This window comes from Acidimicrobiia bacterium (assembly GCA_035471805.1).
Taxonomy (GTDB): domain Bacteria; phylum Actinomycetota; class Acidimicrobiia; order Spongiisociales; family JAHEDJ01; genus JAHEDJ01.
Map to the genome: position 1 here is coordinate 56,263 of DATIPS010000033.1, position 47,438 is coordinate 103,700.

The 47,438-nt window shown below is 63.7% G+C and carries 50 protein-coding genes; 32 read left to right on the top strand and 18 right to left on the bottom strand.

Annotation, left to right across the window (positions count from 1 at the left end):
- The first annotated feature begins 8 nt into the window (after positions 1 to 8).
- The 4 genes from atpA (at position 9) to VLT15_07825 (ending at position 4,272) form a co-directional block, all read left to right on the top strand.
- Entirely contained in the window at positions 9 to 1,526 is a 1,518-nt protein-coding gene (atpA, locus tag VLT15_07810; protein HSR45119.1) for a F0F1 ATP synthase subunit alpha, read from the top strand.
- Between the two features lie 6 nt (positions 1,527 to 1,532).
- Positions 1,533 to 2,420: a F0F1 ATP synthase subunit gamma gene (locus tag VLT15_07815; GenBank protein ID HSR45120.1), complete on the top strand. Its 888-nt coding sequence runs from the start codon at positions 1,533 to 1,535 to the stop codon at positions 2,418 to 2,420.
- A gap of 17 nt (positions 2,421 to 2,437) precedes the next feature.
- On the top strand, positions 2,438 to 3,859 hold the full coding sequence (gene atpD, locus VLT15_07820; protein ID HSR45121.1) for a F0F1 ATP synthase subunit beta: 1,422 nt from the start codon (positions 2,438 to 2,440) through the stop codon (positions 3,857 to 3,859).
- 86 nt (positions 3,860 to 3,945) lie between these two features.
- Complete coding sequence (locus tag VLT15_07825; GenBank protein ID HSR45122.1) at positions 3,946 to 4,272, top strand: F0F1 ATP synthase subunit epsilon; 327 nt, start codon at positions 3,946 to 3,948, stop codon at positions 4,270 to 4,272.
- 64 nt (positions 4,273 to 4,336) lie between these two features.
- Here VLT15_07825 and VLT15_07830 read toward each other — a convergent pair whose 3' ends face one another.
- Positions 4,337 to 4,771 carry an SRPBCC family protein gene (locus VLT15_07830; GenBank protein ID HSR45123.1) on the bottom strand — a complete coding sequence of 145 codons (435 nt, stop codon included), beginning with the start codon at positions 4,769 to 4,771 and terminating at the stop codon, positions 4,337 to 4,339.
- Between the two features lie 54 nt (positions 4,772 to 4,825).
- On the opposite strand from VLT15_07830, the gene VLT15_07835 reads away from it, so the two are divergent.
- The 4 genes from VLT15_07835 (at position 4,826) to VLT15_07850 (ending at position 9,028) form a co-directional block, all read left to right on the top strand.
- Positions 4,826 to 5,365 (top strand): DUF2087 domain-containing protein, encoded by a 540-nt coding sequence (locus VLT15_07835; protein ID HSR45124.1) that lies wholly within the window; start codon positions 4,826 to 4,828, stop codon positions 5,363 to 5,365.
- A gap of 158 nt (positions 5,366 to 5,523) precedes the next feature.
- Positions 5,524 to 6,366: a PIG-L family deacetylase gene (locus tag VLT15_07840; GenBank protein ID HSR45125.1), complete on the top strand. Its 843-nt coding sequence runs from the start codon at positions 5,524 to 5,526 to the stop codon at positions 6,364 to 6,366.
- An 88-nt stretch (positions 6,367 to 6,454) separates the two neighbouring features.
- The gene (locus VLT15_07845) at positions 6,455 to 8,053 is read left to right on the top strand and encodes an ABC-F family ATP-binding cassette domain-containing protein (GenBank protein HSR45126.1); all 1,599 of its coding nucleotides are present in this window, start codon (positions 6,455 to 6,457) and stop codon (positions 8,051 to 8,053) included.
- Between the two features lie 42 nt (positions 8,054 to 8,095).
- Positions 8,096 to 9,028 carry a metallophosphoesterase gene (locus VLT15_07850; protein ID HSR45127.1) on the top strand — a complete coding sequence of 311 codons (933 nt, stop codon included), beginning with the start codon at positions 8,096 to 8,098 and terminating at the stop codon, positions 9,026 to 9,028.
- A gap of 77 nt (positions 9,029 to 9,105) precedes the next feature.
- Here VLT15_07850 and VLT15_07855 read toward each other — a convergent pair whose 3' ends face one another.
- Complete coding sequence (locus VLT15_07855) at positions 9,106 to 9,837, bottom strand: hypothetical protein (GenBank protein ID HSR45128.1); 732 nt, start codon at positions 9,835 to 9,837, stop codon at positions 9,106 to 9,108.
- Positions 9,838 to 9,967: 130 nt separating this feature from the next.
- Between VLT15_07855 and VLT15_07860 the strand changes: the two genes are divergently transcribed.
- Positions 9,968 to 10,204, top strand: coding sequence for a hypothetical protein (locus VLT15_07860; GenBank protein ID HSR45129.1), 237 nt, complete (start codon positions 9,968 to 9,970; stop codon positions 10,202 to 10,204).
- 75 nt (positions 10,205 to 10,279) lie between these two features.
- Complete coding sequence (locus VLT15_07865) at positions 10,280 to 10,969, top strand: DNA alkylation repair protein (protein ID HSR45130.1); 690 nt, start codon at positions 10,280 to 10,282, stop codon at positions 10,967 to 10,969.
- Between the two features lie 64 nt (positions 10,970 to 11,033).
- Here VLT15_07865 and VLT15_07870 read toward each other — a convergent pair whose 3' ends face one another.
- The 5 genes from VLT15_07870 to lepB all read right to left on the bottom strand — a co-directional run bounded on the left by VLT15_07870 (position 11,034) and on the right by lepB (position 17,386).
- Positions 11,034 to 12,044 carry a 2-oxoacid:ferredoxin oxidoreductase subunit beta gene (locus VLT15_07870; protein ID HSR45131.1) on the bottom strand — a complete coding sequence of 337 codons (1,011 nt, stop codon included), beginning with the start codon at positions 12,042 to 12,044 and terminating at the stop codon, positions 11,034 to 11,036.
- Entirely contained in the window at positions 12,041 to 13,924 is a 1,884-nt protein-coding gene (locus VLT15_07875) for a 2-oxoacid:acceptor oxidoreductase subunit alpha (protein HSR45132.1), read from the bottom strand. The genes VLT15_07870 and VLT15_07875 overlap by 4 nt, the downstream gene beginning before the upstream one ends.
- Positions 13,925 to 14,467: 543 nt before the next feature.
- On the bottom strand, positions 14,468 to 15,844 hold the full coding sequence (locus VLT15_07880) for an amidase (GenBank protein HSR45133.1): 1,377 nt from the start codon (positions 15,842 to 15,844) through the stop codon (positions 14,468 to 14,470).
- Positions 15,837 to 16,925, bottom strand: coding sequence for a DUF3048 domain-containing protein (locus tag VLT15_07885; protein ID HSR45134.1), 1,089 nt, complete (start codon positions 16,923 to 16,925; stop codon positions 15,837 to 15,839). Before VLT15_07885 ends, VLT15_07880 begins: the two co-directional genes overlap by 8 nt.
- Positions 16,926 to 16,960: 35 nt before the next feature.
- Positions 16,961 to 17,386: a signal peptidase I gene (gene lepB / locus VLT15_07890; GenBank protein HSR45135.1), complete on the bottom strand. Its 426-nt coding sequence runs from the start codon at positions 17,384 to 17,386 to the stop codon at positions 16,961 to 16,963.
- A gap of 76 nt (positions 17,387 to 17,462) precedes the next feature.
- Here lepB and sodN point away from each other — a divergent pair, with 76 nt between their 5' ends.
- Positions 17,463 to 17,879, top strand: coding sequence for a superoxide dismutase, Ni (gene sodN / locus VLT15_07895; protein ID HSR45136.1), 417 nt, complete (start codon positions 17,463 to 17,465; stop codon positions 17,877 to 17,879).
- A 48-nt stretch (positions 17,880 to 17,927) separates the two neighbouring features.
- Here the strand turns inward: sodN and VLT15_07900 are convergent, their stop codons facing one another.
- Genes VLT15_07900 through VLT15_07925 form a run of 6 tightly spaced genes read right to left on the bottom strand, consistent with a single transcriptional unit; the run spans position 17,928 to position 24,243 of the window.
- Positions 17,928 to 18,674: a hypothetical protein gene (locus VLT15_07900; GenBank protein ID HSR45137.1), complete on the bottom strand. Its 747-nt coding sequence runs from the start codon at positions 18,672 to 18,674 to the stop codon at positions 17,928 to 17,930.
- A complete protein-coding gene (locus VLT15_07905) occupies positions 18,671 to 19,609 on the bottom strand; it encodes an ABC transporter ATP-binding protein (protein ID HSR45138.1) in 939 nt (312 codons plus the stop codon). The genes VLT15_07900 and VLT15_07905 overlap by 4 nt, the downstream gene beginning before the upstream one ends.
- Positions 19,606 to 20,493, bottom strand: a complete 888-nt coding sequence (locus tag VLT15_07910) for a hypothetical protein (protein HSR45139.1) — start codon at positions 20,491 to 20,493, stop codon at positions 19,606 to 19,608. The genes VLT15_07905 and VLT15_07910 overlap by 4 nt, the downstream gene beginning before the upstream one ends.
- A complete protein-coding gene (locus VLT15_07915) occupies positions 20,490 to 21,398 on the bottom strand; it encodes an ABC transporter ATP-binding protein (protein HSR45140.1) in 909 nt (302 codons plus the stop codon). The genes VLT15_07910 and VLT15_07915 overlap by 4 nt, the downstream gene beginning before the upstream one ends.
- 48 nt (positions 21,399 to 21,446) lie before the next feature.
- On the bottom strand, positions 21,447 to 22,931 hold the full coding sequence (locus VLT15_07920; GenBank protein HSR45141.1) for a CoA-acylating methylmalonate-semialdehyde dehydrogenase: 1,485 nt from the start codon (positions 22,929 to 22,931) through the stop codon (positions 21,447 to 21,449).
- Between the two features lie 19 nt (positions 22,932 to 22,950).
- Complete coding sequence (locus VLT15_07925; GenBank protein HSR45142.1) at positions 22,951 to 24,243, bottom strand: aspartate aminotransferase family protein; 1,293 nt, start codon at positions 24,241 to 24,243, stop codon at positions 22,951 to 22,953.
- Positions 24,244 to 24,309: 66 nt separating this feature from the next.
- On the opposite strand from VLT15_07925, the gene VLT15_07930 reads away from it, so the two are divergent.
- Positions 24,310 to 25,692, top strand: coding sequence for an aminotransferase class I/II-fold pyridoxal phosphate-dependent enzyme (locus VLT15_07930; protein HSR45143.1), 1,383 nt, complete (start codon positions 24,310 to 24,312; stop codon positions 25,690 to 25,692).
- Between the two features lie 35 nt (positions 25,693 to 25,727).
- Entirely contained in the window at positions 25,728 to 26,522 is a 795-nt protein-coding gene (surE, locus tag VLT15_07935; protein HSR45144.1) for a 5'/3'-nucleotidase SurE, read from the top strand.
- Between the two features lie 81 nt (positions 26,523 to 26,603).
- On the opposite strand, the gene metG is transcribed toward surE, so the two are convergent.
- A complete protein-coding gene (gene metG / locus VLT15_07940; GenBank protein HSR45145.1) occupies positions 26,604 to 28,253 on the bottom strand; it encodes a methionine--tRNA ligase in 1,650 nt (549 codons plus the stop codon).
- Positions 28,254 to 28,327: 74 nt separating this feature from the next.
- Positions 28,328 to 29,758, bottom strand: coding sequence for a septum formation family protein (locus VLT15_07945; protein HSR45146.1), 1,431 nt, complete (start codon positions 29,756 to 29,758; stop codon positions 28,328 to 28,330).
- A gap of 89 nt (positions 29,759 to 29,847) precedes the next feature.
- Between VLT15_07945 and VLT15_07950 the strand changes: the two genes are divergently transcribed.
- The 4 genes from VLT15_07950 to arsM all read left to right on the top strand — a co-directional run bounded on the left by VLT15_07950 (position 29,848) and on the right by arsM (position 33,219).
- The gene (locus tag VLT15_07950; GenBank protein HSR45147.1) at positions 29,848 to 30,738 is read left to right on the top strand and encodes an ATP-binding cassette domain-containing protein; all 891 of its coding nucleotides are present in this window, start codon (positions 29,848 to 29,850) and stop codon (positions 30,736 to 30,738) included.
- Positions 30,735 to 31,940: an ABC transporter permease gene (locus VLT15_07955; protein HSR45148.1), complete on the top strand. Its 1,206-nt coding sequence runs from the start codon at positions 30,735 to 30,737 to the stop codon at positions 31,938 to 31,940. Before VLT15_07950 ends, VLT15_07955 begins: the two co-directional genes overlap by 4 nt.
- Before the next feature lie 99 nt (positions 31,941 to 32,039).
- Positions 32,040 to 32,396: a metalloregulator ArsR/SmtB family transcription factor gene (locus tag VLT15_07960; protein HSR45149.1), complete on the top strand. Its 357-nt coding sequence runs from the start codon at positions 32,040 to 32,042 to the stop codon at positions 32,394 to 32,396.
- The gene (gene arsM, locus VLT15_07965; protein ID HSR45150.1) at positions 32,389 to 33,219 is read left to right on the top strand and encodes an arsenite methyltransferase; all 831 of its coding nucleotides are present in this window, start codon (positions 32,389 to 32,391) and stop codon (positions 33,217 to 33,219) included. Before VLT15_07960 ends, arsM begins: the two co-directional genes overlap by 8 nt.
- Positions 33,220 to 33,281: 62 nt before the next feature.
- Here the strand turns inward: arsM and VLT15_07970 are convergent, their stop codons facing one another.
- Positions 33,282 to 34,106: a helix-turn-helix domain-containing protein gene (locus tag VLT15_07970; protein ID HSR45151.1), complete on the bottom strand. Its 825-nt coding sequence runs from the start codon at positions 34,104 to 34,106 to the stop codon at positions 33,282 to 33,284.
- A gap of 174 nt (positions 34,107 to 34,280) precedes the next feature.
- Here VLT15_07970 and rpiB point away from each other — a divergent pair, with 174 nt between their 5' ends.
- From rpiB to VLT15_08040, 14 genes are all read left to right on the top strand, one after another.
- Positions 34,281 to 34,838, top strand: a complete 558-nt coding sequence (gene rpiB, locus VLT15_07975; GenBank protein HSR45152.1) for a ribose 5-phosphate isomerase B — start codon at positions 34,281 to 34,283, stop codon at positions 34,836 to 34,838.
- Between the two features lie 122 nt (positions 34,839 to 34,960).
- Positions 34,961 to 35,686 carry a deoxyribose-phosphate aldolase gene (deoC, locus tag VLT15_07980; protein ID HSR45153.1) on the top strand — a complete coding sequence of 242 codons (726 nt, stop codon included), beginning with the start codon at positions 34,961 to 34,963 and terminating at the stop codon, positions 35,684 to 35,686.
- Complete coding sequence (locus tag VLT15_07985) at positions 35,673 to 36,296, top strand: hypothetical protein (protein ID HSR45154.1); 624 nt, start codon at positions 35,673 to 35,675, stop codon at positions 36,294 to 36,296. The genes deoC and VLT15_07985 overlap by 14 nt, the downstream gene beginning before the upstream one ends.
- 18 nt (positions 36,297 to 36,314) lie before the next feature.
- Positions 36,315 to 36,611, top strand: a complete 297-nt coding sequence (locus VLT15_07990) for a BMC domain-containing protein (GenBank protein ID HSR45155.1) — start codon at positions 36,315 to 36,317, stop codon at positions 36,609 to 36,611.
- A gap of 16 nt (positions 36,612 to 36,627) precedes the next feature.
- Positions 36,628 to 36,915, top strand: a complete 288-nt coding sequence (locus VLT15_07995) for a EutN/CcmL family microcompartment protein (protein ID HSR45156.1) — start codon at positions 36,628 to 36,630, stop codon at positions 36,913 to 36,915.
- Between the two features lie 3 nt (positions 36,916 to 36,918).
- Positions 36,919 to 38,382, top strand: coding sequence for an aldehyde dehydrogenase family protein (locus VLT15_08000; GenBank protein HSR45157.1), 1,464 nt, complete (start codon positions 36,919 to 36,921; stop codon positions 38,380 to 38,382).
- Entirely contained in the window at positions 38,382 to 38,969 is a 588-nt protein-coding gene (locus VLT15_08005; GenBank protein HSR45158.1) for a BMC domain-containing protein, read from the top strand. The genes VLT15_08000 and VLT15_08005 overlap by 1 nt, the downstream gene beginning before the upstream one ends.
- Positions 38,970 to 39,058: 89 nt before the next feature.
- Complete coding sequence (locus VLT15_08010; GenBank protein HSR45159.1) at positions 39,059 to 39,370, top strand: EutN/CcmL family microcompartment protein; 312 nt, start codon at positions 39,059 to 39,061, stop codon at positions 39,368 to 39,370.
- Positions 39,367 to 39,636, top strand: a complete 270-nt coding sequence (locus tag VLT15_08015) for a EutN/CcmL family microcompartment protein (GenBank protein ID HSR45160.1) — start codon at positions 39,367 to 39,369, stop codon at positions 39,634 to 39,636. Before VLT15_08010 ends, VLT15_08015 begins: the two co-directional genes overlap by 4 nt.
- Positions 39,633 to 40,295, top strand: coding sequence for an inorganic pyrophosphatase (locus VLT15_08020; GenBank protein HSR45161.1), 663 nt, complete (start codon positions 39,633 to 39,635; stop codon positions 40,293 to 40,295). The genes VLT15_08015 and VLT15_08020 overlap by 4 nt, the downstream gene beginning before the upstream one ends.
- Before the next feature lie 59 nt (positions 40,296 to 40,354).
- The gene (locus tag VLT15_08025; protein ID HSR45162.1) at positions 40,355 to 41,680 is read left to right on the top strand and encodes an MFS transporter; all 1,326 of its coding nucleotides are present in this window, start codon (positions 40,355 to 40,357) and stop codon (positions 41,678 to 41,680) included.
- A gap of 66 nt (positions 41,681 to 41,746) precedes the next feature.
- Entirely contained in the window at positions 41,747 to 42,877 is a 1,131-nt protein-coding gene (locus VLT15_08030) for a carboxylate-amine ligase (GenBank protein HSR45163.1), read from the top strand.
- A complete protein-coding gene (locus VLT15_08035; GenBank protein ID HSR45164.1) occupies positions 42,867 to 44,186 on the top strand; it encodes an MFS transporter in 1,320 nt (439 codons plus the stop codon). Before VLT15_08030 ends, VLT15_08035 begins: the two co-directional genes overlap by 11 nt.
- The gene (locus VLT15_08040; GenBank protein ID HSR45165.1) at positions 44,186 to 45,076 is read left to right on the top strand and encodes a DNA-3-methyladenine glycosylase 2 family protein; all 891 of its coding nucleotides are present in this window, start codon (positions 44,186 to 44,188) and stop codon (positions 45,074 to 45,076) included. Before VLT15_08035 ends, VLT15_08040 begins: the two co-directional genes overlap by 1 nt.
- Positions 45,077 to 45,103: 27 nt before the next feature.
- Here the strand turns inward: VLT15_08040 and VLT15_08045 are convergent, their stop codons facing one another.
- Together VLT15_08045 and pgl are read right to left on the bottom strand one after the other, a co-directional pair.
- A complete protein-coding gene (locus VLT15_08045) occupies positions 45,104 to 45,991 on the bottom strand; it encodes an alpha/beta hydrolase (GenBank protein HSR45166.1) in 888 nt (295 codons plus the stop codon).
- Positions 45,992 to 45,995: 4 nt separating this feature from the next.
- Complete coding sequence (gene pgl, locus VLT15_08050; protein ID HSR45167.1) at positions 45,996 to 46,679, bottom strand: 6-phosphogluconolactonase; 684 nt, start codon at positions 46,677 to 46,679, stop codon at positions 45,996 to 45,998.
- Positions 46,680 to 46,772: 93 nt separating this feature from the next.
- On the opposite strand from pgl, the gene VLT15_08055 reads away from it, so the two are divergent.
- On the top strand, positions 46,773 to 47,438 hold a 666-nt coding region (locus tag VLT15_08055), incomplete at its 3' end, for a class I adenylate-forming enzyme family protein (GenBank protein HSR45168.1).

The window sequence follows — 47,438 nt, forward strand, 5'->3', positions numbered from 1 at the left end:
AGTCACCGATGTCAGAGATGACGATCAATCCGGAAGAGATCACGGCTTCCCTCCGCAGGAACCTCGAGGGGTGGGAGCCGAGCATTACCCAGGAGACCGTCGGGTACGTCTCCTCCATCGCCGACGGCGTGGCGCGCGTCAAGGGCTTGCCCAACGTGATGGCCTCAGAGCTGTTGGAATTCCCCGGCGGACTGCAGGGTGTCGCCCTCAACGTCGACGAACACGACCTCGGTGTGGTGCTCATGGGTGAATCGAACCACATCGAGGAAGGCGCAGCGGTCAAGCAGACCGGCAAGGTGCTCTCTGTGCCGGTCGGCGACGAGTTGCTCGGCCGGGTGGTCGACCCGCTCGGAAATCCGCTCGACGGCAAAGGCCCGATCAACTCCACCGAGACCCGCCTACTCGAAACCCAGGCGCCGTCCGTGGTCCAGCGGCAGCCGGTGGTCGAGCCGCTGCAGACCGGCATCAAAGCCATCGATGCCATGACCCCGATCGGCCGTGGCCAGCGCGAGCTGATCATCGGCGACCGGCAGACCGGCAAGACGGCCATCGCCGTCGACACGATCATCAACCAGAAGGGCCTGGGCGTAAAGTGCATCTACGTCGCCATCGGCCAGAAGTCCTCAACGGTGGCCGAGGTGGTCGATTCGCTCGAATCCCACGGAGCCATGGAATACACGGTGATCGTCAACGCCTCTGCCTCAGCTCCCGCCGCCCTGCAGATGTACGCGCCCTACTCGGGCTCCGCCATGGGCCAGTACTGGATGTACAAGGGCGAGCACGCCCTGATCATCTTCGACGACTTGTCCAAGCAGGCGGTCGCCTACCGGGAGATCTCGCTGCTGCTGCGCCGTCCACCCGGTCGTGAGGCCTACCCGGGCGACGTCTTCTATCTGCACAGCCGTCTCCTCGAGCGCTGCGCCAAGCTCTCCGCAGAGTTGGGCGGCGGATCCTTGACCGGCCTGCCGATTGTCGAGACCAAGGCCGGCGACGTTTCGGCCTACATCCCGACCAACGTGATCTCGATCACCGACGGCCAGATCTTCCTCGAAGCCGACCTGTTCTATTCGGGTATTCGCCCGGCCATCAACGCCGGCATTTCCGTGTCACGGGTGGGCGGCAACGCTCAGGTCAAGGGCATGAAGAAGGTGGCCGGTCCGCTGCGCCTCAACCTGGCGCAGTTCCGTGAACTCGAAGCGTTCGCAGAGTTCGGTTCGGAGCTCGACGCCGCCTCGCTCGCCCAGCTGGAACGTGGCCGGCGGGTCGTCGAGGTGCTCAAGCAGGGCCAGTTCGAACCGATGCCGGTCGAAGAGCAGATCGTGTCGATCTACGCGGTGACCGAGGGCCACATGGACTCGATTCCCACCGAGCACGTCGAGGAGTTCGAGTCGGCGCTGATGGATTACATGCGAACAAGGCACGGAGCCATGCTCGACGAGATCCGGGAGACCGGAGCTTTGCCCGAAATCGATGCCCTGGTGGCGGCGATTTCGGAGTTCAAAGACATCTACGAGGTGGAGGGGTAGCGACCGGTGGCCAGCGCCGAACTCCGGGATACTCGACGGCGGATCAAGTCCGTCCAGTCGACCATGAAGATCACGCGGGCGATGGAGCTCATCGCCGCCTCGCGCATCCCCAAGGCGACGGCGCGCGTCTCTGCTTCCAAGCCCTACTCGGCCAAACTGGTGGAGGTGATCCGCAACGTGTCGGCCGCCTCGGGCGGAGCTTCGCACATGCTGCTCGAGCGGCGGGCGGTGAAGAATGCCGGCGTGCTGATCGTCGCCTCCGATCGGGGCCTGGCCGGGGCCTATGCCTCGTCGATAATCCGGGAGGCCGAGCGGCACATAATCGAGGTCGAGAAATCTGGAACGCCGGCACGGTTGTTCGTCGTCGGCAAGAAGGCGCAGAGCTACTTCCAATACCGGAAATATCACATCGAGCGCGCCTTCCTCGGCGTGACCGACACACCCGGTTACGGCGACGCCAGGGCAATCGCCAACATACTGATGGACGCCTACGCGTCGAACACCGTCGACTCGGTCGACACGTTCTATACGCAGTACAAGTCGCCGATGACCCAGGTTCCGCTCCAGTTCCAACTGCTGCCCATCGTGGCGCCGGAGGGAACCGAGGGGTCGGAACCGCTTGCGTCGGTGGACTACTCGTACGAACCGTCACCGACGGCCATTCTCGACCGGTTGCTGCCTCGCTACGTCGAGTCGACCGTCTTCAGCATGTTGCTGGAGGCATCGGCCTCCGAGCATTCGGCCCGGCGGCGCGCGATGAAAGCCGCCACCGAGAATGCAGACGAACTCATTCGAATCCTCACAAGAATCGCCAACAGGGCACGTCAGGCCGAGATCACAACAGAGATCTCTGAGATCGTCGGCGGCGCCGAGGCGCTCTCCCAACAGACCTGAAAAAGGAGCACGGAATAGTGGCAGAAGCAACAAGCATCGGACGTATCACGAAGGTCGCCGGACCGGTGATCGACGTGGAGTTCCCGCCCGACAGGCTTCCCGAGATCTACTACGCGCTCGAGGTCGATCTCACGGTAGATGGTGTGACCAGCACGGTCATCGCCGAAACTGCCCAGCATCTGGGCGGCAACAAGGTGCGGGCCGTTGCCATGGCGCCGACCGACGGTCTGGTGCGCGGCACGGAGGTCCGCAACCTCGGCGCCCCCATCTCGGTGCCGGTTGGCGATCGGACGCTCGGCCACATCTTCAACATGTGGGGCCAGCCGCTCGACGTGGACACGATCGAAGAAGGCGACAGCTGGCCGATTCATCGCGCCGCTCCGGCCTTCGAGGACGTCGAACCGCAGAAGACCGTGTTCGAGACCGGCATCAAGGTGCTCGACCTCCTCTGCCCCTACCTCCAGGGTGGCAAGATCGGCCTGTTCGGCGGAGCCGGTGTCGGCAAGACGGTGCTCATCCAGGAGATGATCAACCGGGTGGCCACCCAGCACGGCGGTGTTTCGGTGTTCGCCGGTGTCGGCGAGCGCACACGCGAGGGCAACGACCTCTTCCTGGAGATGCAGGACTCCGGTGTCATCGAGAAGGCCGCCCTCGTGTTCGGCCAGATGGACGAACCGCCCGGCGTACGTCTGCGGGTTGCCCTTTCGGCTCTGACGATGGCCGAGTACTTCCGTGATGTGCAGAACCAGGACGTGCTGCTGTTCATCGACAACATCTTCCGTTTCACGCAGGCAGGCTCCGAGGTGTCGACGCTGCTGGGCCGCATGCCGTCGGCGGTGGGATACCAGCCGACGCTGGCCGGTGAGATGGGCGTTCTGCAGGAGCGCATCACCTCGTTGCGCGGCCGGTCGATCACGTCGCTCCAGGCGATCTACGTGCCGGCCGACGACATCACCGACCCGGCCCCGCACACCGCGTTCGCCCACCTCGACGCCACCACGGTGCTGTCCCGTCCGTTGACCGCGCTGGGAATCTACCCGGCCGTCGATCCGCTCGACTCGACGTCGCGGGCCCTGGATCCGCAGATCGTCGGTGACGAGCACTACGAGGTTGCCACCGGGGTGCAGCAGGTTCTCCAGCGCTACAAGGATCTCCAGGACATCATCGCCATTCTCGGAATCGACGAGCTGTCCGAAGAGGACAAGCTGATCGTGAGCCGGGCCCGGCGCATTCAGAAGTTCCTGGCGCAGCCGATGTTCGTGGCGGAGCAGTTCACCGGACAGCCCGGTGTGTACACACCGCTCGAAGACACGATCCGTTCGTTCAAGGCGATCCTCGACGGTGGAATGGACCAGTACCCCGAGCAAGCCTTCTACATGACCGGCGGCATGGACGACGTGATCGCCCGTGCGAAGCAAATCGAAGCGGTGGGCGTCTAGATGCACACTCTCATCCGTTTTCGCGCGACATTCGGTACCCATAGGGTCGGAATGTCGCGCGAAAACGCGGAAATGTGGACTCTCTGATGGCCAAGGCGTTCAATGTCGACGTTGTTTCGCCCGAGGCCACCGTTTGGTCCGGCGAGGCCACGTTCGTTGTGGCCCGGACTACCGAAGGCGAGATCGGCATCATGGCCGACCACGAACCGGTCATGGCCGCGCTGGCGACGGGGGCGGTGAAAATCGAATCGGAGTCCGAGAAGGTCACCATCGGTGTGCACGGCGGGTTCCTCCAGATCCTCAATAACCAGGTCACGTTGCTGACCGACAGGGCCGAGCTCTCCACGGGCGACGCCGACGACGCCCGGAAGATCGCCGAAAGTCTCCGCGAACTCGAAGAGGGCGCCGAGTAAGAACGGTGCTTTCGGTGTCCTGGATGCCGACCGCCGGCAACGACTCCGCACAGGTGTCGGAGCCTCAGCCGAGTCTTGCCGCGAAGGCGTCCACCTGTTTGGGCAGGCCCGAGCTCATTGCCTGGGAGATCACCGGAAAGAACAGCGTCGACAGAAACCCCTTCGACCGCAACGCCACATTCACAGAGACCGCAACGCCTTCTTCGACCTCCGAGAGCAGAGTTGTGATTCGGGCGGTCACTTCCGAAGTCGAGATGTCGATGACCATCTTCGACGGGTTGGCGGCTTCCACCGTTCTGGCGGTGCCTTCGTAGACCTGCGAGGCGGCGGTGGCCCGAAAACGGTAGGCGGTCATCAGTCCGTCGAGGTCGTGATGCGTGTCGAACACCTCATCAACGCCGGCGAGGCCGAGCCAAGTATCGGGATTCTGAAGTTGCTGCCATGCCTTCGCGCACGAGGTCGGGGCGACGGCTGTGTGTTCGAACTCCGCGGAAGGCACGGCGGGAGCGTAGTGACTGGACCGTATGATGCAAGCCATTGGTAGCCTTGCCGGGTGATCAATCCTTCTGACTTCGTGCGGTTGGCGCTCGACCCGACCCGCTTGGCCATTCTTGGTCGGGCCGCGCTCGGGCCGGTCGAGGCGGACACACTCGCGGATGAGCTCGGAATCCTCCGCAAAGATGTGCTGGTCGGAATCGCCCGTCTGCGGGAGGCCGGGTTGCTGACCGATGAACACAGGCTGAATCGTGAAGTGCTCCGGGAAATCGCGACCGCCCTACCGGAAGACATGGCAGTCGACCCGGCGGTGGTCGACGGTCCGTGGTCGAGCGATGAGGTGCAGGTGCTATCGCGTTTCTTCCAGGGATCCAAGCTCACCTCGATCCCGGCGAACCGCACAAAGCGGCTGGTCGTGCTGGAGCGCCTGGCAATGGAGTTCGAGCCGGGCATTCGCTATCAGGAGCGGCAGGTGAATCTGACACTCCAGATGTTCCACCCCGATTTCGCGGCGCTGCGCAGGTACATGGTCGATGACGGACTGTTGACGCGGGCAGACGGCGTCTACTGGCGCAGCGGGGGCCGGACGGCCAACTGATCTTCACGCGAACCGGCAGGTGCGCGATGATGGGGCGCGGCCTCCGGGTGAGAGGGCGGTGTTTGGGAGTTCACCCGGACGCTGCCCTGTTCGTGCGTGCTGCGCGGCCCGGCCCCTGCCAATCGCCTGATTCTCGAGACCTGGTACCTTTCTTCTCCATGCCAGGACTACTCGCATTCCATGCTCATCCCGACGATGAGGCAACTTCGATGGGCGGCACGCTCGCTCATTACTCGGATGCCGGGGAGCAAGTCGTGGTCATAACCGCCACCGATGGAGCGGTGGGGGAGATCCACAACTACGACAATCCTGAAGAGCTCCAGCCTCGGCTGGCAGAACTGCGCGCAGAGGAAATGGCCAAGGCGGCCGCCATCCTCGGCGTTGAGCACGAGTTCCTCGGTTACCGGGACTCGGGCATGATGGGAACCGAGGAGAACAACCACCCCGATTGTTTCTGGCAGGCCGACTTCATGGAGGCGACCGGTCGACTGGTCCGGCTGATCCGCAAGTACCGGCCGGAGGTGGTGGCGATCTACGACCCGTTCGGCGGTTACGGTCATCCGGATCACATACAGGTGCATCGCATCGGTCTGGCGGCTTTCTACGGTGCCTCCGACCTGGCTCGCTTCCCCCTCGCGCCGGGGGAACAGGATTGGACACCCCCGAAGCTCTACTGGACCGCCTGGGCCCGCTCGCGGATGGCGGCCTTCGCCGAGGCGCGGCACGAGGCGGGGTTGATATCGGCAGAGGACCGCGATCGGATGAGCCGGGGAGGAACCGCCGACGAGTACATTCACGCGTGGGTCGACATCCGGTCGCAGCTGGACCGAAAGTTCGACGCGTTGCGTGCCCATCGCACTCAGATACCGGCAGACTGGTGGCTTTTCCAGGTCCCCGAAGAACTGCGCCCGGAGGTGTTCGGCCGCGAGAGCTACATACGCGTGTTCAGCCGCGTGGAGGTACCGACGCCGGAGGACGATTTGTTCGCCGGCCTCCGCTGACTCGCGCGTTCTCAGCAATACTGTTGCGCGTGGGGAGCGTCAGTATTGCCGAGAAAACAAAGCCCGCGACCCGTTACCCTTCTCTGCGATGTTGATCGTTCGCGACCTCCGCATTGAGGTTGGGCCCCGTGTGCTCTTAGACGGTGCCTCCTTCACGCTGCAAGCCGGTGACAAAGTCGGCCTCGTCGGCCGTAACGGCGCGGGCAAGACCACTCTCATGCGGACTCTGGTCGGGTTTCAGTCACCGGCCGACGGTTCGATCGTCCGCTCCGGCAATCTCGGTTACTTTTCTCAGGAGGCGGCGCTGCCCGATCTCGAGCGGCCCGATATGACTGCGCTCGAGCGCATCCTGGCTGCTCGTGAAATCGGCGCTCTTCTACGGCGCATCGAGGAAACCCGCCGCAAGATCGAGCGACTCGACGGTGAGGCTCGTGACCTGGCCATCAAACGTTTCGCCCGCCAGCAGGACGAGTTCGAGGCCAAAGGCGGATTCCCCGCTGAGGCAGAAGCGAAACGAACCGCAGCTGCGCTTGGAATCGGCAATGATGAGCTGGTCCAGCCCATCGCCACGATGTCGGGCGGTCAGCGGCGCCGTACCGAACTGGCGCGCATTCTGTTCGCCGAGAGCGACACGATGCTGCTCGATGAGCCCACCAACCACCTCGACATGGACGCCAAAGGCTGGCTGATGGACTACCTGGCCTCCTACCGGGGAGCGCTTCTCGTCGTCAGCCACGATTTGCCTCTTCTCGATGAATCAATCACGTCGGTTCTCTCGCTGGATGGCGCAGCCCTCGATGCGTATCGGGGCAACTACTCGCACTTCATCACCGAACGCGAGCGCCGGCGGATCCAGAGAGAGCGGGAACGGAAGCAACAGGACTCCAAGATCGCCCAACTCGAGTTCACGATCAACCGCTTCAAGGGCAAGACCGAGAAGATGGCCCGCAAAGCGAAGGTCATGGAAACCAGAGTGGACCGCATCAAGCGAGAACTCGTCGAGGTCGGCAATCGCGGGAAGAACGTCTCGGTGCGGTTCCCCCAACCCGAGCCGTCCGGGCGGACTCCGCTCAAGGCCGAAGGACTGGCGAAATCATACGGGGACAACCTGGTGTTCGTGGACGTGGATGTAGACGTCGATCGTGGCGAGTGCCAGCTGATCATGGGCCTCAACGGGGCAGGAAAGACCACGCTGCTCCGCATACTGGCCGGCGTTGAAACTCCAGACCTCGGCGACGTCACCATCGGTCACAACGCAAGCCTCGGCTATTACGCGCAGGAACACGAGCAGATACACAGCGGCATGTCGGTCCTCGATCATCTGCGCGAAGTGTCGGATCAGCCCGACCGGATGCTCCGCACGATCCTCGGGCACTTTCTCCTGGCCGACAAGATCGAGCAGGATGCCGGAACCCTCTCAGGAGGGGAAAAGACCAAGCTCGCCCTGGCGCAGGTCGTGCTGGCCCGCCCCAACGTGTTGTTGCTCGATGAGCCGACCAACAACCTCGACCCGCAGGCGAAAGAGGCCCTGGTGGGTGCCCTCCATCAGTATCAGGGAACCATCATCCTGGTCAGCCACGACACAGATTTCGTTGCGGAGATGCAGCCCGATCGGGCAATCATGATGCCGGACGGCGATGTGCACTACTTCGACGAGTCACTGTTGGAGCTAGTCGCGCTGGCGTGATGATTTGGGCATACCTGCGCGCTCGGATCTAGCGTTCGGGTTATGCGTCAACGACGGATGATTGTGCTTGCTCTCCTGCTGATAATCGGTTCAAGCTCTTGCGATGGTACCCCGAACCATGCCGGGGCCGGTGATGAGACGGCGTCGGTGAGTGCCGGGCCCGTCAACACTCCCATGCGCAGCCCGGTTGCAGTACTGATCGGGGCAGGGGACGTTGCCACGTCGTCGGGAGATCAAGCAGCGACCGCCGCGATTATCGATCAGTACCCCGAAGCCGTTGTATTCACAACTGGCGACAATGCCTACCCAGACGGAACTGCGGATGATTATTCAAGGCATTTCGACCCATCCTGGGGAGTTCACAAGGATCGCATCAGACCGGCCATCGGGAATCATGATGCACACTCCGAAGGCGCGATGCCCTACTTCTCCTACTTCGGGGCCAACGCCGGCACTCCGGGTGAGGGATGGTATTCGTATGAACTCGGCACCTGGCATGTGATTGTGCTCAATTCAGAGTGCGGGTCGAGCGGTCTGGCTTCCTGTGACGATCAGTTCGAGTGGCTGAGCAGCGACCTGGCCGATCGTACGCAGGAATGCATGTTGGCCTATTGGCACAGACCGGTCTTCAATGCCGGTAGACACGAAGGAGATAGCGATTTCGCCGATGAGTGGGAGATGCTCGACGCAGCTGGTGTCGATGTCGTATTGAACGGGCATGACCACAATTACCAACGGTACGGTCTTCAGGATGCGTCCGGCATGCCGACACCCAACGGAATCCGAGAGTTCGTCGTCGGTACCGGTGGAGCCAAGATCTATGGGCAGGAAACCGACCTAGATAACCTTCAAGCGTTCTATGAGGGCCATGGTGTGCTGAAGTTGGAACTCTTTGAATCCAGTTACTCCTGGGAATTCATTCCTGTTGTCGGACCGTTTGAAGACACTGGAACCGGGTCTTGTGAGGATATCTAGACGTCTCCACGCCGAGTCTCGACTCAGAATCCAGCCACGCCGGGATTGTAAATTGTCTTCATTCGACGTCGTTGGAGCTAGTCGCGCTGGCGTAGCTCCTGAGCGATAGGCAAGGCTCCGGGTTTCCGTGACCCGGTCGCTACCCGGTAGCCGGTCCACAAGAGGATCGCACCGATCAACAGAGCGATGGCGAACCCGGCTGCCTCACCGAGCGCCGTCAGAGAACCGCCGAAGGCCGGTGCCAGTGTGCCCAACACGATCAACAGGTTCCCTGCGGCCAGTATCCGGTTAGAACGCCAGAACTTCACGCTGCTGTAACCGGCCAGTCCGACGATGATCAGGGTCGCGACTCCACCGGCGAAGGCGGCGAATACGCGCGGCCCCGGAACCGAAACGCCGCCGACTTCGATGATGAAGTCGAACAGCTCTTGTCCCTCCGGGATCCCGTCGGTCTCAGTTGCTCCCTTGAGGGGCGCCAGCCACGTTGCCGCGGCACCGAGCACAGACCATATGCCTACGCCGTAGGCGAACCGCCTACCCGCGACGGGGCCGAGCACGAGGAAGACCGAACCGGCGGCCAGGAACGGGATGTTGACTACGGCGCCGAGCCAGTAGAACACGCGGAAGTTCAGTGCGCCCCATCCGAATCCGAGTCCGAGTACCAGCGCCCAGGTGGCGAGGGCGTAGGCGCCCATCGCCAGAGTCCACATGCCGGCGTGGGGTCGGGGGCGGCGGCGCCAGTCGACTCCGAGATCGATGGCGAAGCCGGTTGCGGCCATTGCAGCTAGGAGCGGTACGAGGAAATCCACGCCGCAACCCTAATCCCGTCTGGAGCATCTGCGTTCTCGCGCGACATTCTCCGTCTATCGCGGCGGAATGTCGCGCGAGAACGGCAGGGGATAGCAGACTCAGGCGAGTCGGTCCTTATACTCCGGCGCCGTGACCGAACCAACGACATCTACTGATGGAAATGAACGCATTGCGCGGATACAGAAGCGTGGGCGCCGGCTCATCTTTCTGGGAGTTCTCGTATGGGGGGTATGGCTGATCATCGAGCTGATGGGAGGCGATCCGCATCTCCGGTATTTCCTGCCGTTGCACCTGGGCGGGGTGATCCCCGGTTCGGTCATGTCCCGCTGGGGAGCGATCAGCCGCCTGCTCAATCGAAGACGCTGATCTGGGAGTTTCTCGGCAATACTGTCATCGCCCACGCGCATCAGTATTGCTGAGAAAACTCGTATCCTGGTCGGGATGGACGATCTGGTCGACTACGTGCAAGCCGAGCTGACGGCCGGGGCCGATCCTGTACGGGCGACTCAAATGGCCGCCTATCTCAAGACCGACATGGCGTTCTACGGCGTCCCGATGTCGGGCACACGCGACATCTCCAGGCAGTTGAAGAGTCGATTCGTGCCCGGGACGGCGGCCGAGTACCGAGCGATGGTGGAGACGCTCTGGGCTCTTCCTCATCGAGAGGAGAAATACCTGGCGATCGCGGTCGCTCGCGCCCATCGAGCGTACGTCACTTTCGAACAGGTGGATCTCTATCGACGGCTGATTGTCGAGGGCGCATGGTGGGATTTCGTCGACACCATCGCCTCGAGGTTGATCGGCGACGTTCTCCTGAACGAACGTGAGGAAATGAGTCCGGTTCTCGACCGCTGGGTCGACGACGACGACATGTGGCTCCGTCGCACCGCCATCATCAGTCAGCTCGCCCACAAGGACCGGACCGACGCCGATGCCCTGTTCGACTATTGCCGGCGCCGCGCATTCGAGAAGGAGTTCTTCATCCGCAAAGCGATCGGTTGGGCACTACGTCAGTATGCGAGAACAGATCCGAAGGCCGTCACAGCTTTTCTTCTCGAGCATCGCGCGGAGCTTTCCGGACTCAGTTTCCGGGAGGCCTCGAAGCATTTGGATCTGGGCGGCAGGACCTAGGCCGCATACAACTTGGCCCCCGGGAATACCGGGGGCCAAGCTCTTGCCGGTTGCCTCTTACCCGCTACTCCACGGTCCAGGTACCCTGCGAAGCGATCAGTTTCCCGAGATCGCCCGGGCCGCGTTTCTCGATCACAGCCTCGATCTGGCGGCTCACTTCCCTGTCGTAAACGGGTCGGCTCACATCCCGGAAGACTCCGAGCGGTGTCGGGCCGTCCGGATGAGACGAGAGGCGGCTCAACGCAAACGCCATGCTTGGGTTGATCTGGCGAGAGTCGTGAACGTGGATCTGTGACGGATCCACCGAGGCGGTGTCGACGATCCGCGCAACACCGTTCTCGATGACCACCGCCTTTTCGCTTTCCGGGCCGAAGATGATCGGCTCGCCGTCTTCCATGCGGATCTGGTTGAAGTCACGCTCTTCTTTGCCGGTCAGCGCATTGAACGCCTTGTCGTTGAACACGTTGCAGTTCTGATATATCTCGATGAACGCGGTGCCCTCATGCTCGTGGGCACGTTTCAGGACCTCGATCGTGTGTTTGCGGTCCATATCGAGCGTCCTGGCCACGAAAGACGCATCTGCGCCCAGGGCAAGACTCACAGGGTTGAACGGAAAGTCGATCGAACCCATCGGCGTCGACTTGGTCGTCTTGCCCACCTCAGATGTTGGCGAGTACTGACCCTTGGTCAATCCGTAGATCTGGTTGTTGAACAGCAGGATCTTCAGGTTGACGTTCCGGCGCAAAGCGTGGATCAGATGATTGCCGCCGATCGAGAGAGCATCACCGTCTCCGGTGACGACCCACACCGACAGATCCGGATTGGCCGTGGCGACGCCGCTGGCGATCGCCGGAGCCCGACCGTGAATCGAATGCATGCCGTAGGTGTTCATGTAATACGGGAACCGTGACGAACAGCCGATACCGGAGATGAACACGACGTTCTCCCTGGCGACGCCCATCTCGGCCATGTAGGACTGAACCGAGGCGAGGATCGTGTAGTCGCCGCAACCCGGACACCATTTGACTTCCTGGTCCGATTGGAAATCGGCTCGTTTGTAGTTGAGGGTTGTCATGATTCGATGATCTCCAGGATCTTCTTCTCGACTTCAGAAACCTTGAACGGCTCGGCGGACACCTTGTTGAATCCGATGGCCGGTACCAGGTACTCGGCCCGGACGAGATGACGAAGCTGACCCATGTTCAACTCCGGGATGAGGACCTTCTCGAAACGGTGGATGACTTCGCCCAGGTTGGCCGGGAAGGGGTTGAGATGGCGCAGATGCGCCGTCGCCACAGGTACGCCTCGCTTCAAGAGCCTGCGCGCTGCTCCCTGAATCACGCCGTACGTGGATCCCCATCCGAGTACCAGTAGCTTGGCATCGGGGTCGCCGTCGGTCACGACCGGGTCCACGTCGTTGGCGATGTTGGCGATCTTCCACGCTCTCGTGTCGATCATCAACTGGTGGTTGCCGGGATCGTATGAGACGTTCCCCGTCACTTCCTGCTTCTCGAGGCCGCCGATGCGGTGCTCGAGGCCCGGAGTGCCGGGTACCGCCCAGTCCCTGGCGAAGGTTTGTGGATCGCGCAGGTAGGGGAGGTATTCATCGCCGGCATTCGGTCCGGTGAGGAACGGCTTGCTGATATCTGGAAGCTTCGAAACGTCCGGCAGGTTCCATGGTTCCGATCCGGTGGCGATCGAGTTGTCGGAGAGCACGATGACCGGAGTCATGTACTTGAGTGCGATGCGAGCCGCCTCGATCGTGATGTCGAAAGCATCCGACGGCGATCTGGCAGCCAGTACCGGCATCGGTGCCTCGCCGTGGCGTCCGAAGATCGAGAACAGCAGGTCGGCCTGTTCGGGTTTGGTCGGCAGTCCGGTGGACGGACCGCCCCGCTGAACGTCGATGATGATCAGCGGCAACTCTGTCATCAGGGCGAGGCTGATCGTTTCGCTCTTCAGTGCCAGGCCGGGGCCACTCGTTCCGGTGAACGCCAGATGGCCGGTGAAGGCTGCACCCACCGCCGCGCCGATGCCGGCGATCTCGTCTTCTGCCTGGAAAGTCTTGACCCCGAAGTTCTTGTGGCGGGACAACTCGTGGAGTATGTCGGAAGCCGGCGTGATCGGGTACGTTCCGTAGAAGATCGGCAGCTTGGCCGCGTGGCCGGCGGCGATCACTCCCCACGCCATGGCGGTGTTGCCGGTCACGTTCGTGTAGGTGCCCGGTTCCAGCTTGGCCGGCTTCACGGTGTATGTAGTGCGGGCGGCGTCGGTTGTGAGGCCGAAGTTCCAGCCGGCCTTCAACGCGGCCATGTTGGCGTTGAGCACTTCGGGCCGTTTCCCGAACTTCCTCTCGAGCCATTCAGTTGTGGTGTCCAGCGGTCGGTTGAACAGCCAGGCCATGAGCCCCAGTGCGAAGAAGTTCTTCGAGCGAAGGACTTCGCGCCCGGTCACCCCTGTTTCCTTCACGGCCTCTTTGGTGAGGGTCTCCATGGGGGCGGAGATGATCCTGTAGCTGTCGAGGCTTCCGTCCTCCAGCGGGTTCTTGTCGTATCCGGCCCTATGGAGGTTGCGCTCTATGAACGCCTCGGAGTTGACCACGATCGTGCCGTTCGGCCGGACGTCCTTCAGGTTCGACTTCAAACCCGCCGGGTTCATCGCCACCAGCACATCCGGTTCGTCACCGGGCGTGAGGATGTCGAAGTCGGCGATCTGAACCTGGAAAGTAGATACGCCGGCCAGGGTGCCGGCCGGTGCGCGGATCTCTGCAGGGAAGCTCGGGAAGGTCGCCAGGTCGTTTCCGAATGCCGCCGAGGCGTCCGTGAACCTGGTTCCGGCCAGCTGCATGCCGTCACCGGAGTCTCCGGCAAATCGGATGATGACCTTGTCGAGTTCCTGGAGGTCTGCGGAACTCTCGTTGACGGGGAGGGTGGCAGTCTCTTCTGACACCGACATCACTTCCTTTTATCGGCTATCCGACTCCCGCCGCCCTGGGGCAGGCCGGGTCGGTGTGTAATTGAAATTCATCTTTGTTTTTGTGGATGACCTGGTGGTCGCCCTTGGCGAGCCAGTGTAACCCTCCCTGCGGGGGAACCTGAGTCCATCGGTCGGTGCCGGGGAGTCGGAGGTCCCTCTCCGGCCCCCTGCGGTTCCGCCGGGGTATGGGTCCGGAAGAAGGGCACTGATTCGCAGCTGTTATGGGGCCAAATAACGAGCGGTGATAGAGCTACCTACCTTACGGTAAGTTGCCGTTCCGGCCGGGTACTTGTCCTCTATGCGGTTCGCTGCGGCAGGAGGATGATTGGGGTGTTGACAACCGGACCGCTCAAGAAGCCGTCGGGGTGACCCGACCAAGGTTTCCGGGGTGAGGTGGGCTGCGTACGACGACGGTACGCCATCCCTCGATGTGTCGAGGTTCCTCCCCGTTTCGGGCTCCGCGTCATGCGAAGCCTGTGCCGCATTGGACGCACCCGCCTCACCGCCGGTCAGGCCCGGTTGTCATCTCGCGTCCGGAGGGGTTTCCACTCTGCTCAGTCCGGAGGCTTCAAGGTATGCGCCGAACTCGAGGAGGCGATGCTCCATCCACCACGGAGCAACTATCTGGACTGCGGGCGAGGGAGATCCTCCGACCGCCAGGGGGGCCACGAGGGCCGGCAATCCTGCGTGGTTGATTGGCGCCGAGAACCATGAGAGCGCCGTCCGGTAGTTGACCCGGCCAGGCCCGATGTCGACCGTGTCTTCTCCGATGACCTTCTTCGTGGTACCCGTGGCCGGCGTGATGATGAAGTCGATGCGTCCGAAGGCTCGCTGGGCGGATTGGCGGAGTTCGGCCCGCCAGCGGAGGCCGGCGAGGTATTCGTCGAGGGTGATCTGATCGGCCCGCACCATCCTGCGTTCCACTTCCGGTCCGTATTCGCGGCCGGACTCCCGGAACGACCGGTGAACCGCTGCCACCTCTCCGTATGCAGAAGCCAGCAGGTGATCGGAGGAAGCGGCTTCGGCCAGGTCGATCGACTCGATTCGAGCCCCGGCGCGGGAGAGCGAGTCGCAGAGCGAGTGGAAAGCCACCGCAACATCATCGGAAACCGGGCCTGCCTCGATCCAGGCCCGCGGCACCCCGATTCTCAGGTCGGTTGGATCTGCTGCCGCTCCGACAGGGTGAACGGGGTGGAATGTCGACCAGGGATCCGCGGGATCTCCGCCCGCCATGAGTGAGTAGAGAAGGGCGGCCCCTCCGACCGAGCGCGTGATCGGGCCGACGGTGTCGAGCGAGGGAGCGAGCGGGAAGACGCCGGAGATCGGGATACGTCCGTGCGTCACCTTCAGGCCGATCACCCCGCACAGCGCGGCGGGTACACGTACCGATCCTCCGGTGTCTGTGCCGAGGCCGGCTGCGGCAAGGCCGGCCGAGACCGCCGCGCCGGAACCTCCGGATGAACCGCCCGGGGAGGTGGTCGGGTCCCACGGGTTACGTACCGGCCCGAACCAGTGGTTCTCGCTGGAAAACCCGAAGGCGAACTCGTGCAGGCCGGTGCGCCCGATCGCGACTGCACCTGCCTCTTCCAGGCGTCGAACCGCGCTGGCTGTTCGATCCGGGACTCTTCGATAGAACGACGAACCGGCCGTGTTGAGCAGTCCGGCCTGGTCGATGAGGTCTTTCACGGCAATGGGAACCCCGGCCAGCGGGCCCGGGTCATCTCCGGCCCTGATCTTCCGGTCGATCGACCCGGCTGCGGCCAGTGCGCCCTCGTGGTCGACGAGCGTGAACGCGTTCAGGTTCGACGTTTCGATGCGTTCTAGGTGATCGACGATCGTCTCGGTGGCGGTCACCTTCCGGTCGCGGATGGCTGCTGCCAGTTCGCGCAGGTCATTCATCTGCCGTCCATGTGATCGAGCGGTTGTCGGGGAACACGGAGACCCACGGTCTGCCCGGCGGGACGGTCAAGGTTCCCCCGTATTCATCCTGCAGAGCAAAAGGCTCCTCGATGGCTTCCCTGCTCCAGGTCCCTTCGCGAAGTGCTCCGCCGGCAAAGACTAGGGCGCGGCCCGTGCCGACGGTGTCCATCGCCGGCACCGAGCTTCCTGCTCCGGACGGCGATGCCGTGTAGCGCCTGGCGAACAGGACGATGAGAGTGTCCGCGCTCAACTGCTCGGGATCACCATCACGCCGGATCCACTGCTGGGGTTCGCCGCCCGTGTACCGGACGTATTGCGCTCCGGTCCATTCCCAGCTCACTTGCAGCCCCGGCGACCAGTCGAAACTGATCGAGGTGGCCCGTTCGCCGGGTTCATCGCTCCACGGTCCCCATGCGAACAGATCGGGAGGCGGACCGTCTGGGTAGCCGCGTTCGTCCGCATACTCGCGCAGTGCGGCGGTGTCGACGTAGAGGTTGTGAGGGGCAAACCGGCTGGAGATCCGGTAGGTGGCCGGCCGTACTTCACCGATGAGCGAGACGCCGGCCGAGACGATCCGTTTGATCACCCAGTCCTGTGCGCCGCTGATCGTGAAGGTCGCTCCCAATGGTTTCAGGAGGGTCGGGTCCGTCGGGCGGCCAGAGCGCATTGGACCCAGGTAGTCGGAGTCGCTCTGGTGGAAGAGCGCGATGAAGCGCGTCAGGCCGGCTTCGACGAGGAGTTCGTACACGGCGTCGGCATCTTGTATCCCGGATTGCGGGCGAGCGTTCCAGTGATTGTCGATCTTGACCGCGAGAACACGTCGATCGACCAGCGACGGATCGTCCACGGGCAACCCGTTCAGCGGCGCGACGGGTTCCGGCGGCACGGTTGTAGTAGTGGTCGAAGTCGACGTGGTGGTCGGAGCGAGAGTCGTCGTCGTGGTCGCCGGCGTAGTCGGTGCCGGTGAAGGGGCGGCGAGGACCGTGGGGGTCGACTCGGGGGAGGAGCATGCAGCGATCATCGCGATCGCTGCGATCGTCAGCAATGGTCGTCGAAGCACGGGCGGGAGTGTAACCGTGTTGCCCCGACCCCGATCTACGGCCGTTTGATCCGACCGGATCGCCTCGGGGGCCAGTATCGGAAGACGACTACCGGTGCGCGTCGGCCCACATCGACCGGCCCGATGGTGCGGCTGTCGTCGCTCGACCGGTGGCGGGCGTCTCCCAGGACGAATACGTGCCCTTCGGGGACTCTCCATGATCCGTCGGGGCGGGTGTCGCCGGCGGTCCAGGGCTCGTCGAACTCCGTTCCGTCCACCGACACCGTCCCGCTCCGTACCTCGACCGTCTGGCCTCCACAGCCGATCACCCGCTTGATCAGGTGGAACCCGGGGCGTGCCGGATGCTCGAACACGATCACGTCGCCCCGTCTCGGAGGCTTCATCATCGTCACTACGTAGTCACCGTCCAGGAAGAGAGGGCTCATCGATTTTTCCGAGACGGTGAATCGCCGCAGCAACATTGGATGCTCCAGGGTGCCGATATCCGGCGGTCGAGTGTATCGTCAGATTACGAACCCAAACACCGGGAGGTACTCCGTGGGTCTGTTCAAGCCGAGCACAACGGCATACGCACACTGCGATCTCTACTGTGGTGTCTACGACCCCGCCCAGGCGAAGATCGAGGCGATGTCGGTCCTCAAAGTGGCGGAGAAGTATCAGGCTTCCGATGATCCGGTCTTTCGCGACCGTGCGGTCTTCATCAAGGAAGAGCGCGCCGAAGAGGTGAAGCATCACCTGATGGTGTTGTGGGCCGATTTCTTCTCAGCCGACCACCGTGCGGAATTCCCGCAACTCGACGACCTGTTCTGGCAGGCGATCCATCAAGCAGGCGAAGCGAAGAAGAGCATGGATCCCGAAGCCGGCAGGAAGCTCATCAGTCTCATCGACGCGATCGCGGTGATCTTCTGGAGCACCGAAAAGGCCAAGGGCATGGGGGTGTATCCGCCGGCCTAGCCATCACGGATCAGATCATGGAGGTTGGGCCCCGATGGGGCCCAATTTTCATGCAAGATCCCGCTTTCTGAGCAGCAGCGTCGTCAGGCATACCGACACGACGAACGCCACCAGCACTTTGGCCAGTGCACCGCCGACGCCCGGCACGAGGTTTCCGAGCGTCTCGAGTGTCCCATCCGGTATCCCTTCAGCAATGTCCGCGTAACCGCTGAAGGCGGTGATCCACACCGAAGAGGGTGCCAGCGCCGACAGCGCCCGGCCGAGGATCCCTTCCCACACGAAGATGTAGGCCAGTCCGGCCAGCGTTGCCCGGCTGAATAACAGGCCGAGAGGCACGAAGACCGCCGAATAGCCGAGGGCCTCGATGACGAGCGCGGCAAGAGGGGCCAGTCCCAGACTCGCATCGCCGATCGTGATGATTGCCATCAACCAGGTGACTGCCAATCCCATGCCCGCCAGCAGGAGGGTTGCGGCTGTGGCGGCAGTCGATACCGAGGCGGCGATGATCCACCTCGGAACCGGCTTCACGACTATGTAGGAAAGCGTCGAGGCACGGAGTTCCTCACCGAAGGCCGAGGAGGCGTTCAGCAGAGCCGCGACCGCCAGGCCGACCATCAGATACAGGCCGACGTTCAGGTCATGGAATAGTCCCAGCAAGTCGTCCTCGTCCACCGAAGCCGAGGCAATCGCCAGAACGATGCCCGGCAGGGCCGTGAAGAGGACCAGGCCGATGGCCCGCTTTCTCTGCACCAGTTGCCGGAAACTGAGCCGGAAGATCCAACGGGCGGCGATCATCGCGGTTTCACCAGGTAGCGGAAGACGCTCTCCAGCGAAGTGTCCTCGGGGTCCACCCGGGTCAGGCGAGCTCCCAGGTCCCGGCACAGGGCAGGGAGTCGGTGCCCGAGGGCAACCGGGTCCCGCACCTCAACGTGGATGGTGTCGTCGATGAGCCTGACTCCCTCGACCCAGTCCTGGATGAGGAGTGCCGCTGCGACCTTTCGCGGGACATCCGTGTCTATCCGGATGCGACGCGGTATGTCCGTCATCGCGGTGCGAAGGTCGGCCACCGAACCCGCTGCAGCCAAGCGTCCATCGACCATTGCAATGACCCGATCGGCCATTCGCTCGACCTCGTGCAACACGTGAGACGAGACGATGACCGTGTGTCCCCGCTCGGCGAGATCGCTGAAGAGTCCTATCAGGTGGGCGCGCTGCAGGGGGTCGGTCCCGTTGAGCGGTTCGTCCAGAAACAGGACGGTCGGGTCGTGAGCCAGCGCCGCCGCCACCTTGGCGCGCTGGCGCATGCCTTTGCTGAACGTTCCCACCTTGCGATTCGCGACATCGGTGAGCCCGACCGTCTCGAGTGCCCGGTCGGCGGCTCTGGCCGGCTCCGGGATTCCGAACAGGGCGGCGTTGAAGGTGACGAACTCCCTGGCGCTGAACACCTCGTAGACGGCCTCGTCTTCGTGGACGAACCCGACCCGCTTGAACACATCAGGTTGACCGCGCGGGCTTTCTCCGAGCAGGGTGATTCGACCTTCCGAGGGGGTCAGCAGTCCGACCATCATCCTGAGGAAGGTGGTCTTGCCCGCTCCGTTCGGGCCGAGCAGCCCGGTTACCCCGGGTCCGAATGAGCAGGACAGCTCGGAGACGGCGACCTTCTGTCCGAACCACTTCGAGACGTCGTTCACCTCGACGGTGGCTTCGGAAGCGAAGCGGGCATCGGTCACGGCAGCCTCCGGTACCTGGCCCACACCACGGTGGTAGCGATGAGCGCGACGGCAACGGTGGCCGGAACTGCGAACCACTGCTCGAATCCGGATCGCTCGATGAGGTAGTCGACCGTGTCGATGTCGAAGATCCAGTCTCTGATCACCCGGGGGTACTCCTCGACTGCCAGGAAGGCGGCGTACTTGGCCCCGGCTGCGTCCAGCTGGGTCAACAGCTCGCCGACTCCGTTGAGTATGAACATGCCGCCGAAGAATGCTCCGGCGGCGAACCCCTCGCGTGGTATCAGTGCAGCAGCAGTGAGCGCCAATGCCGCGTGCGCCGTGAAATAGGCGAGGGCAACGACCGGCACCTTCCACAGGATGTCGAGGTTGGCTCCCATGTACGAGAGGAAGCCTTCAGTCGAGACCACGCTCAGGCCGAGGTGCATGAGGATCTGCGGAACCATGTAGAACGACAGAACCAGAATCGCCAGGGCGCCGATCTTGGCGGAGAGATAGTCGACCATTCGCAGCGGGCGGGACAGATAGATGTTCAGCACCCCCTCGACCCGGTCCGGAACCAGGAGAGACGGCGCGGCAAACGCGATGAACAAGATGGCGATACCGGAGTTCAGGTCGAAGTACTCGCCGTAGCCCGGGAGATCGGGAGCCGACGGTCCCAGCGCCACTCCAGCCACCCAGTGCAGGCCGACGAATATGAAGGCGATGGCGGCGCTGATGGCGATCAGCGCCCAGGGGAACAGCTTCCGGCGGGCCTTGCGACGGAGCCCCAGGACGCGGCGGAACCCTTCCTTGACGATGGCGCGCATAGCGCCGCGCCTGCCGAGACGTTCCTCGTCGTAGGAGCGGTACCCGCGGTCGACGATGACGGCACGGCTGTTCACGAAGGATCCTCCTCGGCGGGCAGGAAGAAAGCCTCCTCCAGGGAGGTGGAAGCGACGCCCATGCGCACGATTCCGGATCCGGTGGCTACCAGACCGTCCCGCACCAGATCAAACGTGTCGCCGTCGGTATGGCCGACCTCCAGAACCTGTCCCTGAGCGGTCACGGATGCTCCCCGGTCGGACAGCCAGGCGACCAGACCGGCCGCGTCGCCGAGGACCTCCAGGGTGATTGAATCCCGTGCCTCTAGTTTGCCGAGCGGTCCGGCGCGCAACACCTTCCCGGCATCGAGCATCACCACCCAGTCGCAGGTGTCTTCGATGTCTCCGATGATGTGCGATGAGAACAGCACGCTTATCCCGAACTCTCCGAGCCGGTTGATGAGGCTCAGCATGTCCTCGCGGCCTTCGGGATCGAGCCCCGAGGCCGGCTCGTCGAGCAGTACGAGATCCGGGTCGTGGACGATGGCTTGCGCGAGCTTGACCCTCTGCACCATTCCCGTCGAGAAGTCGCCCAGGAACCGGAATCGCTCCTCGTGCAGGCCGACGAGGAACAGGATCTCGGAAGCGCGACGGCGGGCGGCCCGGACGGGAAGGCCCGCCAGCTCGGCGGCATAGCCGACGAAATCCGCAGCCGTCTGGTCCTTCGGGAGACAAGCGCCTTCCGGCATGTAGCCCACCCGCGAGCGGACCTCGAGCGGTTCCCGGGTCATCGGCATGCCGAGGACTTCGATCGCGCCTTGCTCGGGGTGCAACATGCCGAGCAGGATTCTCAGAAGCGTCGTCTTGCCTGCCCCGTTGGCACCAACGAGTCCGATCCGACCCTCGGGAATTTCGAGAGTCACATCTTCTAGGGCGGTCACTTCGCCGTATCGATGCGTCAGGTGCTCGACCTTGAGCAACGCCATGAAGGTGAAGCTAGTCGCGAGTCGCGAGTCGCGAGTCGCGAGTCGCGACTAGTTGGTCGGGAACCCCAGGTTGACGGTGCTTTTCGCCGGATCCGGCCATCTGCTGGTGACGACCTTGCCCCTGGTGAAGAACCGGAGGCCTTCCGGGCCGTACATGTGAGTGTCCCCAAACAGGGAATCTCCCCAACCACCGAAGGAGAAGTTGGCAACAGGCACCGGAATCGGGACGTTTATTCCCACCATCCCCGCATCGACGTCGAACTGGAACTGCCTGGCAGCTCCACCATCACGCGTGAAGATGGCGGCGCCGTTGCCCCATTTGTTGGCGGCGATCAGGTCTACTGCCTGGCGGTACGAGTCGACGCGCACTATCACCAGAACGGGCCCGAATATCTCATCGCGATAGACGCTCATGTCCGGAGTCACCTTGTCGAGCACCGTCGCACCCAGGAAGAAACCGTCTCCGTCGAACTCCTGCCGGCGACCGTCGACGACGATCTCGGCTCCCTCCGATTCTCCTGCATCGACATACCCGGCAACCCGATCCCGGTGTTCGCGGGTGATCAGCGGTCCCATCTCAGATGCAGGGTCGTTGCCGGGGCCGATTCTGAGCACCTCGGTACGGGCGCGGATTGCTTCCACCAGCGGATCGGCGATGTCTCCGACGGCGGCGACGACCGAGATGGCCATGCAACGTTCACCTGCGGAGCCGAACGCGGCGCTGACGGCCGCGTCGGCCGCCAGGTCCACGTCGGCGTCCGGGAGCACGACCATGTGGTTCTTCGCGCCGGCCAGTGCCTGTACTCGCTTGCCGTTGGAGGTGGCCGTCTCGTGAACGTGGCGGGCGACCGGGGTGGAACCCACGAAGCTGACCGCCTTGATATCGGGATGGTTGAGCAGACGGTCGACGGCCACCTTGTCGCCGTGCACCAGATTGAGCACCCCGGGCGGGAAGCCCGCTTCGTGGAACAACTCAACGATCATTTGGGAGGCGGAAGGATCCTTCTCCGAGGGCTTCAGGATGAAGGTATTCCCGGCGGCGACGGCGTTGGGGAGCATCCACAGAGGAACCATGGCAGGGAAGTTGAACGGTGTGATACCCGCGCAGACACCGAGCGGCTGACGGATGTCGTAGACGTCTATTCCGGTGGAGGCCTGCTCTGTGAAACGTCCGGCGAGCGTTTCGGCGATCCCGCAGGCGTATTCGATGTTCTCGAGCCCGCGGGCGACCTCGCCGACGGCGTCGGCTTCGGTCTTGCCATGCTCGGCAGAGATCGTGGCGGCCAGTTCGGCAGCGTTCCGCTCGACCAGCTCGCGGAACTTGAACATGAGCTTCACTCTGCCCGCCACCGAGGTGGCCCGCCAGCCGGGGAAGGCGGCGGCGGCCGAGGCGACGGCCGCATCTACCTCTTCGACCGAAGCGAGGTCCACCTGAGCTGTCTGCAGGCCCGTGGCGGGATTGAAGACGGGGCCGGTCCGTCCGGAGGTGCTCGGCGTCTGTTTGCCTCCGATGAAGTGATGAATGTGTTCCATATCGTTTCTCCTCTGCGACCTAGGAAAGCTCACCGATGGCACGGATGAGGATATCGGCCGCTTCGTCGATCTCTTCTTCGGTGACCGTCAGCGGGGGAGCGATGCGCAGCACGTTGCCGTACAAGCCTCCCTTACCTATCAGGAGGCCGTCTCGCTTGGTCAGCTCCATGAGCTTCCCGGCCGCACCTCCATCCGGTTGATTGCTGTCGGGATGAACGGTCTCGATGGCCAGCATGAGTCCCTTGCCGCGCAGCTCCGCGATCCACGGTGTGGCGTCGACGACGGGCTGCAGTTGGTCTCGCAAGCGCCGGCCCATCCGCAGGGAGTTGCCCTGGAGGTCGTGATCCAGAATGTACCGAAGGTTGGCGAGGGCACCTGCCGAGGCCATGGGGTTGCCTCCGAAGGTGGAGATCGAGTTGGCGCCGAGGCTGTCCATGATCTCCGCTCTGGCCACCACTCCGCCCATCGCCATGCCGTTGCCGACGCCTTTGGCGAAAGTCAAGATGTCGGGTGTAACGCCGTGGGCCTCGTAGCCCCAGAAGTGTTCGCCGGTCCGACCCCAACCAGTTTGCACCTCGTCGGAGATGAGGAGGATCCCGTACTGGTCGAGGACCTTCTTCATCGGGCCGAAGAAGCCGTCGGGCGGAGTGGCGAAGCCACCGACGCCCTGGATCGGTTCCATTATCAAACAGGCAACGTCGCCAGAGGTCATCATGTCGATCACTTGCTCGAGGTCGTCGACGCACGCTTCGATGAAAGCGTCGTCGTCGAGGTGTCCGAACGGGCTGCGGAGCCGGTAGCCGCCCTGAACGAAGTTTACGTTGAGGCCGGACAGGCTGGTCGGCGACCAGGAGCGATGCGATGTGATTGCGATGTTGGTGAAAGAACGCCCGTGGTAGCTGTTGCGAAGTGCCAGCACCTGATTCGACTTCCGATAGCCGGTGGCGAGCATCAGTGCCGCATCGTTCGCCTCGCTGCCGGAGTTGGTGAAGAAGACTTTGGCATCCGGTATTCCCGACAACTCGGCGATCATCTCGGCGAGTTCGATCATCGGTTCCGATGTGTACAGAGTCGTGGTGTGGAAGACCTTGGCGGCCTGTTCCTGGACCGCCTGGACGATCTCGGGGACCGAGTAGCCGGTCATGGTGGTGAGGATTCCGGCGAAGAAGTCGAGGTAGCGGTTACCTTCGACGTCCCAGACGTGGCGGCCTTCTCCGCGTTCCATGGAAATCGGCTCCTCGTAGTAGAGGGCCAGCCATGAAGGCAATGCTTTTCGATAGCGCTCGTGCAGGTCTTGATTAGAGGTGGGCATGTTCCCTCGATTCTCGCGGTGTTGGTCTGGAGGTCGTTGTCGAATAGTATGTGTCTCAGAGGCGTGATGCAAACGAACGATTGTTCCGAACAAAACAGGATCGAGCTGGTCATCGCAGCTTCGATAGCAGGGTCCGATCGATCCCCGCTCGGTATCGCCCGGGCGGTCGGCCGGCTCGTCTCCGGGGGAGATCTGAAGGCCGCCGATCGTCTGCCGACGGTGCGATCGCTGGCCGGAGCGCTGGGGGTCAGCCCCACATCGGTGGCGGAGGCGTGGTCCATTCTCAGGCAGTCGGGGATGATCGTCACCGACGGTCGCCGGGGAACATTCGTGCGAGTTAGGCCGGACGGAGCCGGCGACGGACGCGTCTGGAAGGTTCCGGTCGAGCCCGGCAGGTATGCGAGCGATCTCAGCACCGGGACGCCGGATCCGGAGCTCCTGCCGCCGCTCGGGGCGATCCTGAGAACCCTCGGTGCCGAGCCGATCGTCACTAGCTATCTCGACCGCCCGGTACTGGAAGAGCTGGAATACGACCTCCTGGAGCGCTGGCCGTTCCGTCCCGAACGTTTGACCGTGGTCAACGGCGCACTGGATGCGCTCGACCGCCTCGTCTCGTCGCTGGTGGGGATGGGTGATCGCGTTGTGGTGGAGAATCCGACGTTCGCCCCGATCGGCGATCTGGTGGAGAGGGCCGGAGCCGAGGTGATCGGTGTGCGGCTCGATGATGAGGGCATCGACGTCGACGATCTGGCCGGCGCCCTGACCCGACGGCCGAGCCTGCTGATCCTGCAACCGCGGGCGCACAATCCGACCGGTGTGAGCATGACCTCGCAGCGGGCCGCCGAACTTGCGCAGTTGCTCGAAGACACCGACACGACGGTCATCGAAGATGATCACTCGGGGGCTGTGGCAGGAGCGGAACTGCACACATTGGGCAGATACCTGCCGGACCGGGTCGTCCACGTCCACAGTTTCTCGAAGGCCTACGGGCCCGACCTGCGTCTGGCCGCGGTGGGCGGAGCAGCTCCGCCGATCGACGACCTCGTGCGGCGCCGCCAGCTCGGTCCATCGTGGAGCAGCCGCCTTCTGCAAGCGATACTCCACCGGCTCCTTACGGATCCGGGTGTGGATGCGGTGCTCACGGCGGCGGCCGCCGCCTACGCCGATCGCCGGAGCCGCCTGACGCGAGCTTTGGACGGGCGCGGGATAGAAGTGGGCGGAGGCTCGGGACTCAATCTCTGGCTGCCGGTTCACGACGAGCAACCGGCGCGGGTGGCGCTTGCCACCCGCGGCATAGGCGCTGCACCGGGCTCACCTTTCCAGATAGGCACGGCAGATGGTCCGCACCTGCGAATCACTACGGCCAGGGTGCGAGACGGTTTCGACGAGCTGGCCGAGCACCTGGCCGAGGCCGCGCTATCCGCCGGGGTGCGTAGCCTGCCTGCCTGACGGGGGAACCGCCGGCACGGGTTACCCTTCCGGCGATGTCCTACTTCCTGCTCACCAACGACGACGGAATCGATTCGCCTGCACTGATCCCGTTCTACCGGGCGCTGGCCGGCATCGCACCCGTCCGTGTCGTCGTTCCCGATCGAGAACGAAGCTGGATCGGGAAGGCAATCACCCGGTTCGACGAGATACACGTGCGCAACATCGTCAAGGAGGGGGTGGAGATCTCCGTCGCCGACGGGTACCCGGCGGACTGCGCCCAGCTCGGAATCCACTCCTTGTTCGGAGAGAGACCGATGATGGTGATCTCCGGGATCAACGTCGGGCTGAACAACGGCCTTGGGTTCTTTCTCTCCAGCGGGACCGTCGGAGCGGCGGCCGAGGGCTGGATCTCCGGGATACCCGCAGTGGCGTTTTCAACCGGTGACGTCCGGGACCACCGCGGTTGGGCCAAAATGGCTTGGTCCGGCGAATCGACACCATTCTGGGAAAAGGCAGCAGGCGTCTCTGTGGACGTGCTGCGTTCGATACTCGACGTGGGCTACCCGGCCGGCGTGGACCTGCTCAACGTCAACTTCGCGGCCGACCTGACCGTCGACGCCCCCCGGCGCATCACCGATATCGCCAAGGTCGGATACGACAACATCTTCCGTGAGGCCTCACCCGGCAGATTCGTTCACGACTTCGCAACCGGTTTGCGAATCGACGGAGACATCGCCGGCACCGACGTCGAGGCACTCGAGAAGGGTTGGGTATCCATCACTCCGGTGCGGCTTGCGCACGGAGCGGTGATCGACGCGGCGACCAGGGCAGCTCTGGAAAAGGGGTAGCCACCAGAAGGTTCTAGGTTCTAGGTTCTAGGTTCTAGGGACCTGCCCCTGCCGATTGGGGGCTCCGGCGTGTGGCCCCGGCTAGTCCTCGAGGGCTTCCGGATCTATCTTGCTGAACAGTGGCGCCGGTGTGCCCAGCTTCGTGCCGGGATGCAGGACTTCGCGCTCCCAGGGTCTCTCGTCCAGCTTTCCTTCCTGGCCGAGCATCTCGTGGAGCCGCTGCGACGTGAACGGCAGGAACGGAGCCAGAATCGTCTTGATCCCGTTGATGGCGCTCATGACCGTATGCAGCGTTGTGGCGGTGCGGACCATGTCCGTTTTGGCAGTGGACCAGGGGGCCGTTTCGTTCAAGTAGGCGTTGGCCAGCGAGGCGGCGGTCATCCCGGCGCGCAGGGCTCCTCGCAACTCGACCTTCTCGAATTCCTCGGCCGCCTCGACGATGGCGGAATCGACCTTGTCCAGCAACTCCCGGTCCGCGTCGTCGAGATCACCCGGGCCGGGGACCGCTCCGCCGAAATGTCTGGTCGTCATGGCGAGAACACGGTTGACCAGGTTGCCCCAGGTGGCGACCAGCTCCTCATTGACCCGGCGAGCGATTTCATCGTCGGACAGGTCGGTGTCGTTGTGCTCGGGAAGCATGGCCGCTATCGCATAGCGGAGTGCATCCGGTTCGAAATGTTCCAGATACCAGTCGAGGGACCGTCCGACACCGCGCGACTTCGATGCCTTGGATCCACCGAATGTGACGTACTGGTTGCCGGGTACGTTGGTGGGCAGGTTGAGGCCGCCGTGGCCCATCAGGAGGGCAGGCCAGTAGACGGCATGGAACGGAATGTTGTCCTTGCCTATGAAGTAATACGTTTCGGCTTCGGGGTTGAGCCACCAATCTTTCCAGGCGTCCGGCGTCCCCTGGAGCTGCGCCCATTCCTGGGGTGCGGAGAAGTAGCCCATCACCGCCTCCCACCATACGTAGATCGACTTGCCCGGGCCCAGGTCGTCCACAGGGAGTGGAATGCCCCAATCGAGGTCGCGGGTGAAGGAGCGATCGTGGAGGCCGTCTTTGACCATGCCGATGGCGAAGTTGACGACATGGGGTCGCCAGTCTTCCCGGGATCGGAGCCAGTCGAGCAGCGGTCCCTGGAACGCGCTCAGTTTCCAGTAGTAGTGCTCGGTGTCCCGCTCGACAGGAGTCGTTCCGGACAGTTTCGATCGCGGATCGACCAGTTCGTGGGGGTCGAGGGTGCGGCCGCAGTTGTCACACTGGTCTCCGCGCGCCTCGGTGGACCCGCAGTGAGGGCAGGTGCCCTCGACGTACCGGTCGGGGAGGAAGCGTTGCTGCTCCTCGTCGAAGAACTGGCTCGTCGTGTGCTTGTAGAGGTAGCCGTTCTCGAGCAGTTTCATGAAGAACCCCTGTGCAACCCGCTTGTGGTTCTCGGTGCCCGTGGTAGTGAACAGATCGAAATTGATCCCGAGTCGCTGCCAGTAGTCGAGGAAGCGCGGGTGATACCGATCGACGATTTCCTGCGGCGTTACGCCCTCCTCGTCGGCTTTGACGGTTATCGGGGTGCCGTGCACGTCGCTGCCGGAGACCATCAGAACCTTGCTGCCGGCCATGCGGTGGTAGCGGGCGAAGATGTCCGGAGGGAGGTAGGCGCCGGCAACATGCCCGAGATGCAAAGATCCCGTAGCGTAGGGCCAGCCAACGGCGACGAGGACGTGGCGATCGGTCATGCCCGGGAGGGTAACAAGAGAAGTCGTGGGTTGTGGGTTCTGGGCTCCGGGCATCGGGGTTCAGGTCACTCGGCTCACGAACCGGCCGCCGATCCGGGACCCGGCGCCTCGGCCGTCACGTCGTCCTCCGAAAAGCGAACGATCTCCCACTCGCCGTCGAAACTGCCTGAGATTTCGAGCCTCCCGCCGTCGATGTCCGTCGCGAACGCGAAGCAACGGATCGTGCGGAGGTCGTCCTCCCACTCCAGCACCGACGGGGGGGTGGCATGAACGGAGACACGGGCGCCGTTGGCGGTGAGCGTCGGGGCGAACTCGTCCACCAGGGCCGCGCACACAGGCAGTTGTGATTCGAACAGGGCCGTCGCTCCGGGGTAGGGAGTCCCGGCAGGCGTCGGATCTTCGGCACGGCCGATGAACTGGAATGTGTGAGTCAACCGGCAATCCACGGGATCGGAGTTCAGCGAGTTGACGTAGCAATCGCCGGGCGTCCGATCGATCAGGCTTGCGGCCCCGATTCCTTCGAGCGTGCCCGTGATGCGTGTTGCACCACCGAGTTGGTCGGACAACTCAACAACGCAAGCCGTGTACCTGTCGCCCTCGTCCCACTCGGCGGAATCCGGCAGATAGCGGATCGCAGACACCCGCGAGTCCGGCCAGTCCACCCCGACGTAGTCGCGATATGCGGATCCACATGAGCGTTCGACCTCGGTGGAGAAGGCTTCTCCCGGGAAGTCGTCTTCGAGCCCGTATTGCGTGGTAGTCGAGAAGATCACTTCGTGGGTGTGTGCTCCGGAACACGGGACCAGGCGGGCCTTCCCATAGGGTGCATACGGCATCGCGGTGTCCTCGCCGGTGCCAAACCACAGGCAGTCGCCTGCCTGCCAAAGGTAGGGCAGGGGAGCGCCCCGGATGGTGGATTCCATGGCCCGCTCGGCCGGCACCTCGGCTCCGACGGTCGCATAGAGGTGCGTGTTCGAGGCCCACAGGTACCACCAGTTGCCACCGACAAAGACTCTGTAGGCGAGGGTCCCCTCGATCGGAACCTCTTCGAGGCCGGCGAAGGGGCCGGCGATCGCACCGGCGAGGCCGGGAGCGAGGAACGGGTCGCCGCTCAGGGAGACGGCCGGACTCATGGAGAGCCCGATAACCGTAGAGCCTCCATCTTCAGTCTGAAGGCCGGTGTAGCTGACGCCTTCGATGGCCGTGCCGATGATCGATCTCAGTCGCAAGTCGATCTCATCCATCTCGGACTCGAGAACATCGATTGAACTGAACCCGGTGATCTCTCCCCACCCCTGTTCGGCGATTTCGACCGGGTCCGGAAGGCCCGGATCAGCCGGTGCATCGATAGTTGTAGTTGTAGTTGTCGTTTCGGACGACGGCTCCGTCGTGGCCGGTGCCGGAGATGCCGTCGAGGTGGTCGTGACCGCCGGTCCGGCCTGTGAAGTCGTGCAGGCGACCGCCGCGAGCGACAGGGCGAGGACCAGGAACAACAGGCGGGGCATCCGGCAACGATAGTGCCGGGTGGAACTTGCCAGAGGTCGGTGGCCAATTGCCGACCGGCCGGCGATCGGGGTCGTAATCTCCTGACCCGATGCTCGAACTACTCGGACTGTCCAAACGATTTGGGGAAATCACCGCGCTCGACGGATGCAGCTTCTCGGTGGCGCCCGGTCGGATGCTCGGTTTTCTCGGGCCGAATGGGGCCGGCAAGACGACGGCGATGCGCTCGGTTTTCGGTCTGGTTGCTCTCGACGCCGGCAGGGTCACCTGGGGTGGTGCTCCCATCGATGAGGCGACCAGGCGGACCTTCGGCTACATGCCCGAGCAGCGCGGGCTGTATCCCCGCATGAAGGTCCGGGATCAGCTCGTCTATCTGGGCGAGTTGCACGGGATGCGGGTAAGAGCTGCGCTCGAGGCGGCGGATCGCTGGCTGGACGAGTTCGGACTCCTGGATCGGGCAGAGGACCGGCTCGAACAGCTTTCGCACGGCAACCAGCAGAGGATTCAGCTGGCGGCAGCACTCATCTTCGATCCCGAGCTTCTCGTCCTGGACGAGCCGTTCAGCGGACTCGACCCGATCGGCGTGAACAGCCTCGGCGAGACCCTCAAGCGGCAGGCCGCCGCGGGCAAGACGGTCGTGTTCTCCAGCCATCAGCTCGACCTCGTCGAGGATCTTTGCGAAGACGTGGCCATCATCGATTCCGGCAAGGTGGTGCTCACGGGACGGGTGGCAGAGATCAAGGAGCGGGCGGCGCATCGCAGGGTGGAGGTGCATGTGTCCGGGAGCGACGGATCCTGGCTTCCGGATTACCCGGACATCGTGTCGAGTTCGGTGCAGGGGGAGAGGGTGGTTCTGGTCGTCGAACGCTCGTTCCCGATCGACGAGCTCCTGGTGGCGGCGGCCGGGGCCGGGCAAGTGACCCATGTCGAGTTCGAAGCGCCGAGCCTCTCCGAGGTGTTTCTCGAGGCGGTGCGGCGATGACGGGTTTCCGCGCTTCCTGGCTGGTGGCCAGGCGGGAACTGCGGGAGCGGTCGAAGGGCCGCACCTACAGGATCACGACGCTGATACTGATGGTCGTCGTCGTGGCGGCGATCGTATTGCCCGCGGTCATCGACGGAGACGACGGTGTGACCTACGACCTGGGGGTGGTGGGGACGATCGATTCCGACTACCTGCCGACGCTCGAAGTACTGGCCGGCGCCGTCGAGGTGGAGATATCGATCACAGAGTTCTCGTCGGTGGTGGAAGGCGAGTCGGCCGTTTCCGATGGGGAGATCGACGGCCTTCTCGTTGACGGCCGTCAGGTGGTGGTGCGCGAGGCCGGCAGTTCCGTTTTCTACGTGTCGGGTGGCGCCGGGTTGGTCGGTTTGCTGAGCGGGGCGGCACAGACGCTCGAGTTGCAGGAGATCGTTGTGGAGGCGGGTGTGTCTGCCGAGGAACTGGCCACCACCCTGACCGGCGAGCCGATCGAAGTGAGAGGCCTCGAGCCCGAGGATCCCAACCGGCTCGCGAATGAGATCGCCAGCGTTGCTTCCCTGTTCCTGCTGTATTTCGCCATCCTGAGTTACGGAGCCTGGACCCTCAACGGCGTGATCGAGGAGAAGTCGAACCGGATCGTTGAAGTCCTGATGTCGGCGTTGCGGCCGCATCATCTGCTTGCAGGCAAGGTGGCCGGTATCGGGCTCCTCGGCCTTCTACAGCTGGCCCTGGTGTCCGGGTCGGCGCTAGTCGCTGCCCTGGCGGTGGACTTGTTCGACCTTCCGCAGCTGACTCTCTCGGTACTGGGATCGCTCATCCTGTGGTTCGTTCTCGGGTTCAGTTTCTACGCGGTCGCCTATGCGGGCCTCGGTGCGCTGGTGTCCAGGATGGAAGATGCGCAGAGCGTCGCGACACCGCTGACCCTGGTGGGCGTCGTCGGGTACATCCTGGCGTTCCAGACGCTCGAGCATCCGGATGGGCTGCTGGCGACGATCACCACGTTCATCCCGGCCACTGCGCCGTTCGTCGTGCCGATCAGGACTGTGCAATCCGCGATTTCCTGGTGGGAACTGATCGCCGCGGTCGTGATGATGGGGGCGGCCATCTACGGAATGATCCGGCTGGCAGGACGCCTGTATGTCGGAGGCATTCTGCACATCGGGCAACGGATGAAGGTTCGCGAAGCCTGGCGCTCGGCGGAGTGAATTTTCTCAGCAATGCTGTGGCGCGTGGGGAGCAACAGTATTGCTGAGAATCTGGTTTCTGTTGACAGGGTGGGTCAACGGCCCTACGATATTTGCATAATGACGCAAACAAACAAGAGTGTGGCTGCCGGATGCTGTGATGAGCTCAGCGTCCTGGTGCAGCCGGAGCTTTTCAAGGCGCTGAGCGACCCCAATAGGCTCGTCTTGCTCACCACCCTGTCCGAGCGGATGCAGCCGAGCACCGTGTCCGAGGCTGCCGAGTGCTGTTCCGTCGACATGTCGGTGGTCTCGCGGCACCTGGCCACTATGCGCAACGCCGGGCTAGTCACCTCCGAAAAACGGGGGCGGGAGGTCTACTACTCCGTTCCCCGCCAGGTTCTCGCCGACCAGCTCAGGGCTATGGCTGACGCGCTCGAATCCTGTTGTTCAACCGAAGAGGAGTCCCAAAATGACTGACGTGAAGCTGACTCGCAAGCAGGTGTCGGAGGCATACGCGGCGGCGATCGAAGCGGAGAGTTGCTGCGGGAGTCCTGCACCGAAAGGTGTGGCAGCCAAGTTGGCGGGATACGACGAGGCCCTACTTCGCGAACTGCCGGCGGATGCAGTCGTGAACTCTTTCGGTTGCGGGAACCCCGTTGCCTTTGCCGGGATCGGTGAAGGCGACGTTGTGCTTGATCTGGGCTCGGGAGCGGGGATCGACCTCCTGCTCGCCGCCAAGAAGGTCGGTCCGAATGGTTCGGTGATCGGAATCGACATGACGGATGAAATGATCGTCAGGGCCCGGGAAAACATCGCGGCAGCCGGGTTGAGCAACGTCGAAGTGCGGAAGGGAATCATCGAGGATCTGCCGGTGGCGGATGCGTCGGTGGACTGGGTGATCTCCAACTGCGTGATCAACCTCTCTCCGGAAAAGGACAAGGTCTTTGCGGAGATTGCGAGGGTCTTGAAGCCCGGCGGTCGCATCTCCGTGTCGGACGTCGTCGCCGAGGATTTGCCGGACTGGGTAAGAGCCGACACCGCTCTCTACAGCTCGTGCATCGGAGGAGCGATCAGCGAATCTGACTATGTCCGGGGTTTGCGAGCCGTGGGACTGGTTGACGTGGGTGTGGAGGAGCGGATGCCCTATGACTCGAATCAGATGGAGGAGCTGCTGGTCTCTGACATCGCCGACGCCTCGTCTTCGAGTTGCTGCAACCCCGCTTCTGTGGGGATACGCGACATTGCGGAAGCGGTCTCCGGCAAGGTCTGGAGCGCCAGGGTCACAGCCACCAAGCCCTGACATTTTCTCAGCAATGCCGGCGTTCTATACGCGCATCAGTATTGCTGAGAAACCCGGGTGGTTCAGGGGCGGCGGCGTTTCCAGCGGCGATAGAGGTCCACCCATAGCGGATCTATGACATCTTCGGGTGGTGATGGATCAGCGGCCGCCTCGGTCCCGGACCGCTCGCGAAGTTCCGCCAGGCGCTCGCGGAGGAACTGAACTTCCGTCTCCGCTCTGGCCGCTCGCTCCCGGGCGTCGGCCAGTTGCTGGCCTGCCTCGTGGAGGTTGCCCAACTGATTGAGCATCTTGTTCCACGCATCGAGAGGAACGAGCATCGTCCCCTCCGGGATGTCGCGGGCTGCGCGGTCCTCGTCGTCGGCCTCCTCGATCGCGATCTCCGTCCGGGCAGTCGAGACGTCGTCTCGGGTCCCGTCGGGTTCATCCTGTGGCTCGAACTCGGCGGCTTCGGCGCCTTCCGCTGGTGGCGAGTCGCCAATCGCGGCGTCCCGGACTTCCTCGGCCGCTCGATCCGCTGCTACTTCCTCGCTTGCCGCTCTGTCTTCGGTGAGGTCCCGGCTTCCGGAGGGACTCGGATCTGCCGGAGAGCCGGCAGGGCGCGCAACACCTCTCACGACCCTCTTGTGCTGCCGTCCGAGATGCTCGGCCCAGGCGAGCACCTCGGACAGCTCCACATACCGCCGGTCGCCGGACTCATCCATCTCGAATCTGGAGTCGATTCGCCCTTTTCTCGCCCAGTTGCGGATGGTCGAGCCCGGGATGCCGGTCAGCTCCTCAGCTTCTCGCAAGTCGACCCACCTTTCGCCGTCGAGTTCGTCGGCCGACGGTGGCTGCGGCTGGTTCGGTCGCATCTGCTGGCTGGGAACCGGACGTCTGGAGTCTGTCATCGGCGCCAGGATACGCCCGGAGGAAGGTCCTAGCCAGATTCCCGTGATCAAGCTCCGCCGAGGTCCGGCCGGGGGCTCCGGCAAAACCCGTGCAGGCGGGGCCCTCGTCCGTGCGGCTGCCCTTCGGAGACGTTGTCGTACTTCGGCGCGTTGGATCCCTAGGATTCGTCCGACATGCCCGACGCAGCTGAGATTCGAGAGATCGTGAGTCGCATCGTCGACGGCCTCATGCCGGACGACGCGGCTTCGCCCATCTCGACGCCGGGCGAAAGCCCGGTCATCGCCATCGGAGCCGACCACGGGGGCTATCCGCTCAAGGAACGGCTGGGTTTTCGCCTCAAAGAGGCCGGATATCAGGTAATCGATTGCGGCACCGGTTCCACCGACTCGGTCGACTACCCGGACTTCGCGCACGAGGTGGCACGCAAGGTCGCCGACGGCGAGGCAACCTACGGCCTGGTCGTCGACGGCGCCGGCATCGGTTCGGCGATGACGGCCAACAAAGTCCCGGGCGTTCGAGCGGCCCTCTGTTACGACCTCTCGTCTGCGAGAAACAGCCGCGAACACAACCACGCCAACGTGCTCACGCTCGGAGCGGGTCTGATCGGGGACGGGCTAGCGTGGCAGATCACACAGGAATGGTTGGGTACGCCCTGGGGGCCGGGGCGACACGCTGCCCGCATCGAGAAGATGATGGAAATCGAGCAGCGCTATCTGAGAGACGAGAAATGAATCGCGAAGAACTCATCGAGGCGGTCACGAGGGAGGTTCTCTCCGCCTTGTCGCGGTCCGCCGATCCTGATGCCGAATGCGAAGGCGCGTGTGCTGCTCACAGCCCGGACAAAGTGCGCGATATCGTTGCCAACGGAGCGGACCGGGTCAGCTATCAGGGCAACGGTTCGGACGTCCCGCTCGATCTGGCCAAGTTCATCGATCACACCCTCCTCAAGCCGGACGCCACCGCCGACGACATCGACCTCCTCTGCACCGAGGCCAAGGACTATGGGTTTGCCGCTGTGTGCGTCAACCCGGCCTGGGTCAAGCGGGCGGCGGTCAATCTCAAAGGAACCGGTGTCCGCGTCGCTTCCGTGGTCGGGTTCCCGTTTGGTGCAACCACTTCGGACGTAAAGGCCATGGAGACGCGTCGTGTGCTGCGGGACGGTGCGCGCGAGATCGACATGGTCATCAACATCGGCGCTCTCAAGTCGGGCGAATACGATCATGTTCGAGATGACATTGCCAAGGTCGCGGATGCCTGTCATGAGGTCGGCGCCCTGGCCAAGGTCATAATCGAAACCAGCCTGCTCGATGACGAAGAGAAAGTCATGGCCTCGCACCTGGCCAAGGAGGCGAAGGCGGATTTCGTCAAGACCTCCACCGGCTTTGCCGGCGGCGGTGCGACCGTCCACGACGTTCTGCTCATGCGGGAGACCGTCGGGCCGAAAATGGGAGTAAAAGCCTCCGGCGGCGTCCGGAACCGCGAAGATGCCGAGGAGATGATTGCGGCAGGTGCGACGAGAATCGGAGCTTCTGCCGGAATTTCGATCGTTACGGGAGGTACATCGAGTGAGCAATATTGATCTTCGGTCCTTTGTGTTCCTCGACAGCCTCCAGCCTCAGTACGCGGCGTTCATCGGCACGACCGCCCAGGGTTTCCTTCCGCTCGCTCACGATGCGTCGCTCTTTGTCGAGATTGCCCCCGGCATCGAGATCAATCGAGTAACCGACGTCGCTCTCAAGTCGAACCGGGTCAAGCCCGGGATGCAGATCGTCGAGCGCTATTACGGGCTGCTCGAGATCCATTCACCGGAGCAGGCTGAGGCACGCGGAGCAGGAGCGGCGATACTCGACGCGATCGGCCTGCAGGAAGCCGACCGGATAAAGCCGAAGATCCTGTCGAGTCAGATCGTGCGCAGGATCGACGATCACCAGGCCCAATTGATCAACCGGATGCGCCACGGAAACATGATCATTCCCGGACAGACGCTCTACGTGCTCGAGTGCGAGCCGGCCGCTTACGCTGCGCTGGCCGCCAATGAAGCGGAAAAGGCGGCGAACATCAACGTTCTGGAGGTTCGTGCTTTCGGTTCGATGGGCCGGGTCTATCTCGGTGGAGAGGAACGCGACATCGACGTAGGTTGGCGGGCGGCAGTCGCCGCACTGGAAGGTTTGGAAGGCCGCGAGGAATAACGACGAGGAGGAGAACCAATGGCTGAAGCCCTTGGAATGATCGAAGCGAGAAGCTTCGCAGCAATGGTCGAGGCTGCCGATGCGATGGTGAAGGCAGCCAAAGTGGAACTCGTCTCCTACGAGGAGACCGGTGGCGGCTATGTGACTGCCGTTGTCCGCGGCGATGTTGCCGCCGTCAAGGCAGCCGTTGAGGCGGGCGTTCGCGGTGCAGAGCGCGTCGGTGAAGTCATCGCCAGCCATGTCATCGCCCGTCCGCACACGAACATCGACCTCGTGCTCCCGCTCGGCCGCGCCGAAGAGGCGGGCAAGGAGTAGGCAAAGGAGGGAGCGCATGCTCCTCGGACGTGTAGCCGGCACGCTTGTTGCCAGCCGGAAAGAGCCCCGATTGTCCGGGCTCAAGTTCCTCGTGCTCCAACAGCTCGACGTGGACAACACCGAGACGGGTAGCTACGTGGTGGCCGCCGACGCGGTCGGTGCCGGTGTCGGCGAGGTGGTTCTCTACGCAACGGGCAGCTCCGCCAGGCAGACGGAGTTCACGCACGAACGACCCTGCGACGCGGTGGTGATGGCCATCGTCGACACATGGGAGGTCGGCGGCGATGAGCGTTATCACAAGTAACCAATGAGCCTCCTCACCAACGAAGAGATCCGGGCGATCATCGAACGCGTCGACCGGCGGCTCGGGGATGTTGCCGCGTCGGACCGGCCCGCTTCTGCGCTCAGGGCGCAGGCCGCCCTGGCGGTCTCCGACGCGGAACTGGGTGACGGCATCTACCGCACGATCGACGACGCCGTCGCAGCCGCCGGACGCGCACAGCGGGCTTACGCGGCGATGGGCCTGGAGGCCCGCAAGTCCATTGTGGCGGCGATGCGGAAGGCGATGCTGGAGAACGCCGAGAACCTGGCGCTCCTTGCCCACACGGAGACCGGGCTCGGTCGCTATGAGGACAAGATCCGCAAGAACCGGGTGGTCGCGCTGAAGACTCCGGGACCCGAAGACCTGGAGCCGGTGGCGATCACCGGCGACCAGGGGATGGCCGTGGTCGAGTGGGCTCCGTTCGGATTGATCGGGGCGATCACCCCGACGACCAATCCGACCTCAACGATCATCAACAATGCCATCGCGATCGTTTCTGCCGGCAATGCTGCGATCTTCAACGTCCATCCAAACGCCAAGCGGGTTTCTGCTGAGAACATCCGCCTCCTCAACCGTGCCGCGGTGTCCGCCGGCGGACCTCCCGATCTGGTCACGGCAATCCCCGAACCGACCGTCGACTCTGCCAAGGAACTAATGCACCACCCGGACGTGCCGGTCCTCCTCGTCACCGGCGGCCCGGGCGTTGTGCGTGAGGCGCAGCAGACGTCGAAGCGGGCGGTGGCAGCCGGTCCCGGCAACCCGCCCGTGGTCGTGGACGAGACGGCAGACATCGATCGGGCCGCCTCCGCCATCGTTTCCGGTGCTTCTTTCGACAACAACATCATCTGTGTGGACGAGAAGGAGGCAATCGTCGTCGATTCGGTGGCGGATCGGCTTCTGCGGGCGATGGCGGAGAAGGGCGCCTACATCCTCAAACAGCACGAACTCCAGCGTCTCGAGCGGGTCGTTTTCCGTGAGCTCGGCCCGCCCAACAGGCCGGGAGTCGTCAATCCGGAGTGGATCGGGAAGAATGCGTCGCTGATCCTGGCGCAGATCGGCGTGCAAGTCGCCGATGACGTCCGGTTGATCGTCGCGGATGTGCCCCGCGAACACAGCCTGGTCTGGACCGAGCAGATGATGCCGGTGTTCCCGGTCGTTCGGGTGCCGAACGTCGACGCGGCCATCGACCTGGCCGTCAAGGTCGAGCACGGGTTCCGGCACACTGCCGGCATTCATTCGACCAACGTTGAAACCATCACCCGCATGGCGCGGGCGATGAACTGTTCGATCTTCGTTGCCAACGGTTCTTTCTACACCGGCCTCGGTGAGGGCGGTGAGGGCTACTCGTCGTTTTCGATCGCCAGTCCGACCGGTGACGGTCTAACCCGCCCGCGCACGTTTTCGCGGGAGCGGCGGGTCACGGTCGTCGGCGCATTGAGGATCGTCTGATGCCCATGCAGCCCGCAGTCGCGTTGCTCGAGTTCGACTCGATCGCAGTCGGCATCGAGACCGGCGACGCGATGATCAAGCGCGCTCCTCTGGATGTGATCAGGGCGGGGACCGTTCATCCGGGCAAGTACCTGGTGCTCATCGGCGGGCGGGTTGCCGACGTCGAGGAAGCGCTCGAGGCCGGGCGCCTCGCCGGGTCCGGTCATCTCATCGACGAGATGCTGCTGCCGGACGTTCACGACGACGTCGTGGCGGCACTGGCCGGTGCACGGGCGGCAGGTCCCGGGGAGGCTCTGGGCATAATCGAAACGTCGACCGTGGCCGCCGTGATCGAAGCCGCCGACGCCGGCCGCAAAGGTGCGGAAGTCACCCTGCGGGAGATCCGGATGGCCGACGGTCTGGGAGGCAAGGGCTACTTGCTCTTCTCGGGCCCGGTTGCCGAGGTCGAAGCGGCCGTGGAGATTGGGTGCGCCCGGGCGCCGGATCAGATCATTGCGGGTCGTGTGATCGCACAGATCCACGAGGAGATGGATGAGAACCTGGTCGAGGACGGCAGGTTCCGGAAACGGATGAGAGATGAGGCGTAGATGAAGGCGCAGCTTGCTCTCTCTGCCTCGAACACCGGACGTCCGCCCCCCCGGGAGCGGGGTGCGGGCATGGTGCCGGGAGGAGCGACGTGCAGTTAGCGAGGGTCATCGGGACCGTCGTGGCGACCGAGAAGACACCGAATCTCGAGGGCGTCAAGTTCCTGATCGTGCAGCCGCTGACCAAGGATCTGGAGCCGAAGGGACGGCCGGTTGTCGCGGCCGACGGTGTCGCCATGGCGGGACCGGACGAACTCGTCTACATCGTCGGATCCCGTGAGGCGGCGCAGGCCATGCCCGAGCCCTTTGTGCCGGTGGATCACGCCATCGTCGGGATTGTGGATGAAGTAGCTCTGGCGCCGAGGGCGGGTCGCCACTCGCCGGTCGAAGAAGGTGCCCGATGAAGATTGCCAGGGTGGCAGGGACGGTTGTGTCAACGATAAGTGCCCCCGTTTTCGACGGACGGAGATTGTTGCTGTGCGACTACGTTGATCCCTCCGGAGAACCGACGGGCGACTATGTGATCGCCGTCGATGTAGTCGACGCCGGAGCGGGGGAGACCGTTCTGATCCTCGATGAGGGCAATGGGGCGCGTCAGATCATGGAGATGAAGGTCGCGCCGATAAGAGCGGTGGTCGTCGGTGTTGTGGACGAGGTCGAAAGCGCATGACCGACGCCCAGCGCCTCTTCTCGAAGCTGCTCCGAGCCCATCCGTGGCATGGAGTTGCGATCGGACCGGACGCACCGGCGCGTGTCACCGCCTATGTGGAGATCGTCCCCTCCGACACCGTCAAGTACGAACTGGACAAGGACACGGGGATTCTCAAGGTCGACAGGCCTCAGCAGTTCTCCAACGTCTATCCCACTCTGTACGGATTGATCCCGCAGACCTATTGCGGCGACCGGGTCGCCGAGTTCTGCATGGAGCGGGCGTCACGCACCGGAATCGTCGGTGACGGAGACCCTTTGGATGTCTGTGTCCTGGCCGAGAAATCGATCACCCACGGAGACATCCTCCTGCCGGTGGTGCCAATCGGCGGGTTGCGGATGATCGACGGTGACGAGGCCGACGACAAGATCATCGCCGTCATGCAGGGTGACGCCATCTACGGCCACATGGAGGACATCAAAGACTGCCCTCCCGCCTTGGTCGATCGTCTCAACCACTACTTCCTCACCTACAAGGACGCCCCCGGTGCGCCGAGTCGGAAGGCGGAGATAACGCACGTGTACGGGAGTTCCGATGCCCACGAAGTAATCGAGCGCAGCATGGCCGACTACTTCGAGCTGTTCGGTGATGTCCAGGGTTTGCGCGAGTCGCTCGAATGAAAACTTGACAAGTTGACATCAACTTGACATCATTCTGACATCACAAGGCTGGAGAGTTTATGAGTGGGCAACGCAGCGGGTTCCAGACATTCTTGATCGTTTGGGTCGGTCAACTCATCTCGGTGACCGGTTCGACCATCACCGGCTTCGGGCTGGCGATCTGGGTATACCTCGAGACCGACAGCGTCACGCTCCTGGCCGTCCTGACCCTGGCGGCCAGCGTTCCCGGTATGGCCGCCACACCGTTTGCCGGTCCACTGGTCGACCGGATGGACCGGCGGAGGGTGATGTTGCTGGCGGACTCGGCGGCCGGCCTGGCCACGATGGTGGCTGCGCTGCTCTATTTCACGGGCAACCTCGAGGTCTGGCACATCTATCCGATCGCGGCCGCCGGCTCGATTGCGAACGCTTTCCAGGAGCCCGCTTATCTCGCCTCCGTGCCGTTGCTCGTTCCGAAGGCGCATATCGGGAGGGCCAATGGAATGATCCAGCTCGGGCCTGCCATTGGAACGATCGCCGCCCCGGCACTGGCGGGTGTCCTGGTACTGATCGCCGGAATCGGGGCGGTCTTGCTGGTCGACATGGTGACCTTCATCATCGCCGTATCCACTCTGCTGGCCGTGCGGATTCCGCGTCCGGCACCGTCCGCGGAGGCGAGCGATGCAGGCGAACCGCTTCTGAAGGGCTTCGCCCGGGCCTGGAGGTACCTTCGAGAGCGCCCCGGGCTATTCGGATTCCTGCTCATGGCCGCCGTTCTGAACTTCATCCTCGGCTTCGCGAACGTTCTCTACCTCCCGCTCCTGCTCAGCTTCTCGAATGAGGCCGCCGCAGGCGGGATCATGTCGATCGCCGGAGTGGGCATGCTCGTCGGGTCGGTCGTGATGAGTGCCTGGGGCGGACCGAAGCGCCGCGTGCCCGGGATGCTGGCTTTCATGGCGGTGTCCGGTGTTGCCGTTTCCCTGACGGGTATCAGGGAATCGGTGCCGCTGGTTGCGGCATCTGTGTTTCTGCTGATGGCGACGGTCGCCATCATCAACGGGACTTCACAGGCTCTCTGGCAAGTCAAGATCTCACCCGACATGCAGGGCAGGGTCTTCTCGGTGCGGCGATTGCTGGCCCAGTTCGCAGCTCCGATTTCCTACCTCCTCGCAGGTCCGTTGGCCGACTCCGTGTTCGAACCGGCGCTGGCCGACGATGGGTTGTTGGCAGGTTCGGTGGGTTCGCTCATCGGAACCGGACCCGGTCGTGGGATCGGCTTCGCTTTCGTGCTCATGGGTGCCGCCACCGTGTTCGTGGCTCTGGTCACCTATGCGCGTCCGCACATTCGCAACCTCGAGTTAGTACTCCCGGACATGATCGGCGAGCCGGTTCCCGCCGAGGCTTGAGTCCGGCATGGTCGGGCGTGCGGCGGTATCGTTGGTTCACGCTGACGGATGGAGCCCGACATGGCGTTGATCGAGCCCAGTTTCACTATGGGGATCGAGGAGGAGTACCTCCTTGTTGATCTGGAGACTCGCGATCTCGTACAGGATCCGCCGCCCGACGTGATGGCCAAGAGCCAGAGTCGCCTACTCGATCAGGTCGGACCCGAGTTTCTGCGGTCCCAGATCGAGGTCGGCACCAGGGTTTGTTCGAACATCCAGGAAGCCCGTTCGGATCTCGCCCGCCTTCGCCACAACGTGGCCGAGGTGGCCGGGGAGCACCGGATGGGTCTGATCGCGGCCAGCACGCATCCGTTCGCCCGGTGGGGTGAGCAGCTTCCCACCGACAAAGACAGATACCTGGAACTGGAACGCGACATGCAGGCGGTCGTGCGACGATTGGTCATCTGCGGGATGCACGTACATGTGGGGATCGAAGACGACGATCTTCGCATCGATCTGATGAACCAGGTTTCGTACTTCCTGCCGCACATTCTGGCGGCGAGTACCTCGTCCCCGTTCTGGCACGGCAACGACACGGGACTCAAGAGCTATCGGATGTCGGTCTTCAAGTCGCTACCTAGGACCGGACTGCCGGAGCACTTCTCGAGCTGGGGCGAATACCAGCGGCACGTCAACGTGCTGGTCGAAGCCGGCATCATCCAGGATGCCACCAAGCTGTGGTGGGATGTGCGGCCCAGCGCCCGCTATCCGACCATCGAGATGCGAGTCTCAGACATCTGCACCCGGATGGAAGACGCGATCACGCTGGCCGCCGTGTTCGTTCTGCTCCTACGGATGCTCTACCGGCGCCGCCGGAAGAACCAACGCTGGCGTACCTACGCCAACATGCTGGTCGCAGAGAACACCTGGCGTGCACAACGCTACGGTGTCGACGGGTCGCTGATGGACTACGGCCGGGGTGAACTGGTTCCCTACACGCAACTGGCCGATGAACTCATCGAGTTGCTCTGGCGCGATGCCGACGAGGCGGGCATGACCGACGAGCTTCAGCATCTGGCGGTGATCGCCAGGGAGGGAACCAGTGCAGACCGGCAACTGTCCGTCTACACCACCGCGTTGGACGGCGGTGCCGATCAGCACGAGGCTCTCAAAGAAGTGGTCGACATGCTGATGCGCGAAACGATCGATGGAGTCTGAGCCGGCTGGAGGCAGCTTCGGTACGTTTCTGATCGTTTGGATCGGCCAACTCGTGTCCGTGCTGGGGTCCACGCTGACCGGATTCGCAATGGGTATCTGGGTGTTCATCGAGACCGGTTCGGTGACGACCTTCGCTCTCATCATCGTGACGGCCAATGTGCCGGGACTCGTTGCCAGCCCGTTGGCCGGTTCGGTCGTCGACCGCGTTGACAGACGTTTGGTGATGCTCGTTGCCGATATCGCAGCCGGTGTATCCACCGGCGTGGCGGCGACCTTGTTCCTCACAGGCGCCCTGGAGATCTGGCACCTCTACCCGGTAGCTGCAGTCGGGGCAATCGCCAACGCGTTTCAGGAGCCCGCCTACGGGGCTTCGGTTCCACTGCTGGTACCGAAGCGCCATCTCGGAAGGGCCAACGGCCTGGTCCAGGCAGGACCCTCGCTCGGCGCCGTGGTTGCGCCGATCATGGCCGCCGCGCTGGTTGCCACGGCAGGGCTCGGCGTGGTCCTGATCATCGACCTGGTCACGTTCGTGGTTGCGGTGGCCACGCTCACGGTTGTTCGCATTCCCCGCCCCGAGGCCATCCGGGAGGATGAAGCCGGGGCGTCTCTGTGGCGCAGCTTCTCCTTCGGTTGGAACTATCTGCGTGCGCGACCGGGGCTCCTCGGATTGCTGGGCGTCTACGCGGTCGGCAACTTCATGCTGTCCGCCGTCGGACTGCTCTATCTCCCGCTCATCCTGGCATTCAGCACAGAGACCGCCTACGGAGCCGTGATGTCGGTCGGCGGCGCCGGCATGTTGCTCGGGTCGGTGGTGATGAGTGCCTGGGGAGGGCCGAGAAGACGAATCGCGGGGATCATGGGGATGATGGGTGTCGCAGGGGTGGGGGTGGCCCTCGCCGGCATATGGGAATCGGTGTGGTTGATTGCCGTGTTCGGTTCCATCGACATGTTTCTCGCTCCGATCATCAACGGTACAAGCCAAACCCTCTGGCAGACAAAGGTCGCCCCGGCGGTCCAGGGGCGGGTCTTTGCCGTTCGCAGGATGGTCGCCTTTGTCATCTACCCGGTGTCGCTGCTGCTCACCGGCCCGCTCGCAGACCGCGTGTTCGAACCGGCGTTGATGCCCGACGGTGTGCTGGCCGGTTCGGTCGGGCTCATCCTCGGCACCGGCCGGGGTCGCGGCGTCGGACTGATGATTGTCATGGCCGGTGTCGGAACGACTCTTGCCGCGTTGTGGGGTTGGCGGCGGCGGAGTGTGCGCAGTTTGGAGACTGAAGTCCCGGACGCGCTGGAGGTTCCTTCTACCTGATGCACGCCACTTTCGAACTTCCCGGTCCCGTCGACCTGGTGCGCACCATGGGACCATTGCTCGGACCGGCCGAGTCGGTCGGGCGGGTCGCCGCCGGGGAAGCTTGGCGAGCCTCACACACGCCTGCCGGACCCTCGACCCTGCGGCTCGTGATGCGCACCGGTGCCGTCGATGCCGAAGCCTGGGGCGCCGGCGCCGAGTGGTCCATCTCGCACGTGCCGGCGCTGCTGGGATTCGGGGACGACCCTTCCACCTTCAAGCCGGACAACCCGCTACTGCGGGACCTGCACCTGCGGGCCGGCGGTATGCGTTTCGGGGCAACGCTCTCGGTATTCGAGGTGCTGGTTCCAACCATCCTCGGACAGAAGGTGACCACCAAGGAGTCACATCGCGGGTACCGGCGGTTGATCGAAGCGCACGGCAGCATTGCTCCCGGCCCGGGTGATCTGCGGCTTCCGCCTCCACCCGAGGTGCTCGCCGACCTGCCCTACTTCGAGTACCACCCGCTGGGCATCGAACGAAAGCGGGCCGACACGATCCGCGGTGTCGCAGCTCGCGCCGACCGTCTCGAAGAGATCGTCACGATGTCGCGCGATGAGGCGGTTCGCCGGCTGACGGCCTTCGACGGCATCGGACCGTGGACGGCGGCTTTCGCGATGGCTACCGCACTCGGCGATGCCGATGCCGTACCGGTAGGGGACTATCACCTGCCCAATGTGGTCGCCTGGGCTCTGGCCGGAGAAGCGCGGGCGAACGATGCGCGAATGCTGGAGCTGCTCGAGCCGTATCGAGGCCACCGGGGCAGAGTGATCCGGCTACTCAAGCAAGCCGGCATACACGCGCCCCGGTACGGCCCGCGCAGCACCGTGCGCGGGTTCGAGGACGTCTGAGCGGATCCGGACGGAGCCCCCGGCCGTTCAGGGCAGCAACCCCAGGACCGTTTCGACGGCGACCGGTCCGGAGGCCGCCGGGTCGACCATGTCACGATGTCCGGCGCCTTCGATGATGGAGAGTCCTACTTTGTGCCCGGCAGCCTTCAATGCGGCCGCGAAGTCGATGGTGAACCGCTGAGGGACCGTTCCGTCTGCCGTTCCCTGGAGCAAGTGGATAGGCAACGAGATGCGCCGATCGACGTAGGAGTAGGGATTGCCGGCGCTCCAGGCTTCCGCCGCTTCGGTCCGGGATCCTCCGAAGAACGGGATGAGCAGCGGAGAGAACTGGTCGGAGTCGTAGGGTCCGGCGATGCCGACGAACGCATCGGGGAGGCCGGACCCGGCGGCCAGGCAGTCACCGTCGAACTCGTCGCCGGCGAGGGCGACGACGGCTGCGAGATGGGCCCCGGCCGAATAGCCGGCCAGGGTCACGGACGAAGTCTTGCCCCCGTAATCCTGTGCCGTGGCGCGTGCGAACCGGACGCCGCAGGCGACGTCCTCATAGGCAGTCGGATACGATCCGCCCAGTGCCATCGTCCTGTATGAGATGTTGTAAACCAATGATCCCGCGGTAGCCAGCAGGCCGGCCAGTTCGGAAACATCAGCGCGCTCTCCGCCTACCCAGCCTCCACCGTGAACGAGAACTGTCACGGGCCACGGCCCCTCACCTCCCGGTTGGAGCACGTCGAGTACGAGCAAGTCGGTGAACGGAATCCGGGCGAAGGTGGTGTAGGGCGTGCCGGCGGGGATCGTCGATGGAGACGGCGTCGGTTCGGCAGTCGTTGATGCAGTAGGCGATGTCGCGGGAACCGCACTTTCCGCGCAGGCGGCTGCGAGGACCAACAGCGCGAAGACGGTCGGAAAGATCTTCACGGGTTCAGCCGGTTTCGAGCCGGGAGGCGGCAGCCTCGTCCACGAACCACACCACGTCGCCGGCAGCCTCCGCCACGACCGCCGAAGGCAGTTTGTCCCCACCGAGAACTCGGGCGAGAACGTCGGCCTTGGCCTCGCCGGCCACGAGGAAGACCGTATGCCGGCAACGACGGAGGAGTGGAACTGTCGCGGTCAACCGCCAGCCCCGCCCGGGGACATGGTTGGCCACGTAGTCGGCGTCCGTTTCGGCGAGTGCCGCGGTCCCCGGGAACAGGGAAGCCGTGTGGCCGTCGTCGCCCATACCGAGCACGACGATATCCGGGTGATCGCCCAGGATCCTCTGGAGAGTCCGTGCGTATTCTTCAGCGGCGGCGTGAGGCGGACGACCCTTCTCCCACCGGATGCCGTGGAAGACGGCAGGTACGTGATCGAGCAGTTCCTCGCGTGCCATTCGCTCGTTCGACTCTTCGTGATCCGGGGCTACCCAGCGCTCGTCGCCGAGCCACAGATCGACGCGCGACCAATCGATCTGCGCAGCGCGCAGCTCCCGGTAAGTCGCGCGCGGCGTCGAGCCGCCGGCGAGGCCCAGCGTGACTCGCGGACCGGACGATTGCAGGATCAACCCGGCTATGTGAGCGGCAGCCGATCGAGCGAGCTCGCCGGGATCTGTAGCGATTACAACACGCATGCGGGCACCCTAACCCCGTTTTCGGGCGAGGATCCCACCCGATATGGGGTGATTCCCGCCCGCAGACTGCAACCGGTTGCCTATTCTCGCCCGATGGCGCATGTTGATCCGATTCTCGAGGAACTCACCGGTCCCGGCCAGCTATTCGAAATCGAGGAGGCCGTCGTCCACGGTCACTCGATGCGGGTCTACAAGAACCGTCCGCGCAACCTGCGCGATCTGCTTGCGATAGGGATGAGCCACGGAGATATCGAATACCTGGTGCAGGGCGACGTCCGCTACACGTTCCCGCAGGCGATCGCCAGGGCGCTCAGTGTCGCCGGCGCTCTTCACGACCGGTTCGATGTCGAGCCGGGCGACCGGGTCGCCGTTGTCGGGGCCAATGCTCCCGACTGGGTTGTCGCATACTGGGCGGTGATCGCGGCCCAGGGGATCGTTGTTCCGTTCAACGCCTGGTGGAAGGCCGCGGAGCTCCAGTTCGGCATCGAAGATTCCGGTACGTCACTGGTGCTCTGTGATGCCCGCCGCGCCGTCACCGTCGTCGAGGCGGGATTCCCGGCCGACCGCATCGTTGTGTGGGGCCGAGGGGAACGGCCGAAAGGGACCACGTCCATCGAGGAACTGGCAGCCGGCGAACCTGCCGCGCTCGACTTCGCAGAAGCTCGAGGGGAGGACGAAGTGGCCGGGCTCTTCTACACGTCCGGCACCACCGGGAAGCCGAAGGGATCAGCGAACACCCATCACAACATCATCACCAAC

Coding starts and splice junctions, on each gene's coding strand:
- VLT15_07955 (HSR45148.1), top strand. CDS start 30,735: ATGACGGGTTTCCGCGCTTCCTGGCTGGTGGCCAGGCGGGAACTGCGG.
- VLT15_07915 (HSR45140.1), bottom strand. CDS start 21,398: ATGGCGTTGCTCAAGGTCGAGCACCTGACGCATCGATACGGCGAAGTG.
- VLT15_08000 (HSR45157.1), top strand. CDS start 36,919: ATGAGCCTCCTCACCAACGAAGAGATCCGGGCGATCATCGAACGCGTC.
- VLT15_08020 (HSR45161.1), top strand. CDS start 39,633: ATGACCGACGCCCAGCGCCTCTTCTCGAAGCTGCTCCGAGCCCATCCG.
- VLT15_07900 (HSR45137.1), bottom strand. CDS start 18,674: ATGATCGCCGCCCGTTGGATCTTCCGGCTCAGTTTCCGGCAACTGGTG.
- VLT15_07840 (HSR45125.1), top strand. CDS start 5,524: ATGCCAGGACTACTCGCATTCCATGCTCATCCCGACGATGAGGCAACT.
- VLT15_07865 (HSR45130.1), top strand. CDS start 10,280: ATGGACGATCTGGTCGACTACGTGCAAGCCGAGCTGACGGCCGGGGCC.
- VLT15_08035 (HSR45164.1), top strand. CDS start 42,867: ATGGAGTCTGAGCCGGCTGGAGGCAGCTTCGGTACGTTTCTGATCGTT.
- VLT15_08040 (HSR45165.1), top strand. CDS start 44,186: ATGCACGCCACTTTCGAACTTCCCGGTCCCGTCGACCTGGTGCGCACC.
- VLT15_07925 (HSR45142.1), bottom strand. CDS start 24,243: ATGCCCACCTCTAATCAAGACCTGCACGAGCGCTATCGAAAAGCATTG.
- metG (HSR45145.1), bottom strand. CDS start 28,253: ATGACCGATCGCCACGTCCTCGTCGCCGTTGGCTGGCCCTACGCTACG.
- VLT15_07990 (HSR45155.1), top strand. CDS start 36,315: ATGGCTGAAGCCCTTGGAATGATCGAAGCGAGAAGCTTCGCAGCAATG.
- VLT15_07850 (HSR45127.1), top strand. CDS start 8,096: ATGCGTCAACGACGGATGATTGTGCTTGCTCTCCTGCTGATAATCGGT.
- VLT15_07960 (HSR45149.1), top strand. CDS start 32,040: ATGACGCAAACAAACAAGAGTGTGGCTGCCGGATGCTGTGATGAGCTC.
- VLT15_07970 (HSR45151.1), bottom strand. CDS start 34,106: ATGACAGACTCCAGACGTCCGGTTCCCAGCCAGCAGATGCGACCGAAC.
- VLT15_07880 (HSR45133.1), bottom strand. CDS start 15,844: ATGAATGACCTGCGCGAACTGGCAGCAGCCATCCGCGACCGGAAGGTG.
- lepB (HSR45135.1), bottom strand. CDS start 17,386: ATGTTGCTGCGGCGATTCACCGTCTCGGAAAAATCGATGAGCCCTCTC.
- VLT15_08005 (HSR45158.1), top strand. CDS start 38,382: ATGCCCATGCAGCCCGCAGTCGCGTTGCTCGAGTTCGACTCGATCGCA.
- VLT15_07825 (HSR45122.1), top strand. CDS start 3,946: ATGGCCAAGGCGTTCAATGTCGACGTTGTTTCGCCCGAGGCCACCGTT.
- arsM (HSR45150.1), top strand. CDS start 32,389: ATGACTGACGTGAAGCTGACTCGCAAGCAGGTGTCGGAGGCATACGCG.
- VLT15_07995 (HSR45156.1), top strand. CDS start 36,628: ATGCTCCTCGGACGTGTAGCCGGCACGCTTGTTGCCAGCCGGAAAGAG.
- VLT15_07920 (HSR45141.1), bottom strand. CDS start 22,931: ATGGAACACATTCATCACTTCATCGGAGGCAAACAGACGCCGAGCACC.
- VLT15_07950 (HSR45147.1), top strand. CDS start 29,848: ATGCTCGAACTACTCGGACTGTCCAAACGATTTGGGGAAATCACCGCG.
- VLT15_08025 (HSR45162.1), top strand. CDS start 40,355: ATGAGTGGGCAACGCAGCGGGTTCCAGACATTCTTGATCGTTTGGGTC.
- surE (HSR45144.1), top strand. CDS start 25,728: ATGTCCTACTTCCTGCTCACCAACGACGACGGAATCGATTCGCCTGCA.
- VLT15_07930 (HSR45143.1), top strand. CDS start 24,310: ATGCAAACGAACGATTGTTCCGAACAAAACAGGATCGAGCTGGTCATC.
- VLT15_07845 (HSR45126.1), top strand. CDS start 6,455: ATGTTGATCGTTCGCGACCTCCGCATTGAGGTTGGGCCCCGTGTGCTC.
- rpiB (HSR45152.1), top strand. CDS start 34,281: ATGCCCGACGCAGCTGAGATTCGAGAGATCGTGAGTCGCATCGTCGAC.
- VLT15_07875 (HSR45132.1), bottom strand. CDS start 13,924: ATGTCGGTGTCAGAAGAGACTGCCACCCTCCCCGTCAACGAGAGTTCC.
- atpA (HSR45119.1), top strand. CDS start 9: ATGTCAGAGATGACGATCAATCCGGAAGAGATCACGGCTTCCCTCCGC.
- pgl (HSR45167.1), bottom strand. CDS start 46,679: ATGCGTGTTGTAATCGCTACAGATCCCGGCGAGCTCGCTCGATCGGCT.
- VLT15_07870 (HSR45131.1), bottom strand. CDS start 12,044: ATGACAACCCTCAACTACAAACGAGCCGATTTCCAATCGGACCAGGAA.
- VLT15_07945 (HSR45146.1), bottom strand. CDS start 29,758: ATGCCCCGCCTGTTGTTCCTGGTCCTCGCCCTGTCGCTCGCGGCGGTC.
- VLT15_08015 (HSR45160.1), top strand. CDS start 39,367: ATGAAGATTGCCAGGGTGGCAGGGACGGTTGTGTCAACGATAAGTGCC.